Consider the following 49,216-nt stretch of genomic DNA (forward strand, 5'->3'; position numbering starts at 1 on the left):
TTCCAGCTCGTCGCGCAGCTCCGGGTAGTTGTAGATGGCGCCGTTGAACGCCAGGGCGAGGCCGAGTTCGCTGTCGACCATCGGCTGGCCGGAGGCTGCGGCCAGATCCATGATCTTCAGCCGCCGGTGGCCGAGGGCGATCGGCCCTTGGCCGTGCACGCCCCAGTCGTCCGGGCCGCGGGAGGCGAGGTGGTGGGTGATGCGCTCGACCGCTGCGAGATCGGCCGGGCGCCTGTCGAAGCGAAGTTCACCGCAAATGCCGCACATAAATCCTTACCGGTTCTGCCGTTGGGGAATGTGTTTCCGGGCGTGGTCACTGAGTAGGCCAGCACTGGACGCAAAGGTTCGCACTGGTCGTCCGTCCATCGATCAGTTTTTACACCAAAGCAGAGGGATGCTTAGATGTCAAAATTCTTTGGCCGGTAAAATCGCGGAAATGCTCGACAATAATGTTTCATGTGAAAGTGATATTGCGGTATTCGAACAGTCCCTGTTCCAGGCCATGCGGCGCCTGCAGCAGGCCGGAGAGGTGCACGCCAAGCGGATGGCCCGGCACGGCGGCCTGACGCCGATGCAGCTGCTGATCCTCGAAGTGCTGGCCGGCGAGAAGCGCCTGACCGCCAGTGCCCTGAGCGGGCGGGTCAGCCTCACCGCGGCGACCCTGTCCGGCCTGCTCGACCGGCTGGAGGAACGCGGCCTGCTGCAGCGCCAGCGCGACGACCAGGACCGCCGGCGGCAGTGGCTGCTGCTCAGCGAGGCCGGGCGCGAGCTGCTGCACGCGGCGCCGTCGCTGCTGCCGCCGGAGTTCCGCACGCGCTTCGCCGCGCTGCCGGAGTGGGAGCGGCATCTGCTGACCGCCGCGCTGCTGCGGGCGGCGGAGTTGTGCGGGGTGGAATAGGGGCTCCCCTCGCAGGACAAACCCTCCAGGGCCGGTTATCGGCTTTCGAAAACCCGCGCCATCGACCTCATTGCCCGCGGATCAACCGACGCAGGGCGAACCGGTTCGGGTGGCAGGCCTCGGCCACCGCCCGCGGCACCGGCAGCGGCTCGTCGTCCAGCCAGGCCGCCAGCAGCTCCCCGGCCAGCGGCGCACTGAGCAGGCCGCGCGAGCCGTGGCCGCCATTGACGTAGAGCCCGTCGAGCCAGGGGCAGGGTCGTTCCGGAACCTGCCGGGCGTCCTTGCCGAGCACCGCATAGGCTTCGGCGAAGGCACCGGAATCGGCCAGCGGGCCGACGATGGGCAGGTAGTCCGGGCTGGTGCAGCGGAAGCCGGCGCGGCCCTGCAGGTCCGCCGGCTGCAGGCGGTCGATCTGCAGCCGGTCGGCGAGGTCGGTGGAGATATCCCGCAGCAGTTGCAGGTTCTCCCCGTGTTCTTCGGCGCTGGGTTCGAGGTCGGTGCCGTCGAAGCGGAAGCTGGCGCCCAGGGTGTGCTCGTCGTCGCGCGACGGGGCGACGTAGCCCTCGGCGCAGAGCACGGTCTTCAGGGCGCGGCTGGCGGCGGTCGCCGGCAGGCGGCTGATCTGCCCGCGGATGCGCTTGAGCGGCAGTTCGACGAAGCGGGCGATCTCGGCGGCGTTGGCCAGCACCGCGACCGGTGCCCGGGCCAGCAGCGTCTCGCCGGAATAGGCGCACCACTGGCCGTCCTCGCGGCGCAGCTCCAGCGCTTCCTGATGGAACTGCTGGCGGATGTTGGGATGGGCGGCCAGATGCCGGCAGAGCGCCGGCGGATGCGCCCAGCCGCCCTCGGGGAAGTACAGGCCGCCGCAATCCAGGGCGACTCCGGCGATGGCTTGCGCCTCCTCGCGGGAGACCGGGCGCAGCAGATCTTCCGGGAAGGCCGTCGCCAGCTGCGCCTGGCGGCCGGCTTCCTTGTCGTCGAAGGCCAGTTGCAGCACGCCGCAGGCGTCCCAGTCATGGCCCCGCTCGAGCCGCTGCAGCAGGCGCAGGGTGTGGCCGAAACCGGCGAGGACAAGGCGCGTGAGCGGCGTGCCGTGGGCGGACAGCTTGAGATAGAGCACGCCCTGGGGGTTGCCGGAGGTTTCTTGGGCGACCCCGTCGCGGCGCTCCAGCAGGGTCACCTGCCAGCCGCGCCGGGCCAGGTTGGCGGCGCTGGCGCAGCCGGCCAGACCGGCGCCGATCACCAGCGCCCGGCGCGGGCCTTCAGGGCGCGGCGGGCGGGCGAACCAGGGTTTCTCGGCCGCCTGCGGCTGGCCGCCGAAGCGCCCGGCGAGCATTTCCCGCTTCTGGCCGAAGCCCTTGACCCGCTGCATGGCGAAACCGGCCTCGATCAGCCCGCGGCGGACGAAGCCGGCGCTGGTGAAGGTGGCCAGGGTCGCCTCGGCGGCCGAGAGCCGGGCGAGCTGGGCGAACAGCTGCGGCGTCCACATCTCTGGGTTCTTCGCCGGGGAGAAGCCGTCGAGGAACCAGGCGTCGATGCGCGCGTCGAGTTCCGGCAGCCGCTCCAGCACGTCGCCGACCAGCAGGGTCAGGACCACGCGGCCCTCGGCGAAGACCAAGCGCTGGAAGCTCGGATGCACGGCCAGGTACTGCGCCAGCAGTTGCTCGGCGTAGCCGGCCAGCTCCGGCCAGAGGGCGAGGGCCTTGTGCAGGTCGGTGCGGGTCAGGGGGAACTTCTCGACGCTGACGAAGTGCAGGCGGGCGTCGGCCGGCGCCGTGCGCTCGAACAGCTGCCAGGCGCAGAGGAAGTTCAGGCCGGTGCCGAAGCCGGTCTCGCCGACGGTCAGCCGGCCGCCGGCGGGCAGCGCGGCGAAGCGCTGCGGCAGCGCGTTGTGGCCGAGGAACACGTAGCGGGTTTCCTCCAGCCCCGAGGCGCGGGAGAAGTACACGTCGCCGAAGCCGCGCGACAGCGGCTGGCCCTGTGCGTCCCAATCGAGCTGGGCGTGCTGGAAATCGGACATGGAGCCCCCTGGGTGAGTCGAGGCGGGCATTCTAGTGGCCAGGGCGGCCGCTGGGCCAATCCGGCTCGTCGGGCCGCTTGCGCCGGCGCCGAAACGGGGCGCGCGGGCCGTGGCAGAACTGCCGACAAACCGCCATCGATCCGTTACCCTGAAAGCTTCTTTCCCCGAGGAGCAGTCCATGTTCGAGTCCGCGGAAATCGGCCATACCATCGACAAGGCCACCTACGATAGCCAAGTTCCGGCTCTGCGCGAGGCACTGCTGAGCGCCCAGTTGGACCTGCTGGAGCAGGCGCGCTTTCCGGTGCTGATCCTGATCTCGGGCATCGAGGGGGCGGGCAAGAGCGAGACGGTCAAGCTGCTCAACGAGTGGATGGATCCGCGGCATGTGCAGGTCAGCACCTTCGACGAGCAGACCGACGAGGAACTGGCTCACCCGCCGGCCTGGCGCTACTGGCGGCAGATGCCGCCGAAGGGCAAGATCGGCATCTACTTCGGCAACTGGTACGACCAGATGCTGCAGGCCCGGGTGCACAAGGTGATCGAGGACCCCCGGCTCGACCAGGCGATCAACGGTGCCGTGCGCCTGGAGCGGATGCTCAGCGAGGAGGGCACGCTGGTCTTCAAGTTCTGGTTCCATCTGTCGAAGAAGCACATGAAGGAGCGTCTCAAGACGCTCGAGAACGATCCCCTGCACAGCTGGCGGCTGAGTCCGCTGGACTGGCAGCAGTCGAAGACCTACGACCAGTTCGTGCGCTACGGCGAGCGCGTGCTGCGGCGCTGCAGCCGGGACTTCGCGCCCTGGTACGTGATCGACGGCTCGGACGAGCATTACCGCAGCCTGAGCGTCGGGCGCATCCTCCTCCAGGGCCTGCAGGCGGCCCTTAAGAACAAGGGGCCGGCGAAGCCGAGCCCGCATGCGGCCCCCCTGGTATCCAGCCTGGATAACCGTACCCTGCTGGATGCGCTGGACATGAGCCAGGCACTGACCAAGGAAGAGTATCAGGAGCAGCTGATCGCCGAGCAGGCGCGTCTGTCCAGGCTGATGCGCGACAAGCGCATGCGCAAGTTCGCGCTGGTGGCGGTGTTCGAAGGCAACGACGCGGCGGGCAAGGGCGGGTCGATCCAGCGCATCGCCGCGGCTCTGGATCCGCGCCAGTACCGTATCGTTCCCATCGCTTCGCCGACCGAGGAGGAGCGTGCTCAGCCCTATCTCTGGCGCTTCTGGCGGCACATTCCGGCGCGTGGCAAGTTCACCATCTTCGACCGTTCCTGGTACGGTCGGGTCCTGGTCGAGCGGGTCGAGAATCTCTGCGCTCAGGCCGACTGGCTACGCGCCTATGGCGAGATCAACGATTTCGAGGAGGAACTGAGCAACGCCGGGGTCGTGCTGGTCAAGTTCTGGCTGGCGATCGATCAGGAGACCCAGCTGCAGCGCTTCAAGGAACGCGAGGAGACGCCGTTCAAGCACTACAAAATCACCGAGGACGACTGGCGCAACCGCAGCAAGTGGGACGATTACTGCGATGCGGTGGGGGACATGGTCGATCGCACCAGCACGGCGATAGCGCCCTGGACCTTGGTGGAGGCCAACGACAAGCGCTTCGCCCGGGTGAAGATTCTGCGCACCATCAACGATACGCTGGAGGCGGCGCTCAACCGGTGATGCCGTCGGCCTTGCCGCGTTTCTGCTGGGTCTGTCTGACGGCCATGGCTTCCCGCAGCTGGCAGGCCTGGATGTATCTGTCGATGGCCCTGAGCGCTTCTTCCCGGGTGGCGAAGGGGCCGTGGAGCTGGCCTTCGCGGGTGTCGAAGTAGTAGCGGCCGTTGATCAGGCTGATGCGATCGCTGCGGAAGTGGGTGATCGGGGCCAGGTCAGTCGCACGTTTCCCTTGCATGATATGCCTCGTCTACGGCTGCGCCGAAAAAGGAAGCCCCGTAGGGCACAGTGGCCCAATAATGGCAAATGCAAGTGAAAATTGGAACCGCTGTGCTAAAACTGCGAGTAGCGGGCCGTGCTGCGTGGGAATACGCCCGGCGGGAGGCGGGGGCTACGGGGTCTTCGCCGGTCCCCGGTGGGACGTCCGGGCCAGCTTCTGGCGCCGCTGGATGTAGGCCTCGACCTCCTGCTGGGCCTCCTGCCGGCTGGCATAGGGGCCTTTGAGCACCCCCTCGCGGGTGTCGAAGTAGTAGCGGCCGTTGATCAGGCTGATGCGGTCGCTGCGAAAGTGGGTGATGGGGGCCTGATCGGACGAGCGTTTTTCGGACATGAGCTGATTCCCTGCATTGTCATCGCGCAGTATGACTGTTTATTCCTCTGCAAGTTTATCGCTCCGCTCCCGGGCGTTTCGCGGGCTGTGACCAAGGTCGCAGAGGCACGCCAGTGGCCATCCGGGCTTTTCCGGATGGTCCCGCCCGATCACTCCGGCCCGCCGGCTTCCAGCATGCTCTGCGGTCTTACCCAGGCGTCGAAGTCCTCGGCGCTGACGTAGTCCAGCGCCAGCGCCGCCTCGCGCAGGGTGGTGCCTTCGGCATAGGCCTTCTTGGCGATCTCCGCGGCCTTGTCGTAGCCGATGTGCGGGTTCAGTGCGGTGACCAGCATCAGGCCGCGCTCCAGGAGCTCGGCCATGCGCGCGGCATCCGGTTCCAGGCCGGCGACGCAGTGTTCGGCGAAGTTGCGGCAGCCGTCGGCGAGCAGGCGCACCGACTGCAGCAGGCTGTGGATGATCACCGGCTTGTAGACGTTCAGCTGCAGGTGCCCCTGGCTGGCCGCCAGGCCGAGGGTGACGTCGTTGCCGAGCACCTGGCAGGCGATCATCGACAGCGCTTCGCACTGGGTCGGATTGACCTTGCCGGGCATGATCGAGCTGCCCGGCTCGTTGGCCGGCAGGCGTACCTCGGCGATCCCCGCACGCGGCCCGGAGCCGAGCAGGCGCAGGTCGTTGGCCAGTTTCATCAGTGCCACCGCCAGGGTCTTCAGGGCGCCGGAGAGGTTCACCAGCGGCTCGTGGCCGGCCAGGGCGGCGAACTTGTTCGGCGCCGAGACGAAGGGCAGCCCGGAGAGGGCCGCCAGCTCCGCGGCCATGGCCTCGGCGAAGCCGTGCGGGGCGTTCAGCCCGGTGCCCACCGCGGTGCCGCCCTGGGCCAGTTCGCAGACTGCCGGCAGGGCGGCGCGGATGGCCCGCTCGGCGAAGTCAAGCTGGGCGACGAAGGCCGACAGCTCCTGGCCGAAGGTGATCGGCGTGGCGTCCATCATGTGCGTGCGACCGGTCTTGACCAGGCGGGTATGCCGCGCCGCCTGTTCGGTCAGCATCCCGCACAGCTCGGACACGGCCGGCAGCAGGTCGTTGTGCACGGCGCGCACCGCGGCGATGTGCATGGCGGTGGGAAAGCTGTCGTTGGAACTCTGCGAGCGGTTGACATGGTCGTTGGGATGCACCGGGCTCTTGCCGCCGCGCGCGCCGCCGGCCAGTTCGTTGGCGCGGCCGGCGATCACCTCGTTGACGTTCATGTTGCTCTGGGTGCCGCTACCGGTCTGCCAGACCCGCAGCGGGAACTGTTCGTCGTGCTGGCCGGCGAGCACCTCGTCGGCGGCCTGTTCGATCAGCCGGGCGATGTCCGGCGGCAGCGCGCCGATGCGGTCGTTGACCCGCGCCGCGGCCTTCTTGATCAGCGCCAGGGCGTGCAGCACCGCCAGCGGCATGCGCTCCTGGCCGATGGAGAAATTGATCAGCGAGCGCTGGGTCTGAGCGCCCCAGTAGGCTTCCTCGGGGACCTCGATCGGGCCCAGGCTGTCGGTTTCGATACGGCTCATGCAGCAAACCTCTGGGAGGAGATGGGGTCTTCAGAAGTGTAGACGCCGAAGCCCCGACGCTCCGCGTACCGCCGCCCATCCCTTGAGGCCCGCCCGGCTTGGGCGCAGAATGGCCGGCCCAGGGGTTGCCCTGTCCCTACCCGTAAGGATGATCCGATGTCCCGTTTCCGAGTGATTTGTGCCGCCACCCTGCTGTTCTGCGCCAGTGGCCAGGTGCTGGCCGATGCCGCCAGCCACGCCGAGAAGACCGAGAAGTTCCTCGACCTGATCCAGGCCAACAAGCTGACCACGCCCATCTACATGCAGGTCCAGGACATGTTCGCCCAGCGTTTCGAAGAGTCCAAGGCGCCGGCGAGCAAGCGGTCGGTGCTGGAGAGCTACCAGGCCCGCGCCAATGCGGCGCTGGACCGCGCGGTCGGCTGGGACCAGATCAAGCCCGGGATGGTCAAGCTCTACACCGACACCTTCAACGAGAAGGAAATCTCCGAGCTGATCGACTTCTACCGTTCGCCGCTGGGGCGCAAGGTGATGGAGAAGATGCCGGCCCTGACCATGCAATCGGCCCAGCTGACCCAGCGCTCGCTGGAGCGCGCCGTGCCTGAGGTCAACAAGCTGCTCGAAGACATGCAGAAGGAACTGGGAGCGAAAGCCAAATGACCGCCAAGCGCGAGCGCATCCTGGCCGCCCTGGCCGCTCTTGAGCCCCTGCACCTCGAGGTGCTGGACGAAAGCCACATGCACAGCCGCGGGCAGGAGAGCCACTACAAGGCGGTGATCGTCAGCCCGCAGTTCTCCGGCCTCAACTCCGTGAAGCGGCATCAGAAGGTCTACGCCGTCCTCGGCGAGCTGATGCAGCAGGTCCACGCCCTGGCCCTGCACACCTACACCCCGGAAGAGTGGGCGGTGCAGGGCGCCGCCCCGGCCTCTCCGCTCTGCGCCGGCGGCAGCAAGCACGACCACTGAGTCCGTGCCGACCCGGCGGCTTTCCGCGAGCCGCCGTTGCGCCGCGCTGGCGCTCCCGAGACAGGCGCCCGTCGTCCCGGCGGGTGCGACCGGGCGCCCCGGGCGCGGCGACGCTTTTGCCTTCGACAAGCGCATCATCTTGCGCCACGATTGCTCCGTGGCGGCCGCCTGCCGCGCCGCCGCTACGGCCCTCGTTCCTACCCGAATCCGCGGTGCGTCCCGGCGCATCGCCGTCGCACGCAAGACGGAGTTCCCATGACCGCACGCCTGCTCTATGTGATGGACCCCATGTGCTCCTGGTGCTGGGGCTTCGCTCCGGTGCTTGAGGCGCTGGCCCGGCAGGCGGCGGAGGCGGGCGTGCCGCTGGCGCTGGTGGCCGGCGGCCTGCGCCGGGAAAGCGCGGCGCTCGCCGGGCCGGCCCGGGAGACGATCTTCGGCCACTGGCGGGCGGTGCAGGCCGGCACCGGGCAGGCCTTCAATTTCGCCGAGGGGCTGCCCGAGGGCCTGGTCTACGACACCGAGCCGGCCTGCCGGGCCCTGGTGACGGCGCGCTCCCTCGATCCGACGCTAGTCTGGCCGCTGGCGCGGCGGATCCACGAGGCCTTCTACCTGGAGGGGCGCGACGTCGGCCAGGTGCGCGTGCTCCTGGAGCTGGCCGAGGCCGTGGGACTGCCGAAGCAGACGTTCGCCGAGGCCTTCGACAGCGACGCGCAGCGCGCCGCCACCCAGGCCGATTTCGCCTGGGCCGAGCGCCTGGGCATCGCCGGCTTCCCGACCCTGCTGGCCGAGCGCAACGGCATGCTGTCGCTGCTGACCAACGGCTATCAGCCGCTGGAGCGTCTGGCGCCGCTGCTCGGCCGCTGGCTGGAGCATGCCGTCCATGCCTGAAGCCGCCCAGCCGCACAGCGCGGACCGCCTGAGCTGGGCGGAGATCCGCCGCCTGGCCCTGGGGCACCGCAAGCCCCTGCTGCTGGCCAACGGCCTGGCGCTGCTGGCCAGCCTCACCAGCGTGCCGATCCCGCTGCTGCTGCCGCTGCTGGTGGACGAGGTGCTGCTCGGCCAGGGGGACGCGGCGCTCAAGGTGATGGACCGCCTCCTGCCGGCCGCCTGGCAGACCTCGGTCGGCTATATCGGCCTGGTGCTGCTGGCGACGCTGCTGCTGCGCAGCGCCTCGCTGCTGTTCAACGTGCTGCAGGCGCGGCTGTTCGCCGGACTGTCGAAGGACGTGGTCTACCGTCTGCGCATCCGCCTGATCGAGCGGCTCAAGCGCATCTCCCTCGCCGAGTACGAAAGCCTCGGCAGCGGCAGCGTGACCGCCCACCTGGTCACCGATCTGGATACCCTGGACAAGTTCATCGGCGAGACCCTGAGCCGCTTCCTGGTCGCGCTGCTGACCCTGGCCGGCACCTCGGCCATCCTGCTGTGGATGCACTGGCAGCTGGCCCTGCTGATCCTGCTGTTCAACCCGCTGGTGATCTACGCCACGGTGCTGCTGGGCAAGCGCATCAAGCACCTGAAGAAGCTGGAGAACGACAGCACCGCGCGCTTCACCCAGGCCCTGACCGAGACCCTCGACGCCATCCAGGAGATCCGCGCCGGCAACCGCCAGGGCTTCTTCCTCGGCCGCCTCGGCCAGCGCGCCCGGGAGGTGCGCGACTACGCCGTGGCCTCGCAGTGGAAGACCGACGCCTCCAACCGCGCCAGCGGCCTGCTGTTCCAGTTCGGCATCGACGTGTTCCGCGCCGCGGCCATGCTCACCGTGCTGTTCTCCGACCTGTCCATCGGCCAGATGCTGGCGGTGTTCAGCTACCTCTGGTTCATGATCACCCCGGTGGAGCAGCTGCTCGGCCTGCAGTACGCCTTCTACGCCGCCGGCGCCGCGCTGAGCCGGCTCAACGAACTGCTGGCGCGCGCCGACGAGCCGCAGTACCCGGCCGTCGTCGATCCGTTCAAGGGCAGCGCCACGGTGGGCATCGAGGTCAGGGGCCTGCGCTTCGCCTACCGCGACGAGCCGGTGCTGGACGGGCTGGACCTGTCCATCGCCCCGGGCGAGAAGGTCGCCATCGTCGGCGCCTCGGGCGGCGGCAAGAGCACCCTGGTGCAGCTCCTGCTCGGGCTCTACGCCCCGGATGCCGGCAGCATCCGCTTCGGCGGCGCGACCCTGCAGGAGATCGGCCTGGAGCGGGTGCGCGAACAGGTGGCGGTGGTTCTGCAGCACCCGGCGCTGTTCAACGACACGGTGCGCGCCAACCTGACCATGGGCCGCGAGCGCAGCGACGAAGCCTGCTGGCAGGCGCTGGAGATCGCCCAGCTGGCGCCGGCCATCCGCGCCCTGCCGCAGGGCCTGGACAGCGTGGTCGGGCGTTCCGGCGTGCGCCTCTCCGGCGGCCAGCGCCAGCGCCTGGCGATCGCCCGCATGGTGCTCGCCGAACCCAGGGTGGTGATTCTCGACGAGGCCACCTCGGCTCTCGACGCGGTCACCGAATACGCCCTGCACCAGGCCCTGGGCCGCTTCCTCCACGGCCGCACCACCCTGATCATCGCCCACCGCCTGTCCGCGGTGAAACAGGCCGACCGGGTGCTGGTGTTCGACGGCGGGCGCATCGCCGAGGAGGGCGAGCACCACCAACTGATCGCCGAGGGCGGTCTGTACGCCAGGCTCTACGGACATCTGCAGCACTGAGGCGCGCTCGGCCGGGCCGTGCCGGATGACGGCGAAATCGCCGCGATCGGGGCGGATACGCTCGTTTCGCCGGCCTGAACCAAAGTTTTCTCCGTCGCTCATATGCAGCAATGGAGGAATTCGGGGACGGCCATGAAAGCAACCCGCTTCGCCCGGGGCTGCAGCCTTGCCACCGCCTTGCTCGTCTGCGAGGCGAGTGCCGTCCGCCCGCCGGCCGAGGCCTACCATGCCCGCGCCAGCGCCGACGGCGTGCAGCGGGTCAGCATCGTCGCCGGCAACTATTTCTTCCGCCCCGAGCGCATCGTCGTCCAGGCCGGCCAGTCGCTGGAGCTGACGCTCACAGCCGAGCCGGGCCTGGTTTCCCACCGCTTCGTGCTGCGGGCGCCGGGCGGTCAGGCCCTGGCCGACCTGCGGCTCGGCCGGGAGGCCCGGATGCTGCGTTTCCGGTTGGCCGAAGGCGACTACCCGTTCCATTGCTCGAGTCGCCTGCCGTTCCTCGGGAGCCATCGCGACCGGGGCATGGCCGGGGTCCTGGAAGTCCGGGAATAGCGGCCGTGGGCACAGCCGGCGGTCGTTGCAACAGCTATGCGCTGACCACCCTGTGGCAACTGGATGCGCCGCTGGAGGCGGTCTGGGAGGCGATCGTCCACGCGGAGCGCTGGCCGGACTGGTGGGCCGGGGTGGAGCGGGTGGTCATGCTCGAGCGCGGCGACCTGATCGGCCTGGGCGCGCGGCACCGCTACACCTGGAAGAGCCGGCTGCCCTACCGGCTGACCTTCGACACCCGGGTGACCCGGGTCGAGCCCCTGTGCCTGCTCGAGGGGCGGGTCGAGGGCGAGCTGGAGGGCATCGGCCGCTGGCGTTTCGCTCGGGCGGCGCAGCTCACTCAGGTGCGCTTCGACTGGCGGGTGCATACCACCCGCTGGTGGATGAATCTGCTTGCGCCCCTGGCCCGGCCGGTGTTCCGCTGGAACCACGATGCGCTGATGCGCGCCGGCGGCATCGGCCTGGCCCGCTACCTCGAAGCCCGCTCCGGAGACGCCTGAGCGGGCACGCCGTCCGGCTATCGCCGGCTGTCGTCCTGCCGCGAGGACTGCATGTCCTGGGTCTCCTCCGCGTTGGGCGCCTCCGGGAAGCTGCCGGGGGCGAACACGTGGATTTCCAGCTCGTCGGCATTCACCTCGCTCACGCCGTGGATCGAGCGGGCCAGGGCGACGGCCTGTCGGCATTGCCGGTGGCTGGCGACCCGACCGCTTAGGGTCACCACGCCGGCATGGGTCTTGACGCCGATCTGCTGGCCGCGGGTCGCCTTGTCCATGGCCAGGGCGGACCTCACCTTGGCGCTGATCCAGGCGTCGTGCACGGTGTTGCCGATGTTCTGGGAATACTGGCTGAAGGGTTGCATTTTCATGGCGGACCTCCGAACGCTGCGAGGCGGCCTGCGCGCTCCGTAGCCGGCGAGGGTCCCTGGTATTCACGGGAAACGCCCGTCGTTGCCACACCGCAGGCCGGAACGCTATCAGTATAGTTGCGCTCCGTTCGCCGCGACGGGCCGGCGGATGCCGTCAGCAAATCCTTACACCCGCCCCGGCAGCGAAGCGCCATGGCCGGGCCTGCCGACGCCGTAAGGAAAAGCTGACGCCCGCCCGGGACCGGGCGGCGCCCGCGGCCGGCACGGTGCGCTTGCCGATGCGGCATTTCCCGCCTGTGCTTTCGGTATGCGCAGGCAACCAGAGGAGGCGGCGAGATGGAAGGCATCGCACCCGACAACCCCATCGGCACCGACGGCTTCGAGTTCGTCGAATTCACCGCGCCGAGCGAGCATGGCATCGGCCAGTTGCGCGAGCTGTTCATGGCCATGGGCTTCACCGAGACCGCCCGGCACCGTTCGAAGAACGTCTTCCTGTTCCAGCAGAACGGCATCAATTTCGTCCTCAACGGCAGCCCCAGCGGGCCGGCCCGGGACTTCGCCGAAAGGCACGGGCCGAGCGCCTGCGCCATGGCCTTCCGGGTGAGGAACGCGGCCCAGGCCGCCGCCTATGCCGAGGCCCGGGGGGCGAAGCTTCTGGGCAGCCACGCCAACTTCGGCGAGTTGAACATCCCCTGCCTCGAAGGCATCGGCGGCTCGCTGCTGTACCTGGTGGACCGCTACGGCGAGCGCAGCATCTACGACGTGGACTTCGACTTCATCCCCGGACGCACGGCCGCCGACCATGCCGTCGGCCTGATGGCCATCGACCACCTGACCCACAACGTCGAGCGCGGCCAGATGGACGTCTGGGCCTCCTTCTACGAGCGCATCGCCGGCTTCCGCGAGATCCGCTACTTCGACATCGAGGGCCGGCACACGGGCCTCCTGTCCCGGGCCATGACCGCGCCCTGCGGCAAGATCCGCATCCCGATCAACGAGCCGGCCGACGAGCGCTCGCAGATCGCCGAGTTCATCCGCGACTACCGCGGCGAGGGCATCCAGCACATCGCCCTGGCCAGCGACGACATCTACGCCACGGTGAGCCGGCTGCGCGCCAACGGCGTGGCTTTCATGGCCACCCCGGACACCTACTACGAGAAGGTCGACGCCCGCGTGCCCGGCCACGGCGAATCGCTGGAGCAGCTGCGCGAGCTGAACATCCTGATCGACGGGGCTCCGGGGCGGGAGGGCATCCTGCTGCAGATCTTCACCCGCGCCCTGATCGGGCCGATCTTCTTCGAGATCATCCAGCGCAAGGGCAACCAGGGTTTCGGCGAGGGCAACTTCCGCGCCCTGTTCGAATCCATCGAGGAGGACCAGATCCGCCGCGGCGTGATCGAGGCGTAGGTGCGCCGGGGCCGGCATAGGGGCGCGCCGCGCTCGGCGTGTAGACTGGGGCGTCTCCAATCGCTCCGAGTCCCGCGATGTCCCACGCTCCCCTGCACGCCGGCCCGCTCGAGCGCGGCCTGAAGAACCGCCACATCCAGCTGATCGCCCTCGGCGGCGCCATCGGCACCGGCCTGTTCCTCGGCTCGGCCGGGGTGCTGAAGATGGCCGGCCCGTCGATGATCCTCGGCTACGCCATCGGCGGCTTCATCGCCTTCCTGATCATGCGCCAGCTCGGCGAGATGATCGTCGAGGAGCCGGTGGCCGGCTCCTTCAGCCACTTCGCCCACGCCTACTGGGGCCGCTACGCCGGCTTTCTCGCCGGCTGGAACTACTGGGCGCTCTACGTGCTGGTGGGCATGGCCGAGCTGACCGCGGTGGGCAAGTACGTGCAGTTCTGGTGGCCGCAGATTCCCGCCTGGGCCACGGCGGCGGCCTTCTTCGCGCTGATCAACGCCATCAACCTGAGCAACGTGAAGGCCTTCGGCGAGGCCGAATTCTGGTTCGCCATCATCAAGGTGGCGGCCATTCTCGGCATGATCGCGCTCGGCCTGTACCTGCTGCTGGGCGGGCAGGGCGGCGAGCAGGCCGGCTTCGCCAACCTGTGGCGCCACGGCGGTTTCTTCCCCAACGGCATCCGCGGCCTGGCGCTGGCCATGGCCCTGATCATGTTCTCCTTCGGCGGCCTGGAGCTGGTGGGCATCACCGCGGCCGAGGCGAGCGAGCCGCGCCGGGTGATCCCCCGGGCGATCAACCAGGTGGTCTACCGCATCCTGATCTTCTACGTCGGCGCGCTCACCGTGCTGCTGGCGCTGTATCCCTGGGACGGCCTGCTGGAGACCCTGAACGCCGCCGGCGACCCCTACAGCGGCAGTCCCTTCGTGCGGATCTTCTCGCTGATCGGCAGCGACGCCGCCGCGCACGTCCTCAACTTCGTGGTGCTTACCGCGGCGCTGTCGGTCTACAACAGCGGCGTCTACTGCAACAGCCGCATGCTCTACGGCCTGGCCGAGCAGGGCGATGCGCCGCGGGCGCTGCTGAAGGTGAACCGCCGCGGCGTGCCGGTGCTGGCCATCGGCCTGTCGGCGCTGGTGACCCTGCTCTGCGTGCTGGTCAACTACCTGCTGCCGCAGGGCGCGCTGGAGCTGCTGATGTCCCTGGTGGTCGCGGCCCTGGTGATCAACTGGGCGATGATCGGCCTGACCCACCTGAAATTCCGCAAGGCCATGACGGCGCGGGGCGTGCAGCCTAGCTTCCGGGCCCTCTGGTACCCCTTCGGCAACTACCTGTGCCTGGCCTTCGTCGGCTTCCTCCTGCTGACCATGCTGCAGCTCGACGGCGTGCGCTCGTCGGTCTACGCCATTCCGGTGTGGCTGCTGTTCCTCTGGGGCTGCTACCGCCTGCGGCGGGTCGCGCCGGGCAAGGTCGCTGGCCGGCCGGCCTAGGGCCGCTCAGCGGCCCTGGACGAACTCGGTGGCCGGGGAGCCGCCGTGCTGCAGGCGGTCGGCCCATTGTCGCAGCGGCAGTTCCGGCCGGTCGTTCCAGATGCGCCGCCAGAGCGCGCGGAACTGCTCGGTGCCGCCGCGCTCCATGGGCAGCCGGCGGGTCACCGGCAACGTCTGCCAGCGCCCGTCGTGGCGTTCGGCGAGGACGAAGCGGAACGGGTGGTAGCCGGGGATGCCCATGCGCAGGTCGGTCGCCACGATGCCTTCGCCGACCCGGTCGTAGCGCAGCACCCCGCGGCTGAACCAGTCCAGCCGGGCGTGCTGCGGCGAGCCGGCGAGGACCTCGCGCCAGCGGCTGCCGCGGGGCAGGCGGACCGGCTCGGGAGGTTCGCGATCGAACCAGCCGACCATGGCCTCGTGGTAGTCCTCGCCGTCCAGCGCCACCACCCGCCAGAGCAGGCTGTTGAACGGCGCCGGCGTGCTGAACAGGGCTTCGGCGCGGACGCCTTCGCCGGCCAGCGCCTGCTCGACCCGCTGCTCGGCCATCTGTTTGCCGGCCAGGGTGAAGCCCAGGTAGAGGCTAGACAGGCCCAGCGCCCAGCACTGCCAGCGCCGGCTGCGGTCGTCCACGCCCCAGAGGGCGGCGACCAGCACGGCGATCAGCAGGGGCAGGGTGTAGAGCGGGTCGATGATGAACACGCTGGACCAGGCCACCGGCGGCGTGGCCAGCGGCCAGAGCAGCTGGGTGCCGTAGCTGGTCAGGCCGTCCAGCAGGACGTGGCCGAGCAGCACCAGCCAGATGCACAGCAGCAGCCGCTTGCCGCCGTAGCGCGGATCGGGCCGCCAGCGCCGCAGCAGCCAGGCGAGCAGCAGGGAGAAGCCGGAGAGGACGAACAGGGAATGGCTGAAGCCGCGGTGGTGGGTCATGTTGGCCACCGGGTCGCCGTAGTCGAGGAGCACGTCGAGATCCGGCAGGTTGGCCAGCAGCGCGCCGTACAGCAGCGCCTTGCGCCCCTGCCAGCGGCCGAGCAGCGCGCCCTGCATGCTGGCGCCGAGCACGGCGTGGGTGAGTGAGTCCATCGGAAGGCCCCCGTCGGGCGAAGAGGAACGAGGGATTAAGGTAGTCGACGGGAGCGGCTGGAGGGAAATCGGCGGCGGACGGAGCGGTGCCCGGAATGCCCGCCTCAGCGCGGGTCGTAGCCGCCCAGGCAGGCGCGGATGAGCACCCCTAGCAGCGCCAGGTTGCCGCGGACGCTGCTGATCTTGCTCGGCACCTCGCCCTTGGGGTAGCGGCGGGCGCTGGGCAGCTCCACGCAGCGGTAGCCGAGCCGCGGGGCTCGGTAGGAGAGGTAGGCGAGCAGTTCGTAGCCGCGGAAGACGTGGCGGAAGGGGGCGACCCGCGGGTCGAGCAGCAGGCGCCGGCTGTAGGCGCGAAAGCCCTGGGTGGTGTCGGTCCAGGGGAAGCCGGAGGAGCGGGCGAGCAGCGGCGCGTGGATGAAGCGGATGGCAAGGTCGCGCGATCTCGGGGTGTTCACCGCCTCGCCGCCGGGGATGAAGCGCGAGGCCTGGACGAAGTCGAAGCCCTCGCCCAGGGCGGCGATGAAGCGTGGGATGGACCCGGGGTCGTCCTTGTCGTTGCCGTCGATGGTGACGATGCCTTGGTAGCCCCGGCCGAGGGCGAAGGCGTAGGCGCAGCGCAGCTGTGCGCTCAGCCGGCCCGGCCCGGTCTTGACCAAGAGGCCGCGCACGCCCAGCCGCTGCAGCGCCTCCGGCTCCAGCGAGCCGTCGCGACTGCCGCCGTCGACGATGAGGATGTCGGCGCCGCCGGCGATGCCGAGGGCGGCCATGCGGGCGAGCAGGTTCCTGATCCGCACGCCCTCGTCGATCACCGGGATCGCCACGCACCAGGGGTGCTGCCGGCCGCGCCAGAAGCGGGTGACGAAGGCCGGGACCTGCCACTCGCCGTGGCCGGTAGGACGGCTGTCGAGGCGCAGGTCCACGGCTCCGCCTCAGGCCGCGCGGGCGGTGATCAGGGCCACGCCGGCGAGGACCAGCAGGATGCCGGTGCCGGTGGTCCAGTGGAAATGCTCGCGGAACAGCAGCGCCGAGAACAGCGCGACGGCGGCCACCGCGCCGGAGGTGAGCACCGGGTGCGCCACGTTCAGCGGCAGGCGCGCGAGGGACGCGGCATACAGCAGGAAGGCGCCGCCATAGAGCGTCAGACCGAGCCAGAACGGCCAGTTGGACAGCGCCGCCAGGGGATCGCCGGGCGAGGGGAACTTGCGCGGCGGCATCATCGCCAGCTTGACCAGCACGCTGGCCGAGGCGTTGGCGAGGATGCCGAGCAGGAGGATCAGCCACTTCACGGGGCGACTCCCGGGGCGTCGCTGCGGCCGGCCGGCCGGTAGCAGCGGATGGCGCATTCCAGCGCGCGTTCGACGGAAACCGGATGCGGTTCGGCGGCGGTCGCCAGCATCTCGACGCAGACCAGCTGGCGCGGTAGGTGGCGGATCAGCGCCTGGTAGATCTGCTCGTGGCGGGTGCCGCCCTCGCCCAGGGGCAGCAGGTCCGGCTCGCTGGCGTGGATGTGGCCGATCAGGTGGCCGTGGTTCTTCAATTCGAGGATCGGGTCTTCGCCGTTGACGGTCAGGGCGCCGGTATCCAGCTGCAGGCGGATCGCCGGATGGCCGATCAGTTCGACCACCATCGCGGTTTCCGCCGTGGTCATCATGAAGTTGGCGCCGTAGCGGGCCGGGTTGGGTTCCAGGCAGACACGCACGCCGGCGGCCCCGGCCAGGTCGCCGAGGCGCTTGAAGAAGGGCACGGCGACGGCCAGCGCCTGATGGCCGGTCAGCCCGGAGCGGTCGCGGTTATTCGGCGAGCCGAACACCAGGCGCGTCGCCCCCAGGCCGGCGCCGATCCGGCAGACCGCCGCCAGGTGGCGGAGCATCGCCTGCTGGGATTCGGGCGGGCCGAACAGGTTGAGGCCGCTGGTGCCGAACAGCAGCGCCTGCATGCCGGTGATCTCGATGCCGCGCTCGTTCCACCAGTCGCGCACGCGGCGGATCTCCTCGTCGCTGGCGCCGGCCGGATCGGCGAAGTACTTGCTCGGCGCCACGTCGATGGCGTCGATGCCCAGGCGCTGCAGCAGGGCGGCGATGGTCTCGTCCTCCGCTACGTCCCAGGCGATGTTCGAGATGCCCAGTCTCATGCCCGTGCTCCCGCCGCCCTGCGCGCCACCGGCTCGGTGCGCACGTAGGCGCGGATGGCCTGGATGATCTGGCGGCTGTTGTACAGGTAGTGGCCGCCGCTGGCGAAGACCTCCCCGTGGCGGGTGCGCATGTCGTAGCGCGCCGGGGCGCCGCGCAGGGTCTGGTCGAAGCGCCGGCCGAAGCCGTGCCGGCAGACCCTGGCCACGCTGAGCGGCTCCGCGGTGAGGTGCACCAGGCGCAGGCCGGCGTGAAGCGCGGTCTGGATGTCGGCCCAAAGACGGACCATGGGATAGAACTGGTAGACGCTGCGGCTCTCGATGGCCTCCAGGTTGTGCTCGTTGAGCAGGTCGAAGAGGACGTTCTTGCGCAGGCCGGCGCCGACCAGTCCGGGCAGGCGGACGATCAGGTGGTCGGGGAACCGGCTCTGGACGAAGCGCTCCAGCAAGCGCCGGTGCAGGCCGTAGGGGGGCAGTCCGGACTCCTCCACCGGGCTGTCCTCGTAGACCTCGACCGGGCTGCGGAACACGTCGACGGTACTGATCAGGATGAAGGTTCGGCACTCGACGGTCCGCAGGTGGCCGATCAGCCCTTCGATGTTCGCCCGGTCCGCCTCCGGCTCGCGGTTGGCCAGCCACTTCTGCGCCGGCGCCCCGGCGCAGACCACGGTGTCGAAGGTCTTGCCGTCGATCTGGCCGATGTTGGTCGAGCGGTACAGCGAGGCGAAGCGGGTCTGCTTCTGCAGCGTGCTGCCGACGAAGCCGGTGCAGCCGATCAGTGCCGAATGATGGTTGTTCATGCTTTATCCGTCTTGGCTCTCGGGATTCGGGAATGGATCGAACGGGCGGCCGTCCTCAGACCGTCGAGACAGAGGTAGGCGAGGGTGGCGACGAAGCCGAAGTACCACAGCACGTAGTTGATGTGGGTGTGTATGCCGGAGTGCCCCTTGGCCAGGACGAACCAGGAGATCGGCGGCAGGAGGAAGGCGACGAACAGGCCGATCTCGGCGGCGGCGTCCTTCGCCGACAGGCTCCACTTGTAGAGCAGCGTCAGCGCGGCGCCGAGCAGCAGGGCGGCGAACGCCAGTCCCGGCACGAAGGGGACCAGCTCGGTGTGCCAGGACAGGATGTAGGTCTTGAGCACGGACAGCGGCGAGGCCGAGAGCGCGGCGAACAGCTCGCTGCCGAAGGCGTAGGGATCGCCGTAGGTCCGCCGCTTCACGTCCAGCTCGTAGATCGAGCGTAGGCCGGCGAGCAGCGTGTCGCCGCGCAGCCCGGCGTGGATCAGCAGGGCGCTGGCGAAGCCGGCGACGCCGATCAGGCAGACGGCGCAAAAGCCCCGGGCCGCCCGGGCCCGCGACTGCCCGGCGCCCGGCTGGAAGAAGGCGTAGAGGAAGGGCGCGGCGGCCAGGAGGATGATCGAGGAGATGTACTCGTAGCCGGCCAGGCATTTGGCCAGGAAGGCCAGGTACAGCAGCACGCCGTAGAGCGCGCGCTGCCGCCGGCTGCCGGCGAGGAACCAGGCGGCGGCCAGCACCGCCGGCAGGAACCAGGAGAAGGGGACCCAGTAGAGGTTGCGGGCGAACGAGGTGATCCACGGCGACAGGGCGATGGTCAGGAAGAACAGCGCGGTGAAGGTCTTCGGGAAGATCCGCCCGTAGAGGAAGGCGAGGGCGACGATGGTCAGGGCGAAGGCCAGGCTGTTCAGCCCGTAGAGCCGGTGCAGGTTGCCGCCGAGGTCCCGGTAGAGTTCGGAGAACACCATTCCCTGCAGGCCGAACTGGGAGAGGTAGGGCGTGAGAGCGATGGCGTCGGCCTCGACCCGCGCGCCGGAGAGGGTGATCGGCCTGGCCGGGTCGAGCTGGCCCAGCACCGGGCCGGAGACGTGCAGGCTGGCGAAGGGGCCGGAGCGGGTGACGGAGGTGATGACCCGCGGCGTCGGGTCGAGCAGGATCTTCCGGCCGATGTAGTCCTCCAGCGTCGGGTTGTATTCCACGGTGATGCTCGAGGCCGGCTGCGCCGCGCCGGCGCGGTTCTCGGTCTCGACCCGGTCGGCGGCGACCTTGATGTCGGCCAGCGCCCTGCGGCCGAGTAGCGCATAGGACTGCAGGATGTATTCGGGCCGGTAGGCGAAGAACCGGACCGAGGCGTAGCCCAGGTTGGCGTGTTCGGGGAGGCGCCGGCCGTACTCGCTGGCGACTATCCGGCCCAGCACCAGGGCTTCGGAGTCCTGCTGGAACTGTCGGTAGAAGTCGTCGGGCGCGATGCCGAAGCGGTTCTGGTAGCCGGACAGGAACAGGACCGTGGTGAGCAACAGGAAATACGCGGTGGCTGCGAGCTTGTTATAGCGCATCTTCGAGCCTTTCCAGTACGTCGTAGATGTTGTCGATCTTCCCGCCCAGGATCGAGAAGCAGCCCGGCAGACCGGGGTGCCGCTCGAACAGGATGGGTCGGCCGTCGTCTCCCTCGTTCTTCTGCAGCACCGTCTTCACCTCGAACAGCGACTCGACGTATGTGGCGTCGAGCACGGCGGGGAGATAGCGCCCCACGTCCCTGAGCATGCGGTCGAAGCGCGAGGTCCGCGGGTAGCCCTCGAGCTTGCGGTAGGGGTCGATGCCGGCCGCGTCCTCCCAGTGCAGGTGCGGCGTGTAGCGCACGTGGGAGAGGCTGTGCAGGTTCCGGGCGGGGAACGGCATCAGCGAGAAGAAGGGCCCGTCCATGACGGTGATGCCCAGGCCGGCGAGCGCGGGCGGGGCCTCGATCAGCGCCATTTCCGCGATCTCCTGCTTGAGCCCGGCGTGGTGGTCCGGGCCGTCGGTCAGCAACTGGTTGAGGCCGCTGTAGGTGCAGTTGAACACGTAGCGGCAGTCCACCCGCTCCTCGTCGCCCCGCTCGGGCCGCAGGGCCACCCGCAAGACGTTCCGCGGTCCCCGGGACACCGCCGTGGCGCGGGTGCCGAGCCGGACCTGCACCGCGCTCGCCTCCAGCTCGCGTCCGGCCCAGGCGGCCAGCGCGGTGCTGTCGAAGGCGTATTCCTCGACGCGGAACACCGCCTCGATCAGCTGCGGCTCGAACAGCCCGCGCAGCTCCGGTCCGGCCGGCTCGATCGGCGCGCCGATCTCCCGGCAGAAGCGCTCGAACTGCCGGGCCGTGACCCTGGAGTTGCGTCGGGCGACGGCGTAGAGCGCGGTGAAGTCGCGCTTCACCGCCTGCGGCCAGTCCTGCACGAAGCGGGGCAGGTTGATCCGGCTGCGGTAGGCGGTGGTGAGGCAGCGTGGGTAGTGGTAGCCGTTGTGCACCCGTGCCTGGTTGTTGTACGAGGCGCGGCTCAGCAGCGCCGCTTCCCGCTCCACCAGCAGGGTGCGGCGGAAGCCGCGGCGGCGGGCCAGGTAGAGGGCGATGGCCGCGCCGTAGAAGCCGCCGCCGATGACCACGGCGTCCTGGCGCTCGTCAGCGGCGGACATGGCGCCGTTCGTTCAGGCCGGGCTGCGCCGCGAGCGGCGCGGCCTCCTCGACGTTCAGCCGCTCGCGCCGGGTCAGGCGCGCGCTGGTGAACTCCTGGCCGATGTGATAGAGCGGCCCCTCGTTGGACAGCCGGGCCATCTGCAGGATGTATTCGCCCAGCACCAGCAGCACCAGCGAGATCAGGAAGAACATGCCCGACTGCTGCAGCGACAGGCTGACCCAGCCGGGGGCGACGTCGCTCTTCAGCACGGCGACGGCCACCACGTACAGGGAATACAGCAGATTGGCCACCGCGCCGAACAGCGACAGCGTGGTGACCAGCCGCAGCGGCCCACGGGGGGTCGAGACCAGCAGGCGCATGCCGCGGTCGACGCTCGCGCCCAGGCGCTTGCGCCGCGACAGCCGGGGCGGCGCGCTGTAGTCGAGGTTGACCCGGGCGAAGCCGGCGGTCGCCGGCAGGCTGCGGTAGGTCAGTGCCGGCTGCGGATGCTGGAGGATGAAGTTGACCACCCGCTTGCTCAGGATGCGGTACTGGGGCGCCTCCCGGGCCAGGTGGATGCCGTTGAAACGCTTGTACAGCCCGTTGAACACGGCGCAGGCGCCGCGGTAGGCGAGGCTCTGGGCGGGCTTCTGGCGGTTGCGGGCGAACACCACGTCGGCACCGTTGACCACTTGGTCGAGCATCTGCGGGAGGAAGTCGATGTCGTCGATCAGCGGGTCGATGACCGCGACGAAGTCCCCCAGCGCGTTCTCCAGGCCCACCCAGGCGGCGGTGTCGGAATCCACTTCCTTGGTCAGGGCGTAGACCTGCAGGTTGGGCAGGCCGTCCTCCCCGGCGAGTTCGCGCAGTACCGGGATGCTGTCCTGGTCCGAGGCGTTGTCGACGACGATGAGTTCGTAATCGATGACCAATGAGGCAATGCCTTCGGCGGCATGGGCGAGTATTTCCTGGAGATGTTCCGCCTGATTGCGAACGATGAATACCACCGACAGGAAGACCGGAAAGAAGGCCATTCGAAGTTCCTCTAGTTCCTCTTTAGTGCAGAGGTGACTTAATGCGGAGGTGACTGATTTCCGTCGGTGCTGAAATCACTCGAGCGCACTTGGCTTGAACCAGCGAGTGCCGTCGAATGGGTGTTCGCTAACTTCGAGTCGTCGGGCTTCGAATATATCCAGACCCTATTCCGTGCCCCGGTGCCGGGCGGCCACGCTACCGCCATGCCTCGGCCATGGCCTGGCGCCGGAGCCCCGCCGGCCCGCGGTTTTCACGGGGCGGCCACCCGAAAAACGGCGCAGCCGTCATGTTGCGACGACGATGTCCTTATTAGGGAAATGCAGTCCCCTTGAAAGACAATGCCGGATCGGGATTGAAGCTAGGATAGTTTGCAAGTGCGGATCTTCCATTTCTCCCGGGCAATCGCCGATCAATGGTCGCGATTTCCCGCAAGACGGTTATTGGAATTCCGGCAACTATCGGCGACATAAGGCGTGCGAACTTTTCATGCCGGGGTCGTATTGCAGCCTCGAACTCTTCCGGTCGGCGTTTATATGCAAGTGCCCTTGCCGATGAATAACCGCGGTATTGGCAAAGTGCCCGTTATTTGACGTCGGCCGCGTGACACGAATATGCGCCGATAATTGCAGTCGACGGATCGAAACGGCGATTCCCGGCACGGGCGTGTTGAGGCACGGGTAAGCGCAACGTAGAATCCGTCCTCTGGCCGTCTCCCCCCCATACTCACAATAATCCGTCCACTGCGCCGCACCCGGCTTCGAGCACGGGAGGCGTCGGTGCGCCGGCTTTTTGGGTGTGGGTTCGTGTCCCAAGCCTTCCGTGCAGGTGCCGGGTGCGTTCTCGACGTGTCCGGCGAACGGCCCCTGCCGCCGGAATGCTCGCCGAGCGTTGCACCCCATTACATGAACACCTCCCCGAATGCTCGCGCCGGAAGCTGGCTGAGCGTGATCGCGCTGGCCCTGGCGGCCTTCATCTTCAACACCACCGAGTTCGTTCCCGTCGGCCTACTGAGCGCCATCGGCGACAGTTTCGGCCTGACCACCGCCCAGGTCGGCCTGATGCTGACGATCTACGCCTGGGTGGTTTCCCTCACCTCCCTGCCGATGATGCTGCTGACCCGCAACATCGAGCGGCGCAAGCTGCTGCTGGGCGTGTTCGCCCTGTTCATCGTCAGCCACGCCCTGTCGGCCGTGGCCTCGAGCTTCGCCGTCCTGCTGCTGAGCCGGATCGGCATCGCCCTCGCGCATGCGGTGTTCTGGTCGATCACCGCTTCCCTGGCGGTGCGCGTGGCGCCGCCCGGCAAGCAGTCCCAGGCCCTCGGCCTGCTGGCGACCGGTACCTCGCTGGCCATGGTCCTGGGCATCCCCCTCGGGCGGGTGGTCGGCGAGGCGCTGGGCTGGCGCACCACCTTCATGTCGATTGCGGTGGTGTCCACCCTCACCGTACTGTGGCTGTGGCGGACGCTGCCGCTGCTGCCCAGCCAGAACTCGGGCTCGCTGAGGAGCCTGCCGGTGCTGTTCCGGCGTCCGGCGCTGGTGTCGCTCTATGTCCTGACCGCGGTGGTCATCACCGCGCAGTTCACCGCCTACAGCTACATCGAGCCCTTCGCCCAGGTCGTGGGCCAGCTGAGCGGCGAGATGACCACCTTCCTGCTGCTGCTGTTCGGCGGCGCCGGCATCTTCGGCTCGATCCTCTTCAGCCTGCTCAACAACCGCTATCCGCGGGGCCTGCTGATCGTCACCATCGCCGCGCTGGCTCTGTCCCTGCTGCTGCTGTTGCCCTTCGTCCGGCAGCCCGGGTACATCGCTGTGCTGAGCGTGCTCTGGGGAATGGCCATCATGTGCTTCGGGCTGGTGCTGCAATCCAAGGTCCTGACCCTGGCCCCGGACGCCACCGACGTGGCGATGTCCCTCCATTCGGGCATCTACAACATCGGCATCGGCGGCGGCGCCCTGCTCGGCAGCGTGGTGAGCAGCCACTGGGCGCTCGCCGAAGTGGGCACCGTAGGCGGCCTGCTGGCGGTGGGCGGACTGCTGTGGTGCTGTGTGACGACCTATCTCTTCGCCAAGCCGCAGGCGCTCGGCGCGCTGCAGGGGGCGGGGCGCTGAGCGGGAGCGGGGAAACGAAAAAGGCGGCCGAAAGGCCGCCTTTTTCGTGGGCGTGCGGTTCAGTAGCGTTCCAGCCAGTGGGCGTAGGGCGCGGGCAGCGTCCAGGACGGGCGCTCGATGCCCAGCTCGCAGGCCGCGACATAGGGCCAGTGCGGGTCGGCCAGGTGGGCGCGGCCGATCATGGCCAGGTCCAGCTGGCCTTCCTTGACGGCCCGCTCGGCGACCGCCGGCGTGCCGAAGCCCCAGGCCGACGCCACCGGGATCTCCGCCTCGCGGCGGACCCGCTCGGCGATCGGCCCCATGAAGCCGGGCGCCCAGGGAATGTCGGTGTCCGCGATGGTGAAGCCGATGCTGACGCTGAGCAGGTCCAGGCCGGTCTGCTTGAAGCGCCGGGCCAGTTCGATGGATTCGGCGAAGGTCTGCTCGTCCCGGCCGTCGAACTCGATCACTCCGAAGCGGGCGGTCAGCGGCAGGTGCTCCGGCCATACCTCGCGGACCGCCGCCAGGGTCTCCAGCAGGAAACGGCAGCGGTTGTCGAAGCTGCCGCCGTAGGCATCGGTGCGCCGGTTGGAATGCTCGGAGAAGAAACTCTGGGCCAGGTAGCCGTGGGCGAAGTGCAGCTCCAGCCACTCGAAGCCGGCATCGCGCGCCCGACACGCCGCGGCGACGAAATCGTCCCGCACCCGGGCGATGTCTTCCAGGGTCATGGCCTTGGGCGCCTTCGGCAGGTGATGGCCGAAGGGGATGGCCGAGGGGGCGATGGTCTGCCAGCCGCGCGGATCGCTCTCGGCGATGTGGTCGTCGCCTTCCCAGGGACGGTTGGCGCTGGCCTTGCGCCCGGCGTGGGCGATCTGGAGGCCGGGCACGGCGCCCTCGGCCTTGATGGCCTGGACCACCGGCACGAAGGCCTGGGCCAACTGGTCGTTCCAGATCCCCGGGCAGTTGGGGGAAATGCGGCCTTCCGGCGAGACCGCGGTGGCCTCGACGATCACCAGCCCCGCGCCGCCGCGGGCGATGCTGGAGTAATGTACCTTGTGCCAGTCGTTGATCAGGCCGTCGTTGGCCATGTACACGCACATGGGCGGAACGGCGATGCGATTGCGCAGGGTGACATCCTTCAGCTTGTACGGTTGGAACAGCGCGGACATGGGAACTCCTCATACGGGATGGTCAAATTCTATTGTTCGATAATATTCGAACAAATGGATGATGAACACCCCCATCGTGTATGATTCCGCCCATGCGACCCTTCAAGCACCCCACCGCCGGCGAATTCGTCCTCGAGCGCGTTCTCTACGCCTTGAGCGATCCGGTGCGCCTGGAGATCGTCCGCCGCCTCGCCGCCCTGGGCGAGGCCAGCTGCAGCGAACTCGACGGCGGCCGCCCGAAGTCGAGCGTCTCCCACCATTTCCGGGTCCTGCGCGATGCGGGCCTGGTCTGCACCCGCAGCGCAGGGACCACCCACATCAACTCGCTGCGCCGCGAGGAGATGGACGCACGTTTCCCGGGCCTGCTCGAAGCGATCCTGTCGCAGCAGGGCTGAGCCGGCCGAGGTTCAGGCGCTGCCGCTCTTGTCCTGAGTCGAGGTAGGCGCGGGCAGCGAGGAAGTCGCGCCCGTCTCCGCCATCGGCTGTGCGTACAGGTTTTCCAGCGTCTTCTGCAGCCAGGCCCTGTAGGCCGACTGGATCTGGCCGAAGGCGGTGGCCTGGGCTCTGGCGTTGTACTCGTACTGCCTGAGGATGCCGAGGCTGGCGTCCAGGTAGGAGCCCAGGAAGTCCTGCGGGGAAGCGGCGCCTTGCACGGACTCGGCGATCTGCTGGCCGACGCTCAGGGTCGTGTTCAGGAAGCGCTGGCAGCAGTCGGTGCCCTTGTCCTGGGCGGCCTTCTGGAGTTCGGCCAGTTCCCGGCAGGCGTCGGTCAGGGCCGTGGGGTTCATCCGGCCCAGGCTGGCCGGCGTCCAGCCGAGGTACAGGGCCTGCAGCATGTGCTGCACGATCTGGACGTTGTCCTTGAGCGGGTTGAATGACCCGAACAGGGCCTGCAGGCTCTGCGGGCTTTCGCTGGCATAGTCGCTCCAGTGCTTGAGCGCTTCGGACAGCTTGGTATCGATTCCGGCATTCGGGCTGGTGACGTTATCCATGGGGGCCTCCTGTGGGTAGGCGGGCGGTCAGGGTCTGTCCTGGGCCAGACGGTTGAGCATCCGGTAGATGGCGCGCAATTGCGGGGCGTTGCGGGTGAAGTAGTCGGGAGTTGCGCTATCCGGCGAGGAATAGCCCCAGAAATCCCAGCAGCCTTGGGGATTCGGCGGCGTTTCGCGGGAGGGCCGCACCTGGGGATAGAGCATGATGAGGTTGTTGGCCTCGGCCATTTCGTTGTAGCCGGTATGGGCGTAGTAGCGGTCGCCGATGACTTCCGCGCCCTGCAGGCAACCGTGGAACACCACGTGGACCGGGCAGCTCACTCCGTCCTGGCAGGCCTGCGGCACGTAGACGTAACCCGTGTCGCTCATGCTGGTGTTGGCCGAGTCGATGAACTCCCGCTGATCGAAGGCGACGACGTCGCCGCTCAGGCGATCGGCCGGCGGCTTCAGGTCCGGGTAGATCTGCCGGAGGATCTCGCGGGACTGTTCGAAGCCGCAGTCGTTGATGAACGGCGGCTCGGTCAGCGCGCACGCCGTGTCCGCCCGGTCGTCGGTGATCAGCGCGTGGCCGGCCGCGACGCTCCTGTCGTAGCGGATGGACGTTGCGGGTACGCCCACCTCCTCGAAGAACGCGGCGGTCTGATCCACCACCGCGGTGGTGACGACCGGGTCGCGGGTCCCGCTGAACAGATAGAGGCGGTCGTCCGCGAGATTCTCCAGCCGGGGGATGAATCCGTCCTCGGCCAACTGCCTGGCGTAGCGGATCAGCTCCGGGGTATTGGGTGCGTCGTCGGGCGTCAGGGGATGCATGCAGGTCGTCGTGGCGTTCTCCAGCAGGGTCTTGTCCATCCACGACTTCGCGCACAGATAGGGCCCCCCGGCGACGATGCCGGCGCCCACCATGATGTCGGAGAGCGCCACGTAGAGCTGCGAGGCCATGAAGGCGCCGGACGAGAGGCCGGACACGGAGGTCTGGTCGATGTTGGCGCCGTAGGCGGGCAGCCGGATGACCAGCTTTCCGACCGCATCTTCGGCTCGAGGCGGCTGGCTCGTCAGGACGAGTCCTGCGGCGAACAGGGACCGGATGAGTCGCTTCATCGTGTACGGCGAGCGGGGGAGGGATCGCACGGCGGCCTGGCTACCCCTGCGCTCGCTGCCTCCTTCCTGAGTGGGAGTGGTCTCGCTCGCTGGCAACGGGACGTAGCGCCGTGCCGGTATGCCGGCGGCGGAGTTTTTCCGGAAAATCCGGCGAGGCATGCGGAACGGGGCGGAAGCGGGGCGCTGCGGGGAAAGACAGGCTACCGCCATTACCGTTACCGATCGGTGCGACCAGTTGCGGAACTGCCGATACGCACTGGCACGAACTCCCGCCATGTGGCGTCACTTTGCTAAGTCATGGTCGGCAGCAACTTCGATCCTCTGTTTCACTGCCGCCGGGCTAACTTGCGGGAGACTGTTCGAGGGTCAGACTAGTTCGAGTTTCCGGTCGCACAATACTTGTTCGTCTTGCTCCGGCGCTTTCTGATTAGTGGTTGCCGGACTTTTCCTGAACGGCATGTTCATCGTTTCCGGAGCGCAACTTCGTCATCGATGGGGCGCCACGTTTTCGTCGTTTAGTTCGAGCCATTCATTTCATTCTTGTCGACGGGCCGGCCACTATTCGGACCAGCCAATAGTGGCTGGCCCGAATAAGGGGCAGTGGCAATCAAATGGTCCTTTTGAGCGGCGGAATTGCCTGGATGAGCCAGGCCGTGGGCAATGACAGGGAAAAGATCGTTATCGCCGCCAGGGGAATCAGGATTGCCGAATGCGATTCCGCCCGCTGCGGCCAGTAATGGTGCAGAACGTCCCAGATCGCCGGATGGATCAGATAGATGCCGAAGGTGAGAGAAGCGGTCGTTCGGGTGAAGCGGGTATTCAGGATCGGTCTTTCCCAGTATTTCAGCAGATACATCACGCTGATGGACATGGGAATGACGGTGACGCTCAGATAACCGTAGAAGTACAACCCCTTGCCGAGGTCGGCATATCTGGCGAGCAGATAGCAGCCGCTCGCCGTGAGCGCGGCCGAGAGGAAGAACACCAGCGACAACCAGGCCCTGGAGGGCGTGCGCCGGTCCGTGTGGATCAGGTGGCCGAGAAAGAAGAAGGGGATGTACCAGAGAAACCAGTCGACGAACAACGCCGGTCCGCCGGGGCGCAGGCACTGGTAGGCGTAGCTGGCGGCCGCGAGGACGAAGGCCAGAGCGACGAGCACGACCAGCTCCTCTCGGGTCGAGGCCTGGATGATCTTGCGGAAGAAGGGCGTGAACAGGTACAGGCCGGTGATCATGTACAAAAACCACATGTGGTAATAGGGGGTGCCGGCCAGCAGCAGCTTGAGCAGTTGCAACGACGTCGGGGCGTTGCCGTTCGAAAGGCCCGCCGCGGCTTGCCAGAGCAGGAAGAAAACGGACCAGAAGAGCAGCGGTATCAGGATCCGGGAGAGGCGTTTGGTATAGAAGGTCTTCAGATCTTCCTGCTTCTGCGGATCGAGCAGGAGTGCGCCGCTGACCATGATGAAGACCGGAACGCACCAGCGGACCAGCGAGTCGTACAGGTTGCCGAACCACCAGTAGGCGGAGCCGACTTCCGCCTCGAGCACGACGTTCGCCGCCACGTGCAGCAGTATCACGGCAAATATCGCGACGATGCGCGTGTTGTCCAACCAGATCATCGGGCTATCCTCCCCGGGAGTGATCGGAATAGGCTCGAAGCGGGACTCGCGGACGATTGCGAAAGCCCAGTATAGGCGACGGGGTAGCGGCGGCATTGCGCCGTAGCCTGAGTCGATGGCTGGCGTCTTGCGCCGCGATGTCGGGGGCACTCGAACGATCGGGCGGCGATATTGTTGATAACTCGGTGATCCAACCGCACCGCGAGCCGCTATCCTGCCCGCCGGTCCTTCTGTCGAGCCCGCCCATGCTGGAAATCTCCAACTCCGTCCATCTGCCCGATAGCGAGGTCGAACTGTCAGCGATCCGCGCCCAGGGCGCGGGCGGGCAGAACGTCAACAAGGTGTCCAGCGCGGTGCACCTGCGTTTCGATATCCGCGCCTCCTCGCTGCCGGCGTTCTACAAGGAGCGGTTGCTCATGCTGCGCGACCAGCGCATCAGCGGCGACGGGGTGATCGTCATCAAGGCGCAGCAGTACCGCACCCAGGAGCAGAACCGCGAGGATGCGCTGCAGCGGCTGGTCGAGCTGATCCGCAGTGCGGCGAAGGTGGAGAAGAAGCGCCACCCGACCAAGCCGACCTACGGCTCGAAGCAGCGCCGCCTGGAGCACAAGGCCAAGCGCGGCGCGGTCAAGGCCGGGCGGGGCAAGGTCGAGTTCTGAGCCGGACCGGCCGTCGACCGGTCATTGCGCTGCGGTCGGGGCGGCGGAAGCGATGGCGTCGGTGCGCGCGGCCATGATGAAGTCGTTGCGGTGCAGTCCCTTGAGCTTGTGGCTCCACCAGGTCACGGTGACCCTGCCCCATTCGGTGAGCAGCGCCGGGTGATGGCCCTCGGCCTCGGCTGCCGCGGCGACGGCGTTGGTGAAGGCCAGCGCCTGGGCGAAGTTCTTGAACGGGAAGATCTTCTCCAGCTGCATCACGCCGTTGCGGATCTCGATGTTCCAGTCGGGTATCTGCTTTATCAGTTCGCTCAGCTCCGTCTCCGAGACCCTGGGCGCATCGGTGCGGCAGGCTTCGCAGTGGGCTTGGGAGAGGTCGGTCATGCTCGGCTCCGGTCGTGTATCGGGTGGGGATGGGCGCGGCTTCAGGCGGCCCGGGGCGGGAACTTCGGCGCATGCAGCCCCAACCGCATGGCCTCGCGGACCTGCGCCATGAGGTCCTCGCCGGCCAGTTCGAACAGCCGGCGCAGATCCGGCAGGACGAAATAGACCGGCTGCAGGATATCGATGCGGTAGGGCGTGCGCATCGCCTCGACGGGGTCGAAGGGCAGGTGCTCCGGCGCCTCGGATAGACAATAGACGCTTTCCTTCGGCGAGGAGAGGATGCCGCCGCCGTAGATGCGCCGGCCGGCCGGGGTGTCGACCACGCCGAACTCCACGGTCATCCAGTAGAGGCGGGCGAGGCAGGCCCGCTCTTCCTTGCTCGCCGCCAGGCCCAGCCGGCCGTAGGCGTGGGTGAAGGCAGCGAACCAGGGGTTGGTCAGCAGCGGGCAGTGGCCGAACAGCTCGTGGAAGATGTCCGGCTCCTGCAGGTAGTCCAGCTCCTCCGGCCGGCGGATGAAGGTGGCCACGGGAAACTGCCGGCTAGCCAGCAGCTCGAAGAAGGTCTGGAAGGGGATCAGCGCCGGCACCCGCGCCACCCGCCAGCCGGTGGCGGCCGCCAGGACGCGGTTGATCTCGTCGAGCTGGGGAATGCGCTCCCGCGGCAGGTCGAGCCGCTCGAGGCCGTCCAGGTACTCCTGGTAGGCCCGCCCCGGCAGCAGCCGCAACTGGCGCTCGATCAGGGTCCGCCAGGTAGCGTGCTCGGTGGCCGTGTAACGGATCAGGCCCCGCTCGTCCGGCTGCCGGGCTACGTAGGTGGTGGCCTTCATGTCGGCCTCCCGCGCCGTGCGCGCACGATGTCCTGTCCAGAGATTTAGCCCGGCCCGGCGGCGCGGCGAGGCGGCCGGTCGGCTCGTTGCCGCCCCTGCCGGGGCGGAGCTGTAAGAAAAGGCTGACGCCCGTCGGAGAGCGGCTTGTCCGGTGCGGCGGGCTGTCCCATATTCCTGACGGGAGTCGGCAAGCCTGCGGGGTTCCGTCATGCGCATCAAGATCCACTGTCAGAACCGGGTCGGCATCCTGCGCGACATCCTCGACCTGCTGGTCGAGTACGGGGTCAACGTCGACCGCGGCGAAGTCGGCGGCGAGGGCAATGCCATCTACCTGTCCTGTCCGAACCTGATCCACCTGCAGCTGCAGGCGCTGACGCCGCGGCTCGAACGCATCCGCGGGGTGTTCAGCGTGCGCCGGGTCGGCCTGATGCCGAGCGAACGCCAGCACCTGGAGCTGCACGCGCTGCTGGGGGCGCTGGAATTCCCGGTGCTGTCCATCGACATGGCCGGTGCCATCGTCGCCGCCAACCGCGCCGCCGCCCAGCTGCTCGGCGTGCGCGTCGACGAGGTGCCCGGCATTTCCCTGGCCCGCTATCTGGAGGAGGAACTCGACCTGCCGGCGCTGATCCGGGCCAACCAGGCCCGCCTCAACGGCGTGCGGGTGAAGATCCGCGACGAAGTTTTCCTCGCCGACATCGCCCCGCTGCAACTGCCGCCGCGGGGCGATGGCGAGACCCTGGCCGGCGCGGTGCTCAGCCTGCACCGGGCGGATCGCCTGGGCGAGCGCATCTATCAGGTGCGCCGGCAGGAGCTGCGGGGGTTCGACGGTATCTTCCAGAGTTCGCGCAAGCTCGCCGCGGTGGTGGACGAGGCGCGGCGCATGGCGCCGCTGGATGCGCCGCTGCTGATCCAGGGCGAGACCGGCACCGGCAAGGAGCTGCTGGCCCGCGCCTGTCACCTGGCCAGCCCGCGCGGCCCGGCGCCGTTCATGGCGCTGAACTGCGCCGGCCTGCCGGAATCCATGGCCGAAACTGAGCTGTTCGGCTACGGTCCGGGCGCCTTCGAGGGCGCGCGTCCGGAGGGCAAGCTCGGCCTGCTGGAGCTGACCGCCGGCGGCACCCTGTTCCTCGATGCGGTGGACGAGATGGGCCCGCGGCTGCAGGCCAAGCTGCTGCGTTTCCTGCAGGACGGCTCCTTCCGGCAGGTCGGTAGCGACGAGGAGGTGCGTCTCGACGTGCGGGTGATCTGCGCCACCCAGCGCGATCTTTCCCTGCTCTGCGCCAGGGGCGAGTTCCGCGAGGACCTCTATCACCGCCTCAACGTCCTCAGCCTGCAGGTGCCGCCGCTGCGCGAATGCCTGGATGGTCTGGAGGCGCTGGCCGGACACTTCCTCGATCAGGCCAGCCGGCAGATCGGCTGTCCGCAGCCGACGCTGTCGCCCCCGGCCCTGGAACGGCTCGCCCACTACCACTGGCCGGGCAACGTGCGGCAACTGGAGAACGTGCTGTACCAGGCGGTTTCCCTGTGCGACGGCGACCCGGTGAAGCCCGAGCACATCCGCCTGCCGGACTATGGCACGCCGCCGCCGCTGGGGGAATTTTCCCTGGAGGGCGGTCTGGACGAGATCCTCGGCCGCTTCGAGAAGGCCGTGCTGCAGCGCCTCTTCGACGAGTATCCGAGCAGCCGGCTGCTGGCCCGGCGCCTGGGGGTTTCCCATACCACCATCGCCAACAAGCTGCGCCAGTTCGGCCTGGGGCGGGAGTCGGGAAGCTGATCCGGCCGCCGGGTAGCACAGTCGTGCTCCCCGCGCCCGGGATGGACTCGCCGAATCGGCCGGACGGTGTCTAGACCTTGGTGTAGTGGTCCGGAGCCGGACTCCGGGACTATAAGGTCCTCGCTGGATCGACGATTCCAGCCAGGTTTTTCATTCCGCTGGGAATGATGGGCGGGCGGCTTGCGGGCCGCCCTCTTTTTTTCTGCCCTCCCTCCGTTTCGACGATCCTTCCGACGCCGCCGCCGGCTCGCCCGGCTGTCTGTTCTGCGCGCCTCGCGGCTGTGGTATGAAGGTCCGTACATTTCTTTCCCGCCTGCCCGGGCCGCCGTCGTCCGGCCGAACTCGAGAAGCGAAGCCATGCAGTCATCCGCCATCCGTACCGCGCTGTTCGTTCCGGCCACCCGTCCGGAGCGTATTCCGAAAGCCCTCGCCAGTGGCGCCGAGGTGGTCATCGTCGATCTCGAGGATGCCGTCGAGGAAAGCCTCAAGGCCGAGGCGCGCGACAATCTGGACGCCTTCCTGACGGACAATCCCGAGGCCCGGCTGCTGGTGCGCATCAACGCGCCCACCCATCCCCAGCAGGCGGCGGATCTGGAACTCTGCGGTCGCCAGGCCGGCATTCGCGGGATAGTGCTGCCGAAGGTCGAGAGCGCGGTGCAGGTCAGCCCGGTGGCGGCGTCCGGCAAGCCGGTGTGGGCGGCGGTCGAGAGCGCCCGTGGCGTGCTGGAGCTGCCGGCGATCGCCCGCGCCGGCGGAGTCGAGCGGCTGACCTACGGCGGTCTGGACCTGGGGCTGGATTTCGGCGTGGCCTGCGGCAGCGAGGCGGCCGAGCGGATTCTCGACCAGGTGCGCTATGCGCTCCTGCTGCACTCGCGGACGGCCCGGCTGGCTCCGCCGCTGGAGACCGTCTTCCCGTCCATCGAGGACCGCCCAGGGCTGCTGCGTCGGGCGCGGACGGCCTGCGACATGGGCTTCGGCGGCCTGTTGTGCATCCATCCGAGTCAGGTGGACATCGTCCATCAGGCCTTCATGCCCACGGTCGAGGAGCTGGCCTGGGCGAGCCGGGTCACGGTCGCCGGCGCCTCCGGCGAGGGGGTGTTCGTGGTCGACGGGCAGATGGTGGATGCGCCGGTGCTGGCGCGCGCCAGGCGCCTGCTGGAGCGCGCCGGCCAGCGGCAGAACTGAGCAGCGTCGCTGCGCCGCATGCCGGTCGCCCGCGCGTCCTGACGGGCAGCCGAGTCGCATCCATCGCGCCTCGTCCCGGCGGTACCGGGACGGGGCGTTTTTCGCGCCGGTTCGCACTACGGAGAGGCAAAACGACGGAGCCTGGCCTAGAATGCTGCTCTTCTGCGCGTCATCCGGTCATACTGGCCGGCCTGCGCATCCGGGGCTCGCCGGGTGCCCCGCTGACCGACAGATCCGTTAGTCCCCGGCATCCGAACTGACACAGGCCATGACTTCCGCAACGCCAACGGCTCCCGCCCACCATCCGATGCGTCACCATGACTGATCGCCGCATCGGTTTCATTCTCTGGCCCGATACCCGTCCCCTGACTCTCGCCCTGGCCGAAGAGGCGCTGTACCTCGCCGGGCAGCTGCAGCCGGAGGCGTCCTACGACCTGCGGGTCCTGCGCATCGAGGAGGACGCCGAGCGGCTGCCCGAGGAGTCCTGGGCCGGTCGGCTGGCGGGCTGCGAGAAACTGTTCCTGCTGGCCGACGAGCCCGCCGTCGGCGTTCCGCCGGCACTGGTCGCCGAGTTGAAGCACGCGGCGCGCGAGGGCTGCATGCTCGGCGGCCTGTCCGCCGGGGTCTACCCGTTGGCCCAGCTCGGTCTGCTCGACGGCTACCGGGCGGCGGTGCACTGGCGCTGGCAGGAGGATTTCGCCGAGCGCTTCCCCCGGGTGGCCACGACCGGCCATCTGTTCGACTGGGACCGCGACCGTCTCACCGCCTGCGGCGGGATGGCCGTGCTCGACCTGCTGCTGGCGGTGCTGGCCCAGGACCACGGCGCCGAGCTGGCCTGCGCGGTCAGCGAGGAGCTGGTGGTCGAGCGTATCCGCGAGGGCGGCGAGCGCCAGCGCATCCCGTTGCAGAACCGTCTCGGCTCCAGCCACCCGAAGCTCACCCAGGCGGTGCTGCTGATGGAGGCCAACATCGAGGAGCCGTTGACCACCGACGAGATTGCCCAGCACGTCTGCGTCTCCCGCCGCCAGCTGGAGCGCATCTTCAAGCAGTACCTGCAGCGGGTGCCGAGTCAGTACTACCTGGAGCTGCGGCTGAAGCGGGCCCGCCAACTGCTGCTGCAGACCGGCAAGTCGATCATCCAGATCGGCCTGTCCTGCGGCTTCTCTTCCGGTCCGCATTTCTCCAGCGCCTACCGCAACTTCTTCGGCGCCACCCCGCGGGAAGACCGCAACCAGCGCCGCAGCGCCGCCTCCGGCGAGGTTTCGGCGCCGGTCGAGCGCTGAGGTCCGGCCGGTGCAAGAATTTTCCGCCGTCCTGCTTCCACTGCGGCACACAGTGTTTAAACTGCGCTATTCCGGTGCGGTCCCCGCGCCGGCGAATCGCGGTCCGCAGCTGCGGGCTCGTCGCACGCGGCGAGGCAGGTCGCGATGGCGTTTCCCCTATCCCCTCATTGCTGGCCTTTACATGGCAGGAGTTTTTCCCGATGTCCGTTGAGCATGCTCAGGTGCAACGCGCCGAATTCGATCAGGTGATGGTCCCCAACTACGCCCCTGCCGCCTTCATTCCGGTGCGCGGCGAGGGTTCGCGAGTCTGGGATCAAACCGGTCGAGAGCTGATCGACCTCACCGGCGGCATCGCGGTCAACTCCCTCGGCCACTGCCATCCGCGCCTGATCGCGGCGCTGACCGAGCAGGCGCACAAGCTCTGGCACGTGTCCAACGTGTTCACCAACGAGCCGACCCTGCGTCTGGCGAAGAAGCTGGAACAGGCCACCTTCGCCGACCGGGCGTTCTTCTGCAACTCGGGCGCCGAGGCCAACGAGGCCGCCTTCAAGCTGGCCCGCCGGGTCGCCCACGACCGCTTCGGGCCGCAGAAGTACGAGATCATCGCCGCGCTGAACAGCTTCCACGGGCGCACCCTGTTCACCGTCAGCGTCGCCGGCCAGCCCAAGTACTCCGACGGCTTCGGGCCGAAGATCGAGGGCATCGCCCATGTGCCCTACAACGATCTGGAAGCCCTGGAAGCCGCGATCTCCGACAAGACCTGCGCCGTGGTGCTGGAGCCGATCCAGGGCGAGAGCGGCATCCTGCCGGCCGAGCAGGCCTACCTGGAAGGCGCGCGCCGGCTGTGCGACCGGCACAATGCGCTGCTGATCTTCGACGAGGTGCAGACCGGCGTCGGCCGTACCGGCGAGCTGTTCGCCTACATGCACTACGGCGTGGTCCCGGACATCCTGTCCACCGCCAAGGGCCTGGGCGGCGGCTTCCCGATCGGCGCCATCCTCACCCGCACCGAGCTGGCCCAGCATTTCTCGGTCGGCGTGCACGGCACCACCTTCGGCGGCAACCCGCTGGCCTGCGCCGTGGCCGAGGCGGTGATCGACGTGGTCAACACGCCGGAGGTGCTGCAGGGCATCAAGGCCAAGCACGAGCGCTTCAAGGCCCGTCTGCAGCAGATCGGCGAGCAGTACGGCATCTTCAGCCAGATCCGCGGCATGGGCATGCTGATCGGCTGCGTGCTCAGCGAGCCCTGTAAGGGCAAGGCCAAGGACGTGCTGGTCGCCGCCGAGCAGGCGGACCTGATGGTGCTCCAGGCCGGTCCGGACGTGGTCCGCCTGGCCCCCAGCCTGGTGATCGAGGATGCCGACATCGACGAAGGCCTGCTGCGCCTGGAGCGTGCCGTCGCCCGGCTGGTCCGCGGCTGATGGCCGGCGGCAGGTCGCTGCCGCCCCGTCGACTTCATGCTGTGATCGGGCCTGCGGGCCCGATTCTTTGAGCGTCGCCCGACGCTTCCGGCAACAGGAGTGAACGCCATGCTGGTGATGCGCCCCGCGCAAATGGCCGACCTGGCCGACGTTCAGCGCTTGGCCGCGGAAAGCCCGGTGGGGGTCACCTCGCTGCCCGACGACAGCGGACGCCTGGGCGACAAGATCGCCGCCTCCCAGGCTTCCCTGGCCGCGGAGGTGAGCTTCAGCGGCGAGGAAAGCTATTTCTTCGTCCTCGAGGACCGTAGCACCGGCCGTCTGGTCGGCTGCTCCGGCATCGTCGCCTCGGCCGGCTACTCCGAGCCGTTCTACAGTTTCCGCAACGAGACCTTCGTGCACGCCTCGCGCGAGCTGAAGATCCACAACAAGATCCATGTGTTGTCGATGTGCCATGACCTCACCGGCAACAGCCTGCTCACCAGCTTCCACGTCGAGCCCGAACTGGTGGGCTCGCCCTGGGCCGAGCTGATCTCCCGCGGGCGCCTGCTGTTCATGGCCAGCCATCCGGAGCGTTTCGCCGACGGGGTGGTGGTGGAGATCGTCGGTCTCAGCGACGAGAGCGGCGACTCGCCCTTCTGGGACGCGGTGGGACACCACTTCTTCGACATGAGCTATGCCGCCGCCGAGCGGCTGTCCAGCCTGCGCAGCCGCACCTATCTGGCCGAGATGATGCCGCACTATCCGATCTACGTGCCGCTCCTGCCGGACGCGGCGCAGGAGGCCATGGGCCAGGTCCACCCGCGGGCGCAGCTCAGCTTCGACATCATGACCCGAGAGGGCTTCGAGACCGAGCACTACATCGACATCTTCGACGGCGGCCCGATCCTGCATGCCCGCACCGGCGGCATCCGCTCCATCGCCCACAGCGCGCTGGCGCCGGTCGAGGTCGTGGCCGCGGGGCAGGGCGGCCGCGCCTATCTGCTGAGTAACGGCGGGCTGCTGGACTTCCGCGCCACGGTGGTCGAGCTGGACTGGACGCCCGGCCAGCCGTTGCTGCTCCGCAGCGAGGTGGCCGAAGCCCTGGGCGTCGCCAGCGGCGGCAGCGTGCGCCTGGTGGCGCTTGATTAGCGCGGCTGGCCGGCTGCCCGCCCGCCGCCGGCCGATCCCGCACGGTTTTCCGGAGGAAAGATGATCGTTCGACCCGTACGCAGTGCCGATCTGCCGGTCCTGATCGAACTGGCCCACAGCACCAGCTCGGGCACCGGACTGACTTCCCTGCCGCCCAACGAGGCGCGCCTGGCGCAGCGCGTCGCCTGGGCCGAGGCGGCCTTTCGCGGCGAGGCCGAGAAGGGCGACGCCGACTACCTGTTCGTGCTCGAGGACGACGAGGGCAGGGTCGTCGGTACCTCCGCGATCACCGGCGCGGTCGGCCTGCGCGAGCCCTGGTACAACTACCGGGTCGGCCTGACGGTCAGCGCCTCGCGGGAGCTCAACCTGTACCGGGAAAACCCGACGCTGTTCCTGGTCAACGACCTGACCGGCAACACCGAGCTGTGCTCGCTGTTCCTGCTGCCGGAGTACCGCAGCGGCCTGAACGGCCGCCTGCTGTCGAAGGCGCGCCTGCTGTTCATCGCCGAGTTCCGCGAGCTGTTCGCCGCCAAGCTGATCTCCGAGCTGCGCGGCATGTCCGACGAGGCGGCCCGTTCGCCCTTCTGGGAGAGCCTGGGCCGGCACTTCTTCAAGATGGAGTTCCGCCAGGCGGACTACCTCACCGGCATCGGCAGCAAGGCCTTCATCGCCCAGCTGATGCCGCGCTTTCCGCTCTATGCCTGCTTCCTTTCGGAAGAGGCGCGCAAGGCCATCGGCCGGGTGCATCCGCAGAGCGAGCCGGCACTGGCGATGCTGGCTGCCGAGGGCTTCAGCCATCAGGGCTATGTCGACATCTTCGACGCCGGCCCGGTGGTCGAGTGCGAGACGGCCAAGGTCCGTGCCGTGCGCGAGAGCCGCACCCTGGTGCTGGCGGTCGGCACGCCCGGAGACGAGGCCGAGCCCTTCCTGATCCATAACCGCGAGTGCCGGGATTGCCGGATCGCCGCGGCGCCGGCGCGGATGGCGGCCGGCACCCTGGTGGTCGATCAGGCCACCGCCCGGCGCCTGCGCCTGGTCCCGGGCGATCAGGTGCGCGCCGTGCCGGTTGCCGCCGAGTCGGCTGCGGAGCTGTGCCCGTGACCGCCTGGGAGGTCAACTTCGACGGCTTGGTCGGGCCGAGCCACAACTATGGCGGGCTGTCCTACGGCAATCTGGCCTCGCAGAGCAGCGGCCAGCAGCTTTCCAACCCCAGGGAAGCGGCCCGCCAGGGGCTGGCGAAGATGAAGGCGCTGCACGACCTGGGCTTCCGTCAGGGCGTGATGGCGCCGCACGAGCGCCCCGACGTGGCCACCCTGCGCCGTCTGGGCTTCGCCGGCAGCGATGCCGAGGTCATCCGTCGGGCGGCCCGTGACTGCCTGCCGCTGCTGGCGGCCTGCAGCTCCGCCTCGAGCATGTGGACGGCGAACGCCTGCACCGTCAGCCCGAGTGCCGATACCGCCGACGGGCGCGTGCACTTCACCGCGGCCAACCTCAACTGCAAGTTCCATCGCTCCATCGAGCACGCCACCACCAGCCGTCTGCTGGCGGCGATGTTCGCCGACCCGCGCCATTTCACCCACCACCCGGCGCTGCCGGAGGTGAGCCAGTTCGGCGACGAGGGAGCGGCTAACCATACGCGCCTGTGCCGTGGCTATGGTGATCCCGGCGTGGAGCTCTTCGTCTTCGGCCGCAGCGCCTTCGACGGCCGTTACCCGGCGCCCGGCCGCTATCCGGCGCGGCAGACTCTGGAAGCCAGCCAGGCGGTGGCGCGCCTGCACGGCCTGGACGCCGGCGGCGTGGTCTTCGCCCAGCAGAATCCGGCGGTGATCGATCGGGGCGTGTTCCACAACGACGTGATCGCCGTGGGCAACGGCGAGGTGCTGCTGTACCACGAGGATGCCTTCCTCGAGCGGGAGCGGGTGCTCGCCGAGCTGGGCGACAAGCTCGCCCACCGTGGTGGCCGGTTGCAGGCGATCGAGGTATCGCGCGAGGCGCTGGATATCGAGGACGCGGTCCAGACCTACCTGTTCAACAGCCAGCTGCTCAGCCGGGCGGATGGCTCGATGCTGCTGGCGGTGCCGGAGGAGTGCCGCGGCAACCCGCGGGTCTGGCAGTACCTGACGGAGCTGACCGCCTCGGGCGGACCGATCCGCGAGGTCACGGTCTTCGACCTCAAGCAGAGCATGCAGAACGGCGGCGGTCCCGCCTGTCTGCGTCTGCGCGTGGTGCTCACCGAGACCGAGCTGCAGGCGGTCAATCCGGGCGTACTGTTTAGCGAAGCGCTGTACACCAGGCTCGACGCTTGGGTCGGCAGGCACTACCGGGACCGCCTGGCCGAGGCCGACCTGGCCGATCCGCAGCTGCTGATCGAGTCCCGTACGGCGCTGGACGAGCTGACGCAGATCCTCGGACTGGGCTCCGTCTATCCTTTTCAACTCGATTGACCTGGCTGATCGCGGACGATCCGCCTCTTTTTCCGCCGCTTATGGCTTATCCCTTGGAGCTGACCTCATGACCGATGCCCTGCAACTCATTCTCGAAGACACCGATGGTACCCAGCTGGAAACCTCCTGCACCCGCTTCGCCGTGGTCTGGCAGGGGCGCGAGGTGTGGATCCAGCAGGCCGGCAACGGCCAGTTGCTGATCGGCGTGGACGTGGAGGAGGGCGACACCGAATACGCCAACCTGCTGCTGCGCCCGATGGCCACCAATCTGGTCAGTCTGCAACTGGAGATGGAACCGGCCGGGGAGGATGACGAGGGGCACGTTCACGGCCCCGAGTGCAATCACTGACCGTTCGTTTTTCCGACCGCACGAAGACCGCCGTGAGCCCGAGTGCCGCGGCGGTCGCTCCGATCGTCTTCCCTGCCTGTCGGGCGGCCGAGAGGCCGAATCTGTACGAAAGCTCTACCGCGCGGGCACAAGGCCGATATAATGCGTCCCTTTGCCAAAACCCGCCGTGGCCGCAGTTCCTTGGGAATGTCTATGAAAAGCGCAGAAATCCGTGAAGCCTTCCTCCGCTTCTTCGAAGAGAAGGGGCACACCCGCGTGGCCTCCAGTTCGCTGATCCCGGCGAACGACCCCACCCTGCTGTTCACCAACGCCGGCATGAACCAGTTCAAGGACTGTTTCCTCGGCCTGGAAAAGCGCCCCTACACCCGCGCCACCACCAGCCAGAAGTGCGTACGCGCCGGCGGCAAGCACAATGATCTGGAGAACGTCGGCTACACCGCGCGCCACCATACTTTCTTCGAGATGCTGGGCAACTTCAGCTTCGGCGACTATTTCAAGCGCGACGCCATCACCTACGCCTGGGAATTCCTGACCTCCGAGAAGTGGCTGAACCTGCCCAAGGAGAAGCTCTGGGTCACCGTCTACGCGACCGACGACGAGGCCTACGACATATGGACCAAGGAAGTTGGCATGCCCGCCGAGCGCATGGTGCGCATCGGCGACAACAAGGGCGCTCCCTACGCTTCCGACAACTTCTGGGCGATGGGCGACACCGGTCCCTGCGGTCCCTGCACCGAGATCTTCTTCGACCACGGCGAGCACATCTGGGGCGGCCCGCCCGGATCGCCGGAAGAGGACGGCGATCGCTACATTGAGATCTGGAACAACGTGTTCATGCAGTTCAACCGCACCGCGGACGGCGTGCTCCATCCGCTGCCGGCCCCGAGCGTGGACACCGGCATGGGCCTCGAGCGCATCAGCGCGGTGCTGCAGCACGTCAATTCCAACTACGAGATCGACCTGTTCCAGAACCTGCTGAAAGCCTCCGCCGAAGCCATCGGCTGTGCCAACGACGACGCGCCGTCGCTCAAGGTGGTGGCCGACCACATCCGCTCCTGCGGCTTCCTCGTCGCCGACGGGGTACTGCCGTCCAACGAAGGCCGCGGCTACGTGCTGCGCCGGATCATCCGTCGTGCCTGCCGTCACGGTAACAAGCTGGGCGCCAAGGGCGCCTTCTTCCACAAGATCGTCGCCGCCCTGGTGGCCGAGATGGGTGATGCCTATCCGGAGCTCAAGCAGCAGCAGGCGCATATCGAGCGCGTGCTGAAGACCGAGGAGGAGCAGTTCGCCAAGACCCTGGAGCAGGGCCTGAAGATCCTCGAGCAGGACCTGGCCGAACTGAAGGGCAAGGTCATCCCCGGCGACGTGGTGTTCAAGCTGTACGACACCTATGGCTTCCCGGTCGACCTGACCGCCGACATCGCCCGCGAGCGCGAGTTGACCGTCGACGAGGAAGGCTTCGAGCGCGAGATGCAGGCCCAGCGTGAGCGTGCCCGCTCCGCTAGCGCCTTCGACATGGACTACAACAGCCTGATCAAGGTGGAAGGGGAGACCCGCTTCACCGGCTACGACACCACCACCGGTACCGGTCGGGTCCTGGCCCTGTTCAGGGAGGGCATGAGCGTCGAGCGCCTGAGCGCGGGCGAGGAGGGCGTGGTGGTCCTCGACCAGACGCCTTTCTATGCCGAGTCCGGCGGTCAGGCGGGCGACTGCGGCTATCTGGCCGCCGACGGCCTGCGCTTCGAGGTGCGTGACACCACCAAGGTCGGTGGTGCCTCCCTCCATCATGGCATCCTCAGTGCCGGCAGCCTGAGTGTCGGCAATGCGGTCGAGGCCGTGGTCGATCCTTCCGTGCGTCAGGCCACCGCACTCAACCACTCGGCCACCCATCTGCTGCACGCCGCGCTGCGCCGGATCCTCGGCGAGCACGTGGCCCAGAAAGGCTCGCTGGTGGACAGCCAGCGCCTGCGCTTCGACTTCAGCCACTTCGAGGCGATAAAGCCCGAGCAGATCAAGGCCCTGGAAGAGCTGGTCAACGCCGAGATCCGCAGGAACAGCCCGGTGGAAACCGAGGTCACCGACATCGACAGCGCCAAGCGCAAGGGCGCCATGGCACTGTTCGGCGAGAAGTACGGCGATACCGTGCGCGTGCTGACCATGGGCGGCGGCTTTTCCGTCGAGCTCTGCGGTGGCACCCACGTGACCCGTACCGGCGACATCGGCCTATTCAAGATCGTCAGCGAGGGCGGGGTGGCTGCCGGCGTGCGCCGCATCGAGGCGGTCACCGGTGCCCACGCGCTGGTCTACCTGAACGGCGCCGAGGAGCAGCTCAAGGATGTCGCCGCGCTGGTCAAGGGCAGCCGCGACAACCTGCTAGACAAGCTGACCGGTCTGCTCGAGCGCAACCGCCAGCTGGAGAAGGAGCTGGAGCAGCTCAAGGCCAAGGCGGCGAGCAGCGCCGGCGACGACCTGGCCGGTTCCGCACTGGAAGTGAAGGGTGCCAAGGTCCTCGCTGCCCGGCTCGACGGCGTCGACGGCAAAGGGCTGCTGGCACTGGTCGACCAGCTGAAGAACAAGCTGGGTAGCGCCGCGATCCTGCTGGGCGGCGAGTCGGACGGCAAGGTCGTGCTGGTCGCCGGGGTGACCCAGGATCTGACCGGCAAGCTCAAGGCCGGCGATCTGATGAAGCAGGCCGCTGCGGCGGTCGGCGGCAAGGGTGGCGGCCGCCCGGACATGGCTCAGGGTGGCGGTACCGATGTCGGGGCGCTGGACCAGGCGCTCGCTCTGCTCATGCCGTTCGTCGAAGAGCGGCTGTAAGGGGCGACAAGCGCTTGTCGGCAGGCCTGCCGAATCTTGGCAGTGGTCTGCGTTGAATGTTTAATGGCGCCCTTTTACGGGCTAGGTGGCTTTTTAAATGGCGTTGATCGTACAGAAATTCGGAGGCACCTCCGTCGGCTCTGTCGAGCGTATCGAGATGGTGGCCGAGAAGGTCAAGAAATTCCGTGAGAATGGCGACGATATCGTGGTCGTGGTCTCGGCCATGAGCGGCGAAACCAATCGCCTGATCGCCCTAGCCAAGCAAATCAGCGATCAGCCGGTACCGCGCGAGCTCGATGTTATGGTGTCCACCGGCGAGCAGGTGACCATCGCTCTCTTGGCCATGGCGCTGATCAAGCGCGGCGTGCCGGCGGTATCCTATACCGGCAATCAGGTGCGCATTCTGACCGACAGCGCCCACACCAAGGCGCGCATCCTGCAGATCGACGACCAGAAGCTGCGTGCCGACCTCAAGGCCGGGCGCGTGGTGGTGGTGGCCGGATTCCAGGGTGTGGACGAGCACGGCAACATCACCACCCTCGGTCGCGGTGGCTCCGATACCACTGGCGTGGCCCTGGCCGCGGCGCTGAAAGCCGACGAGTGCCAGATCTATACCGATGTCGATGGCGTCTACACCACCGATCCGCGCGTCGTGCCGAAGGCCCGGCGCCTGGAGAAGATCACCTTCGAGGAAATGCTGGAAATGGCCAGCCTGGGCTCCAAGGTGCTGCAGATCCGCTCGGTGGAGTTCGCCGGTAAGTACAATGTCCCGCTGCGCGTGTTGCACAGTTTCCAAGAGGGTCCCGGCACCCTCATTACCATCGATGAAGAGGAATCCATGGAACAGCCGATCATCTCCGGCATTGCCTTCAATCGCGACGAAGCCAAGCTGACCATTCGTGGCGTGCCGGACAATCCCGGCGTGGCGTTCAAGATCCTCGGTCCGATCAGTGCAGCGAATATCGAGGTGGACATGATCGTGCAGAACATCTCGCACGATAACACCACCGATTTCACCTTCACCGTGCATCGCAATGATTACCTGAATGCCATGCAGGTGTTGCAGAACACCGCCCGCGAGATCGGGGCGCGGGAGGTCATCGGCGATACCGATATCGCCAAGGTGTCCATCGTCGGTGTCGGCATGCGTTCCCATGCTGGAGTAGCCAGCCGTATGTTCGAAGCGTTGGCGAAGGAAAGCATCAATATTCAGATGATCTCCACCTCGGAAATCAAAGTGTCCGTGGTTATCGAGGAGAAATATCTGGAGCTGGCGGTGCGTGCTCTGCATACCGCATTCGAACTGGATGCTCCCGCCCGACAAGTTGAGTAACCCGTATCGTGGAAAGGCGCAGAAATTCTGCGCCTTTCGTCGTTTTGGCTGGGAGGCAAAACCTTTCCTTTTGCCTGCTCTGGTCAATACTTGGGTGTATAGTCTTCTGGGAATGGCTGATTCTCAGGATTATTGCCTTTTTTATTTTGCAGACTGTTGTCCTGTTGATTTCCCGTAAAGGAGAAAGGAATGCTGATTCTGACTCGTCGGGTCGGAGAGACCCTGATGGTGGGTGATGATGTCACTGTCACTGTGTTGGGTGTGAAAGGTAACCAGGTGCGTATTGGGGTCAATGCGCCGAAAGAGGTTGCTGTTCATCGCGAAGAGATTTACCAGCGCATTCAGAAAGAAAAAGATCAAGAGCCAAGCCATTAATTTTTCTGAATTTTTGGCTTTGCAATCGGGGCAAAGGTAGGTATTATACGCCCCGTGTTGCGGAGAGGTGGCCGAGAGGCCGAAGGCGCTCCCCTGCTAAGGGAGTACACCTCAAAAGGGTGTCGGGGGTTCGAATCCCCCCCTCTCCGCCATTAACGCCTAATAGGGATATTGTTCGACTTTGACGTAGGTTGTTGAAAGATAATCGAAATTAAGCTTGAACAAAGATTTTGAATCTCTATAATGCGCGGCGCTAAGCGCACTCATAGCTCAGCTGGATAGAGTACCCGGCTACGAACCGGGCGGTCGGAGGTTCGAATCCTCCTGAGTGCGCCATATTTGAACACCTTGGCTGGTGTTCGAGCCAGAGGTGATCTGGTTTATCAAGCACCACACGCACTCATAGCTCAGCTGGATAGAGTACCCGGCTACGAACCGGGCGGTCGGAGGTTCGAATCCTCCTGAGTGCGCCATATCGAGAAGGGCCTGCAGCAATGCAGGCCCTTTTTTATTCAGCGCTTCTCTGTCACGCAGCCGTTCTCGTCGAAGCTGATTTGTCGTGTGCGTCCGCCGTCACGGTACAGGTAGCGACTCCGGCCATTGTTGCCGGTGACCCTGTCCGGAGCGCCCAGTGCGCTTTCCACGTCGGCACGGGTCATGCCGGGGCGAATGTGCCTTTTGATTACTGCCTCGCGACGCTCGCGGCCGACGATTCGGTTCCCGCAGCCATCGTCCCGTTGGCCCACGACCGTGACTTTCTCTAGGCTGTTCTGTGCCTCCGATCGGCTTTCACGATGTCTGGTCTTGCTCCCCAGTGTCACGGGCGCTCCACTGCTCGGCGTGGGGTTGAAAGCCTGCTGGATATCCTGCTGCTGGTCCGTCGTGCAGCCCTGCAGGGTATAGGTGACATGCCCATTCGGCGCTTGGCAGCGGAATACGTTAGAGGCAAGCAGTGGAGTAGCAGAGCCGAGCAGCAGCATGACGATGGCTGTTCGGGGCAATTGGTGCATGGCGTCCTCCTTGACCGGACCGGATAAAAAGGGACTCAAGTCTAGTCTCACCTCGATTGAGCTGGCGTGTTCCAAGTCGCTTCATGCCAGCGTGGGCGGTGATATGGGGCCGAGGTTTACGACGCAAGCATTTGTTCTGGCCGCTTTTCGGGCGCGTGCAAAGCTTTCCGGCAGTGTTATCATTACGCCTGTCTGCCCCGCGGGGGTATGTGGAAAACCACCATGGACTTACCCAGTAGTTACTTCATCCGATTTGAACAATCACGTATTGACTGATTGATACCCTTGGCGTGCTCCGCTGCTGGGGGTGGAGCTTGCTATGACCGATGCCGAAGCCAAGAAGCCGCAAGAAAGCCTGCAAGACCGCCTCACCCAGGTGGTCGATCTTTTGCACAGGCAGCGGCTGGTCGAAGAGCTGACCCATCGACAGGAAGGTCCTCATCACCAATTGGTCGAGGATCTCGTACACCGACAGAACCTCGCCGAGTTGCAGCGTAAGCTCAACGAGCTGCACCCAGCCGACATCGCCCGCATTCTCGAAGCCCTTCCCCTCGAAGACCGCCTGACCATCTGGCAGTTGGTCAGAGCCGAGCGGGACGGCGACATCCTCCTCGAAGTATCCGATGCGGTCCGCGAAACGCTGATCGCGGACATGGACGATCATGAGTTGATCGCCGCCGCCAAGGAGATGGACGCCGACGAGCTCGCCGACCTGGCGCCGGAGTTGCCGCGCGATGTGGTCCATGAGCTGATGGAGTCCCTCGACGCACAGCAGCGAGAGCGGGTTCGGTCGGCACTGTCCTACGATGAAGATCAGGTCGGCGCACTGATGGACTTCGAGATGGTCACCATCCGCGAAGACGTCAGTCTGGAAGTGGTATTGCGCTACTTGCGGCGTTTCAAGGAGTTGCCGAGTCATACCGATAAACTGTTCGTGGTCGATTATGACGGCATGCTGAAAGGCGTGCTGCCGATCAAACGGCTCCTCGTCAGCGATCCTGAGATACAGGTCGGCGAGATCATGGCTGTCGATCCGGTCAGTTTTCATCCCGACGAGAATGCTTACGATGCTGCCCAGGCCTTCGAGCGTTACGACCTGGTGTCCGCTCCGGTAGTGGACAAGAACGGCAAGCTGATCGGTCGTTTGACCATCGACGAAATGGTCGACCTGATCCGCGAGGAAGGCGAAAGCGAAGTGCTGAACATGGCCGGTTTGCGCGAAGAGGAAGATATCTTCGCCTCGGTCTGGAAGTCGGTGGGCAACCGTTGGTCCTGGCTGGCGGTGAACCTGGTCACTGCCTTCCTCGCCTCGCGGGTGATCGGCCTGTTCGAAGGCTCCATCGAGAAGCTGGTGGCGCTTGCTGCCCTGATGCCTATCGTCGCGGGGATCGGGGGCAATTCGGGCAATCAGACTATCACCATGATCGTTCGTGCCATGGCGCTCGATCAGATCAGCAGTACCGGCAACACTGCCCGTCTGCTACGCAAGGAGTTGGGGGTGGCGCTGATCAACGGCTTGGTCTGGGGTGGCGTGATAGGGGCGGTCGCCTATCTGCTCTATGACAGTTGGTCACTGGGGCTGGTGATGACGGCCGCGATGACCCTGAATCTGCTTCTGGCAGCTTTGATGGGGGTCCTGATCCCGATGACACTGGCCAGGCTGGGCCGGGACCCTGCCATGGGGGCCAGCGTGATGATTACCGCCATGACCGACAGTGGCGGCTTTTTCATCTTTCTTGGGTTGGCCTCGTTGTTCCTGCTCTAGCTGGCCAACTACACCCATTTGCGGTTAACCGTACTATGCGTGTCAGCCAAGAGGCAGCTGCCGCTTGGCTTGGCGGAGTCGCCGTATCTCGCCGCGAGACGAGGAAGGGCTCTTCTGCCGTCAAACAGGCTTATGTGGATAAGCCTGTTTTTCCGTTACCGCCGGAGGCAAAGGCTCGACTGATGGCTGTTGCGAAACCATTGGTCAGGCTTCCGCGGCGAGCTCTGTATCGTGGGCGATCAGGGCCACCAGAGCGTTTTGCTGGCGCCGGGTCAGTTGGCGGAAACGCTGGAGCAATTCGCGCTCATGCAGGGACAGTTCCGGGCTGTCCAGACGCATGTTGAGATCCTCGTCCAGTGCGCCTTCCTGAAGCAGACTTTGCTCGAGGCGAGCGATGATCTCGGAGTTCATGCTGCGATGGTGATTTCGCGCTACTTCGGCGATACGTTCGCGCATCCCGTCTGGAAGGCGGACGACGAATTTGTCAGCGGTACGGCTGGAATAGATAGCCTGTTTCATAGGGCGCATAGATTTGACCGAAGAGTTGTAGTTGAATGCTGGCAAATAGCTGGTAAGCCTGTCATCGGTATGACTCCGGTTCGTTGCAGTGGTTCACTTATTCCGGCCACAAAAAGTGGAAGAGGACAGGTTTTCCAGTGCATATCGGGGCTTTGAGTCGGTGGATGGTTCATCGTTCTCCAAGCGACATGACAAACTTTTTCCCGGCGGCTAACATGCCGCCCCGTCAGACGATGGCTGATGCAGCAAGGCTGGATTTACGCTCCGGCAAAAATGCGTACAATGCCTGGCCTCAGCAAGCTGTCCCCTTAGTTCAACGGATAGAATAAGCCCCTCCTAAGGGCTAGATGCTGGTTCGATTCCAGCAGGGGACGCCATTTTTACCCGCTTGGTTCCTCCCGTCAGGCAGAAGCTGTCGCCTGCTCCCCTTTTCCTCTCTACTCTGTCTCCGCTTTCTCTCGCGGGGTCGTGTGCCAGCCGCCCCCAAAGTCAACGCCTTTCCTAGGTTCTGTATGAAAAGTCGGTGCAGGTAGAATCGTCGCCATGATTGGCTGGAGGCCCACATGGCAAGGCGCTACGAACTCCCGGATACGGGCTGGGAGTTGATCAAGGATCTAG

Annotated in this window: 47 protein-coding genes and 4 tRNA genes (1 of these 51 cut by a window edge); 29 read left to right on the forward strand and 22 right to left on the reverse strand. The window is 67.1% G+C overall.

Annotated elements, in window-relative coordinates; genetic code table 11:
- Positions 1-267 carry the start of an N-acetylglutaminylglutamine amidotransferase gene (locus tag ACFOJE_RS18600; RefSeq protein WP_377816236.1) on the reverse strand. 1,503 nt of this gene lie to the left of the window's left edge, so the window shows 267 of its 1,770 coding nt (coding positions 1-267); the start codon lies at positions 265-267; the stop codon falls past the left edge of the window.
- 169 nt (positions 268-436) lie between these two features.
- On the opposite strand from ACFOJE_RS18600, the gene ACFOJE_RS18605 reads away from it, so the two are divergent.
- Positions 437-898: a MarR family winged helix-turn-helix transcriptional regulator gene (locus ACFOJE_RS18605; RefSeq protein WP_377816238.1), complete on the forward strand. Its 462-nt coding sequence runs from the start codon at positions 437-439 to the stop codon at positions 896-898.
- 67 nt (positions 899-965) lie between these two features.
- Here ACFOJE_RS18605 and mnmC read toward each other — a convergent pair whose 3' ends face one another.
- Positions 966-2,918, reverse strand: coding sequence for a bifunctional tRNA (5-methylaminomethyl-2-thiouridine)(34)-methyltransferase MnmD/FAD-dependent 5-carboxymethylaminomethyl-2-thiouridine(34) oxidoreductase MnmC (gene mnmC / locus ACFOJE_RS18610; RefSeq protein WP_377816240.1), 1,953 nt, complete (start codon positions 2,916-2,918; stop codon positions 966-968).
- Positions 2,919-3,096: 178 nt separating this feature from the next.
- Between mnmC and pap the strand changes: the two genes are divergently transcribed.
- Positions 3,097-4,581, forward strand: coding sequence for a polyphosphate:AMP phosphotransferase (pap, locus tag ACFOJE_RS18615; RefSeq protein WP_377816242.1), 1,485 nt, complete (start codon positions 3,097-3,099; stop codon positions 4,579-4,581).
- On the opposite strand, the gene ACFOJE_RS18620 is transcribed toward pap, so the two are convergent.
- The 3 genes from ACFOJE_RS18620 to ACFOJE_RS18630 all read right to left on the reverse strand — a co-directional run bounded on the left by ACFOJE_RS18620 (position 4,571) and on the right by ACFOJE_RS18630 (position 6,729).
- Positions 4,571-4,813 carry a DUF6316 family protein gene (locus tag ACFOJE_RS18620; protein ID WP_377816244.1) on the reverse strand — a complete coding sequence of 81 codons (243 nt, stop codon included), beginning with the start codon at positions 4,811-4,813 and terminating at the stop codon, positions 4,571-4,573. The two genes, pap and ACFOJE_RS18620, sit on opposite strands and share 11 nt — an antisense overlap.
- A gap of 153 nt (positions 4,814-4,966) precedes the next feature.
- Positions 4,967-5,185 (reverse strand): DUF6316 family protein, encoded by a 219-nt coding sequence (locus tag ACFOJE_RS18625; RefSeq protein ID WP_377816246.1) that lies wholly within the window; start codon positions 5,183-5,185, stop codon positions 4,967-4,969.
- A gap of 149 nt (positions 5,186-5,334) precedes the next feature.
- Positions 5,335-6,729 carry a class II fumarate hydratase gene (locus tag ACFOJE_RS18630; protein WP_377816248.1) on the reverse strand — a complete coding sequence of 465 codons (1,395 nt, stop codon included), beginning with the start codon at positions 6,727-6,729 and terminating at the stop codon, positions 5,335-5,337.
- 156 nt (positions 6,730-6,885) lie between these two features.
- On the opposite strand from ACFOJE_RS18630, the gene ACFOJE_RS18635 reads away from it, so the two are divergent.
- The 6 genes from ACFOJE_RS18635 (at position 6,886) to ACFOJE_RS18660 (ending at position 11,420) form a co-directional block, all read left to right on the forward strand.
- A complete protein-coding gene (locus tag ACFOJE_RS18635) occupies positions 6,886-7,386 on the forward strand; it encodes a DUF2059 domain-containing protein (protein ID WP_377816250.1) in 501 nt (166 codons plus the stop codon).
- Positions 7,383-7,691 carry a BolA family protein gene (locus ACFOJE_RS18640; RefSeq protein WP_377816252.1) on the forward strand — a complete coding sequence of 103 codons (309 nt, stop codon included), beginning with the start codon at positions 7,383-7,385 and terminating at the stop codon, positions 7,689-7,691. Before ACFOJE_RS18635 ends, ACFOJE_RS18640 begins: the two co-directional genes overlap by 4 nt.
- Before the next feature lie 255 nt (positions 7,692-7,946).
- Positions 7,947-8,579 (forward strand): DsbA family protein, encoded by a 633-nt coding sequence (locus tag ACFOJE_RS18645; protein WP_377816254.1) that lies wholly within the window; start codon positions 7,947-7,949, stop codon positions 8,577-8,579.
- Positions 8,572-10,374 carry an ABC transporter ATP-binding protein gene (locus ACFOJE_RS18650; RefSeq protein WP_377816256.1) on the forward strand — a complete coding sequence of 601 codons (1,803 nt, stop codon included), beginning with the start codon at positions 8,572-8,574 and terminating at the stop codon, positions 10,372-10,374. Before ACFOJE_RS18645 ends, ACFOJE_RS18650 begins: the two co-directional genes overlap by 8 nt.
- A gap of 132 nt (positions 10,375-10,506) precedes the next feature.
- Positions 10,507-10,923, forward strand: coding sequence for a hypothetical protein (locus ACFOJE_RS18655; protein WP_377816258.1), 417 nt, complete (start codon positions 10,507-10,509; stop codon positions 10,921-10,923).
- A gap of 5 nt (positions 10,924-10,928) precedes the next feature.
- Entirely contained in the window at positions 10,929-11,420 is a 492-nt protein-coding gene (locus ACFOJE_RS18660; RefSeq protein ID WP_377816259.1) for an SRPBCC family protein, read from the forward strand.
- Positions 11,421-11,437: 17 nt separating this feature from the next.
- Here ACFOJE_RS18660 and ACFOJE_RS18665 read toward each other — a convergent pair whose 3' ends face one another.
- Complete coding sequence (locus tag ACFOJE_RS18665; protein WP_377816261.1) at positions 11,438-11,785, reverse strand: BON domain-containing protein; 348 nt, start codon at positions 11,783-11,785, stop codon at positions 11,438-11,440.
- A 336-nt stretch (positions 11,786-12,121) separates the two neighbouring features.
- Between ACFOJE_RS18665 and hppD the strand changes: the two genes are divergently transcribed.
- A complete protein-coding gene (gene hppD, locus ACFOJE_RS18670) occupies positions 12,122-13,192 on the forward strand; it encodes a 4-hydroxyphenylpyruvate dioxygenase (protein ID WP_377816263.1) in 1,071 nt (356 codons plus the stop codon).
- Positions 13,193-13,269: 77 nt separating this feature from the next.
- Entirely contained in the window at positions 13,270-14,676 is a 1,407-nt protein-coding gene (locus ACFOJE_RS18675; protein WP_377816265.1) for an amino acid permease, read from the forward strand.
- Positions 14,677-14,682: 6 nt separating this feature from the next.
- Here ACFOJE_RS18675 and ACFOJE_RS18680 read toward each other — a convergent pair whose 3' ends face one another.
- From ACFOJE_RS18680 to ACFOJE_RS18715, 8 genes are all read right to left on the reverse strand, one after another.
- Positions 14,683-15,756 (reverse strand): metal-dependent hydrolase, encoded by a 1,074-nt coding sequence (locus tag ACFOJE_RS18680; protein WP_377816267.1) that lies wholly within the window; start codon positions 15,754-15,756, stop codon positions 14,683-14,685.
- Positions 15,757-15,860: 104 nt separating this feature from the next.
- Entirely contained in the window at positions 15,861-16,676 is an 816-nt protein-coding gene (locus ACFOJE_RS18685; RefSeq protein WP_377816269.1) for a glycosyltransferase family 2 protein, read from the reverse strand.
- A gap of 9 nt (positions 16,677-16,685) precedes the next feature.
- On the reverse strand, positions 16,686-17,042 hold the full coding sequence (locus ACFOJE_RS18690) for a DMT family transporter (protein ID WP_377816271.1): 357 nt from the start codon (positions 17,040-17,042) through the stop codon (positions 16,686-16,688).
- Positions 17,039-17,887 carry a sugar phosphate isomerase/epimerase family protein gene (locus ACFOJE_RS18695; protein ID WP_377816273.1) on the reverse strand — a complete coding sequence of 283 codons (849 nt, stop codon included), beginning with the start codon at positions 17,885-17,887 and terminating at the stop codon, positions 17,039-17,041. The genes ACFOJE_RS18690 and ACFOJE_RS18695 overlap by 4 nt, the downstream gene beginning before the upstream one ends.
- Entirely contained in the window at positions 17,884-18,684 is an 801-nt protein-coding gene (locus ACFOJE_RS18700) for a pyridine nucleotide transhydrogenase (RefSeq protein WP_377816275.1), read from the reverse strand. The genes ACFOJE_RS18695 and ACFOJE_RS18700 overlap by 4 nt, the downstream gene beginning before the upstream one ends.
- Complete coding sequence (locus ACFOJE_RS18705; RefSeq protein WP_377816277.1) at positions 18,681-20,237, reverse strand: hypothetical protein; 1,557 nt, start codon at positions 20,235-20,237, stop codon at positions 18,681-18,683. The genes ACFOJE_RS18700 and ACFOJE_RS18705 overlap by 4 nt, the downstream gene beginning before the upstream one ends.
- Positions 20,227-21,348: an NAD(P)/FAD-dependent oxidoreductase gene (locus tag ACFOJE_RS18710; protein ID WP_377816278.1), complete on the reverse strand. Its 1,122-nt coding sequence runs from the start codon at positions 21,346-21,348 to the stop codon at positions 20,227-20,229. Before ACFOJE_RS18710 ends, ACFOJE_RS18705 begins: the two co-directional genes overlap by 11 nt.
- The gene (locus ACFOJE_RS18715; RefSeq protein WP_377816280.1) at positions 21,335-22,363 is read right to left on the reverse strand and encodes a glycosyltransferase; all 1,029 of its coding nucleotides are present in this window, start codon (positions 22,361-22,363) and stop codon (positions 21,335-21,337) included. Before ACFOJE_RS18715 ends, ACFOJE_RS18710 begins: the two co-directional genes overlap by 14 nt.
- A gap of 903 nt (positions 22,364-23,266) precedes the next feature.
- On the opposite strand from ACFOJE_RS18715, the gene ACFOJE_RS18720 reads away from it, so the two are divergent.
- The gene (locus ACFOJE_RS18720; protein ID WP_377816282.1) at positions 23,267-24,472 is read left to right on the forward strand and encodes a sugar transporter; all 1,206 of its coding nucleotides are present in this window, start codon (positions 23,267-23,269) and stop codon (positions 24,470-24,472) included.
- Between the two features lie 59 nt (positions 24,473-24,531).
- Here the strand turns inward: ACFOJE_RS18720 and ACFOJE_RS18725 are convergent, their stop codons facing one another.
- Positions 24,532-25,620: an NADH:flavin oxidoreductase/NADH oxidase gene (locus ACFOJE_RS18725; RefSeq protein ID WP_377816283.1), complete on the reverse strand. Its 1,089-nt coding sequence runs from the start codon at positions 25,618-25,620 to the stop codon at positions 24,532-24,534.
- Between the two features lie 92 nt (positions 25,621-25,712).
- Here ACFOJE_RS18725 and ACFOJE_RS18730 point away from each other — a divergent pair, with 92 nt between their 5' ends.
- Positions 25,713-26,015, forward strand: coding sequence for an ArsR/SmtB family transcription factor (locus ACFOJE_RS18730; RefSeq protein WP_377816285.1), 303 nt, complete (start codon positions 25,713-25,715; stop codon positions 26,013-26,015).
- Positions 26,016-26,027: 12 nt separating this feature from the next.
- Here ACFOJE_RS18730 and ACFOJE_RS18735 read toward each other — a convergent pair whose 3' ends face one another.
- The 3 genes from ACFOJE_RS18735 to ACFOJE_RS18745 all read right to left on the reverse strand — a co-directional run bounded on the left by ACFOJE_RS18735 (position 26,028) and on the right by ACFOJE_RS18745 (position 29,328).
- On the reverse strand, positions 26,028-26,612 hold the full coding sequence (locus ACFOJE_RS18735) for a hypothetical protein (protein WP_377816287.1): 585 nt from the start codon (positions 26,610-26,612) through the stop codon (positions 26,028-26,030).
- 27 nt (positions 26,613-26,639) lie between these two features.
- Entirely contained in the window at positions 26,640-27,710 is a 1,071-nt protein-coding gene (locus tag ACFOJE_RS18740; protein ID WP_377816289.1) for an extracellular catalytic domain type 2 short-chain-length polyhydroxyalkanoate depolymerase, read from the reverse strand.
- 607 nt (positions 27,711-28,317) lie between these two features.
- A complete protein-coding gene (locus ACFOJE_RS18745; RefSeq protein ID WP_377816291.1) occupies positions 28,318-29,328 on the reverse strand; it encodes an acyltransferase in 1,011 nt (336 codons plus the stop codon).
- A gap of 245 nt (positions 29,329-29,573) precedes the next feature.
- Between ACFOJE_RS18745 and arfB the strand changes: the two genes are divergently transcribed.
- Positions 29,574-29,987 (forward strand): alternative ribosome rescue aminoacyl-tRNA hydrolase ArfB, encoded by a 414-nt coding sequence (arfB, locus tag ACFOJE_RS18750; protein WP_377816293.1) that lies wholly within the window; start codon positions 29,574-29,576, stop codon positions 29,985-29,987.
- A gap of 21 nt (positions 29,988-30,008) precedes the next feature.
- Here the strand turns inward: arfB and ACFOJE_RS18755 are convergent, their stop codons facing one another.
- The gene (locus ACFOJE_RS18755; RefSeq protein WP_377816295.1) at positions 30,009-30,368 is read right to left on the reverse strand and encodes a 4a-hydroxytetrahydrobiopterin dehydratase; all 360 of its coding nucleotides are present in this window, start codon (positions 30,366-30,368) and stop codon (positions 30,009-30,011) included.
- Between the two features lie 41 nt (positions 30,369-30,409).
- Positions 30,410-31,195, reverse strand: coding sequence for a phenylalanine 4-monooxygenase (gene phhA / locus ACFOJE_RS18760; RefSeq protein ID WP_377816297.1), 786 nt, complete (start codon positions 31,193-31,195; stop codon positions 30,410-30,412).
- Between the two features lie 208 nt (positions 31,196-31,403).
- Here phhA and ACFOJE_RS18765 point away from each other — a divergent pair, with 208 nt between their 5' ends.
- The 14 genes from ACFOJE_RS18765 (at position 31,404) to ACFOJE_RS18830 (ending at position 45,777) form a co-directional block, all read left to right on the forward strand.
- Positions 31,404-32,969, forward strand: a complete 1,566-nt coding sequence (locus tag ACFOJE_RS18765; RefSeq protein ID WP_377816299.1) for a sigma-54-dependent transcriptional regulator — start codon at positions 31,404-31,406, stop codon at positions 32,967-32,969.
- Positions 32,970-33,326: 357 nt separating this feature from the next.
- Complete coding sequence (locus ACFOJE_RS18770; RefSeq protein WP_377816301.1) at positions 33,327-34,154, forward strand: HpcH/HpaI aldolase/citrate lyase family protein; 828 nt, start codon at positions 33,327-33,329, stop codon at positions 34,152-34,154.
- 317 nt (positions 34,155-34,471) lie between these two features.
- Positions 34,472-35,437, forward strand: coding sequence for a GlxA family transcriptional regulator (locus ACFOJE_RS18775; protein WP_377816303.1), 966 nt, complete (start codon positions 34,472-34,474; stop codon positions 35,435-35,437).
- Positions 35,438-35,637: 200 nt separating this feature from the next.
- Entirely contained in the window at positions 35,638-36,858 is a 1,221-nt protein-coding gene (locus tag ACFOJE_RS18780; RefSeq protein WP_377816305.1) for an aspartate aminotransferase family protein, read from the forward strand.
- 108 nt (positions 36,859-36,966) lie between these two features.
- Positions 36,967-37,986 (forward strand): arginine/ornithine succinyltransferase subunit alpha, encoded by a 1,020-nt coding sequence (aruF, locus tag ACFOJE_RS18785; protein ID WP_377816306.1) that lies wholly within the window; start codon positions 36,967-36,969, stop codon positions 37,984-37,986.
- A 60-nt stretch (positions 37,987-38,046) separates the two neighbouring features.
- Positions 38,047-39,087 carry an arginine N-succinyltransferase gene (gene astA / locus ACFOJE_RS18790; protein ID WP_377816308.1) on the forward strand — a complete coding sequence of 347 codons (1,041 nt, stop codon included), beginning with the start codon at positions 38,047-38,049 and terminating at the stop codon, positions 39,085-39,087.
- A complete protein-coding gene (gene astB, locus ACFOJE_RS18795) occupies positions 39,084-40,430 on the forward strand; it encodes an N-succinylarginine dihydrolase (protein WP_377816310.1) in 1,347 nt (448 codons plus the stop codon). Before astA ends, astB begins: the two co-directional genes overlap by 4 nt.
- A 67-nt stretch (positions 40,431-40,497) precedes the next feature.
- Complete coding sequence (locus ACFOJE_RS18800; RefSeq protein ID WP_377816312.1) at positions 40,498-40,779, forward strand: topoisomerase II; 282 nt, start codon at positions 40,498-40,500, stop codon at positions 40,777-40,779.
- Positions 40,780-40,971: 192 nt separating this feature from the next.
- Positions 40,972-43,596 carry an alanine--tRNA ligase gene (alaS, locus tag ACFOJE_RS18805; RefSeq protein ID WP_377816314.1) on the forward strand — a complete coding sequence of 875 codons (2,625 nt, stop codon included), beginning with the start codon at positions 40,972-40,974 and terminating at the stop codon, positions 43,594-43,596.
- Positions 43,597-43,693: 97 nt separating this feature from the next.
- Positions 43,694-44,929 carry an aspartate kinase gene (locus ACFOJE_RS18810; RefSeq protein WP_377816316.1) on the forward strand — a complete coding sequence of 412 codons (1,236 nt, stop codon included), beginning with the start codon at positions 43,694-43,696 and terminating at the stop codon, positions 44,927-44,929.
- A 189-nt stretch (positions 44,930-45,118) separates the two neighbouring features.
- Positions 45,119-45,304, forward strand: a complete 186-nt coding sequence (csrA, locus tag ACFOJE_RS18815; RefSeq protein ID WP_003283978.1) for a carbon storage regulator CsrA — start codon at positions 45,119-45,121, stop codon at positions 45,302-45,304.
- Between the two features lie 61 nt (positions 45,305-45,365).
- A tRNA-Ser gene (locus ACFOJE_RS18820) sits at positions 45,366-45,456 on the forward strand.
- Positions 45,457-45,563: 107 nt separating this feature from the next.
- Positions 45,564-45,640: transfer RNA gene (locus ACFOJE_RS18825), tRNA-Arg, on the forward strand.
- Between the two features lie 60 nt (positions 45,641-45,700).
- Positions 45,701-45,777 (forward strand) — tRNA-Arg (locus ACFOJE_RS18830).
- Positions 45,778-45,816: 39 nt separating this feature from the next.
- Here the strand turns inward: ACFOJE_RS18830 and ACFOJE_RS18835 are convergent.
- Positions 45,817-46,314, reverse strand: a complete 498-nt coding sequence (locus ACFOJE_RS18835) for a DUF4124 domain-containing protein (protein WP_377816318.1) — start codon at positions 46,312-46,314, stop codon at positions 45,817-45,819.
- 319 nt (positions 46,315-46,633) lie between these two features.
- Here ACFOJE_RS18835 and mgtE point away from each other — a divergent pair, with 319 nt between their 5' ends.
- Complete coding sequence (gene mgtE / locus ACFOJE_RS18840; protein WP_377816319.1) at positions 46,634-48,079, forward strand: magnesium transporter; 1,446 nt, start codon at positions 46,634-46,636, stop codon at positions 48,077-48,079.
- A gap of 204 nt (positions 48,080-48,283) precedes the next feature.
- On the opposite strand, the gene ACFOJE_RS18845 is transcribed toward mgtE, so the two are convergent.
- Entirely contained in the window at positions 48,284-48,607 is a 324-nt protein-coding gene (locus ACFOJE_RS18845; protein WP_377816348.1) for an Arc family DNA-binding protein, read from the reverse strand.
- Positions 48,608-48,900: 293 nt separating this feature from the next.
- On the opposite strand from ACFOJE_RS18845, the gene ACFOJE_RS18850 reads away from it, so the two are divergent.
- Positions 48,901-48,975 (forward strand) — tRNA-Arg (locus ACFOJE_RS18850).
- Positions 48,976-49,216 lie beyond the last annotated feature (241 nt).

This window comes from Azotobacter bryophylli (assembly GCF_042643485.1).
Taxonomy (GTDB): domain Bacteria; phylum Pseudomonadota; class Gammaproteobacteria; order Pseudomonadales; family Pseudomonadaceae; genus Azotobacter; species Azotobacter bryophylli.

Bases quoted from the DNA above. Each gene is read 5' to 3' on its own strand.
- ACFOJE_RS18605 (WP_377816238.1), top strand. From the start codon at position 437: ATGCTCGACAATAATGTTTCATGTGAAAGTGATATTGCGGTATTCGAA.
- mnmC (WP_377816240.1), bottom strand. From the start codon at position 2,918: ATGTCCGATTTCCAGCACGCCCAGCTCGATTGGGACGCACAGGGCCAG.
- pap (WP_377816242.1), top strand. From the start codon at position 3,097: ATGTTCGAGTCCGCGGAAATCGGCCATACCATCGACAAGGCCACCTAC.
- ACFOJE_RS18620 (WP_377816244.1), bottom strand. From the start codon at position 4,813: ATGCAAGGGAAACGTGCGACTGACCTGGCCCCGATCACCCACTTCCGC.
- ACFOJE_RS18625 (WP_377816246.1), bottom strand. From the start codon at position 5,185: ATGTCCGAAAAACGCTCGTCCGATCAGGCCCCCATCACCCACTTTCGC.
- ACFOJE_RS18630 (WP_377816248.1), bottom strand. From the start codon at position 6,729: ATGAGCCGTATCGAAACCGACAGCCTGGGCCCGATCGAGGTCCCCGAG.
- ACFOJE_RS18635 (WP_377816250.1), top strand. From the start codon at position 6,886: ATGTCCCGTTTCCGAGTGATTTGTGCCGCCACCCTGCTGTTCTGCGCC.
- ACFOJE_RS18640 (WP_377816252.1), top strand. From the start codon at position 7,383: ATGACCGCCAAGCGCGAGCGCATCCTGGCCGCCCTGGCCGCTCTTGAG.
- ACFOJE_RS18645 (WP_377816254.1), top strand. From the start codon at position 7,947: ATGACCGCACGCCTGCTCTATGTGATGGACCCCATGTGCTCCTGGTGC.
- ACFOJE_RS18650 (WP_377816256.1), top strand. From the start codon at position 8,572: ATGCCTGAAGCCGCCCAGCCGCACAGCGCGGACCGCCTGAGCTGGGCG.
- ACFOJE_RS18655 (WP_377816258.1), top strand. From the start codon at position 10,507: ATGAAAGCAACCCGCTTCGCCCGGGGCTGCAGCCTTGCCACCGCCTTG.
- ACFOJE_RS18665 (WP_377816261.1), bottom strand. From the start codon at position 11,785: ATGAAAATGCAACCCTTCAGCCAGTATTCCCAGAACATCGGCAACACC.
- hppD (WP_377816263.1), top strand. From the start codon at position 12,122: ATGGAAGGCATCGCACCCGACAACCCCATCGGCACCGACGGCTTCGAG.
- ACFOJE_RS18675 (WP_377816265.1), top strand. From the start codon at position 13,270: ATGTCCCACGCTCCCCTGCACGCCGGCCCGCTCGAGCGCGGCCTGAAG.
- ACFOJE_RS18680 (WP_377816267.1), bottom strand. From the start codon at position 15,756: ATGGACTCACTCACCCACGCCGTGCTCGGCGCCAGCATGCAGGGCGCG.
- ACFOJE_RS18695 (WP_377816273.1), bottom strand. From the start codon at position 17,887: ATGAGACTGGGCATCTCGAACATCGCCTGGGACGTAGCGGAGGACGAG.
- ACFOJE_RS18700 (WP_377816275.1), bottom strand. From the start codon at position 18,684: ATGAACAACCATCATTCGGCACTGATCGGCTGCACCGGCTTCGTCGGC.
- ACFOJE_RS18705 (WP_377816277.1), bottom strand. From the start codon at position 20,237: ATGCGCTATAACAAGCTCGCAGCCACCGCGTATTTCCTGTTGCTCACC.
- ACFOJE_RS18710 (WP_377816278.1), bottom strand. From the start codon at position 21,348: ATGTCCGCCGCTGACGAGCGCCAGGACGCCGTGGTCATCGGCGGCGGC.
- ACFOJE_RS18715 (WP_377816280.1), bottom strand. From the start codon at position 22,363: ATGGCCTTCTTTCCGGTCTTCCTGTCGGTGGTATTCATCGTTCGCAAT.
- ACFOJE_RS18720 (WP_377816282.1), top strand. From the start codon at position 23,267: ATGAACACCTCCCCGAATGCTCGCGCCGGAAGCTGGCTGAGCGTGATC.
- ACFOJE_RS18725 (WP_377816283.1), bottom strand. From the start codon at position 25,620: ATGTCCGCGCTGTTCCAACCGTACAAGCTGAAGGATGTCACCCTGCGC.
- ACFOJE_RS18730 (WP_377816285.1), top strand. From the start codon at position 25,713: ATGCGACCCTTCAAGCACCCCACCGCCGGCGAATTCGTCCTCGAGCGC.
- ACFOJE_RS18735 (WP_377816287.1), bottom strand. From the start codon at position 26,612: ATGGATAACGTCACCAGCCCGAATGCCGGAATCGATACCAAGCTGTCC.
- ACFOJE_RS18740 (WP_377816289.1), bottom strand. From the start codon at position 27,710: ATGAAGCGACTCATCCGGTCCCTGTTCGCCGCAGGACTCGTCCTGACG.
- ACFOJE_RS18745 (WP_377816291.1), bottom strand. From the start codon at position 29,328: ATGATCTGGTTGGACAACACGCGCATCGTCGCGATATTTGCCGTGATA.
- arfB (WP_377816293.1), top strand. From the start codon at position 29,574: ATGCTGGAAATCTCCAACTCCGTCCATCTGCCCGATAGCGAGGTCGAA.
- ACFOJE_RS18755 (WP_377816295.1), bottom strand. From the start codon at position 30,368: ATGACCGACCTCTCCCAAGCCCACTGCGAAGCCTGCCGCACCGATGCG.
- phhA (WP_377816297.1), bottom strand. From the start codon at position 31,195: ATGAAGGCCACCACCTACGTAGCCCGGCAGCCGGACGAGCGGGGCCTG.
- ACFOJE_RS18765 (WP_377816299.1), top strand. From the start codon at position 31,404: ATGCGCATCAAGATCCACTGTCAGAACCGGGTCGGCATCCTGCGCGAC.
- ACFOJE_RS18770 (WP_377816301.1), top strand. From the start codon at position 33,327: ATGCAGTCATCCGCCATCCGTACCGCGCTGTTCGTTCCGGCCACCCGT.
- ACFOJE_RS18775 (WP_377816303.1), top strand. From the start codon at position 34,472: ATGACTGATCGCCGCATCGGTTTCATTCTCTGGCCCGATACCCGTCCC.
- ACFOJE_RS18780 (WP_377816305.1), top strand. From the start codon at position 35,638: ATGTCCGTTGAGCATGCTCAGGTGCAACGCGCCGAATTCGATCAGGTG.
- aruF (WP_377816306.1), top strand. From the start codon at position 36,967: ATGCTGGTGATGCGCCCCGCGCAAATGGCCGACCTGGCCGACGTTCAG.
- astA (WP_377816308.1), top strand. From the start codon at position 38,047: ATGATCGTTCGACCCGTACGCAGTGCCGATCTGCCGGTCCTGATCGAA.
- ACFOJE_RS18800 (WP_377816312.1), top strand. From the start codon at position 40,498: ATGACCGATGCCCTGCAACTCATTCTCGAAGACACCGATGGTACCCAG.
- alaS (WP_377816314.1), top strand. From the start codon at position 40,972: ATGAAAAGCGCAGAAATCCGTGAAGCCTTCCTCCGCTTCTTCGAAGAG.
- ACFOJE_RS18810 (WP_377816316.1), top strand. From the start codon at position 43,694: ATGGCGTTGATCGTACAGAAATTCGGAGGCACCTCCGTCGGCTCTGTC.
- csrA (WP_003283978.1), top strand. From the start codon at position 45,119: ATGCTGATTCTGACTCGTCGGGTCGGAGAGACCCTGATGGTGGGTGAT.
- ACFOJE_RS18835 (WP_377816318.1), bottom strand. From the start codon at position 46,314: ATGCACCAATTGCCCCGAACAGCCATCGTCATGCTGCTGCTCGGCTCT.
- mgtE (WP_377816319.1), top strand. From the start codon at position 46,634: ATGACCGATGCCGAAGCCAAGAAGCCGCAAGAAAGCCTGCAAGACCGC.
- ACFOJE_RS18845 (WP_377816348.1), bottom strand. From the start codon at position 48,607: ATGCGCCCTATGAAACAGGCTATCTATTCCAGCCGTACCGCTGACAAA.